Annotated in this window: 59 protein-coding genes (2 of these 59 cut by a window edge); all 59 read left to right on the top strand. The window is 45.5% G+C overall.

Going from position 1 to position 57,671, the window contains the following annotated elements:
• On the top strand, positions 1–904 hold the 3' portion of the coding sequence (gene sucC / locus KIK04_RS01915) for an ADP-forming succinate--CoA ligase subunit beta (protein WP_232276667.1). Its footprint begins 257 nt before the window's first position; only the last 904 of its 1,161 coding nucleotides appear in the window; its start codon lies beyond the left edge, outside the window; its stop codon occupies positions 902–904.
• Positions 905–931: 27 nt separating this feature from the next.
• Positions 932–1,870 carry a succinate--CoA ligase subunit alpha gene (sucD, locus tag KIK04_RS01910; protein ID WP_232276666.1) on the top strand — a complete coding sequence of 313 codons (939 nt, stop codon included), beginning with the start codon at positions 932–934 and terminating at the stop codon, positions 1,868–1,870.
• Between the two features lie 350 nt (positions 1,871–2,220).
• The gene (dprA, locus tag KIK04_RS01905) at positions 2,221–3,339 is read left to right on the top strand and encodes a DNA-processing protein DprA (RefSeq protein WP_232276665.1); all 1,119 of its coding nucleotides are present in this window, start codon (positions 2,221–2,223) and stop codon (positions 3,337–3,339) included.
• A 27-nt stretch (positions 3,340–3,366) separates the two neighbouring features.
• Positions 3,367–5,457, top strand: a complete 2,091-nt coding sequence (topA, locus tag KIK04_RS01900; RefSeq protein WP_232276664.1) for a type I DNA topoisomerase — start codon at positions 3,367–3,369, stop codon at positions 5,455–5,457.
• 137 nt (positions 5,458–5,594) lie between these two features.
• Entirely contained in the window at positions 5,595–6,920 is a 1,326-nt protein-coding gene (gene trmFO / locus KIK04_RS01895) for an FADH(2)-oxidizing methylenetetrahydrofolate--tRNA-(uracil(54)-C(5))-methyltransferase TrmFO (RefSeq protein ID WP_232276663.1), read from the top strand.
• A gap of 77 nt (positions 6,921–6,997) precedes the next feature.
• A complete protein-coding gene (gene hslV / locus KIK04_RS01890) occupies positions 6,998–7,540 on the top strand; it encodes an ATP-dependent protease subunit HslV (protein ID WP_232276662.1) in 543 nt (180 codons plus the stop codon).
• A 54-nt stretch (positions 7,541–7,594) separates the two neighbouring features.
• Positions 7,595–8,998, top strand: a complete 1,404-nt coding sequence (gene hslU, locus KIK04_RS01885) for an ATP-dependent protease ATPase subunit HslU (RefSeq protein ID WP_232276661.1) — start codon at positions 7,595–7,597, stop codon at positions 8,996–8,998.
• Positions 8,999–9,331: 333 nt separating this feature from the next.
• Positions 9,332–9,736, top strand: a complete 405-nt coding sequence (gene flgB / locus KIK04_RS01880; protein WP_232276660.1) for a flagellar basal body rod protein FlgB — start codon at positions 9,332–9,334, stop codon at positions 9,734–9,736.
• Positions 9,737–9,746: 10 nt separating this feature from the next.
• Complete coding sequence (gene flgC / locus KIK04_RS01875) at positions 9,747–10,199, top strand: flagellar basal body rod protein FlgC (protein ID WP_232276659.1); 453 nt, start codon at positions 9,747–9,749, stop codon at positions 10,197–10,199.
• Between the two features lie 93 nt (positions 10,200–10,292).
• Positions 10,293–10,601 (top strand): flagellar hook-basal body complex protein FliE, encoded by a 309-nt coding sequence (gene fliE / locus KIK04_RS01870; protein WP_232276658.1) that lies wholly within the window; start codon positions 10,293–10,295, stop codon positions 10,599–10,601.
• Positions 10,602–10,641: 40 nt separating this feature from the next.
• Positions 10,642–12,228, top strand: coding sequence for a flagellar basal-body MS-ring/collar protein FliF (gene fliF / locus KIK04_RS01865; protein ID WP_232276657.1), 1,587 nt, complete (start codon positions 10,642–10,644; stop codon positions 12,226–12,228).
• Between the two features lie 5 nt (positions 12,229–12,233).
• The gene (gene fliG, locus KIK04_RS01860) at positions 12,234–13,247 is read left to right on the top strand and encodes a flagellar motor switch protein FliG (RefSeq protein ID WP_232278553.1); all 1,014 of its coding nucleotides are present in this window, start codon (positions 12,234–12,236) and stop codon (positions 13,245–13,247) included.
• Positions 13,240–14,082: a FliH/SctL family protein gene (locus tag KIK04_RS01855; RefSeq protein ID WP_232276656.1), complete on the top strand. Its 843-nt coding sequence runs from the start codon at positions 13,240–13,242 to the stop codon at positions 14,080–14,082. The genes fliG and KIK04_RS01855 overlap by 8 nt, the downstream gene beginning before the upstream one ends.
• Positions 14,072–15,394 (top strand): flagellar protein export ATPase FliI, encoded by a 1,323-nt coding sequence (fliI, locus tag KIK04_RS01850; RefSeq protein WP_232276655.1) that lies wholly within the window; start codon positions 14,072–14,074, stop codon positions 15,392–15,394. The genes KIK04_RS01855 and fliI overlap by 11 nt, the downstream gene beginning before the upstream one ends.
• Positions 15,395–15,401: 7 nt before the next feature.
• Positions 15,402–15,848, top strand: coding sequence for a flagellar export protein FliJ (gene fliJ, locus KIK04_RS01845; RefSeq protein ID WP_232276654.1), 447 nt, complete (start codon positions 15,402–15,404; stop codon positions 15,846–15,848).
• Between the two features lie 51 nt (positions 15,849–15,899).
• A complete protein-coding gene (locus tag KIK04_RS01840) occupies positions 15,900–16,841 on the top strand; it encodes a MotE family protein (RefSeq protein ID WP_232276653.1) in 942 nt (313 codons plus the stop codon).
• A 26-nt stretch (positions 16,842–16,867) separates the two neighbouring features.
• Positions 16,868–18,154 (top strand): flagellar hook-length control protein FliK, encoded by a 1,287-nt coding sequence (locus tag KIK04_RS01835; RefSeq protein WP_232276652.1) that lies wholly within the window; start codon positions 16,868–16,870, stop codon positions 18,152–18,154.
• A gap of 47 nt (positions 18,155–18,201) precedes the next feature.
• A complete protein-coding gene (locus KIK04_RS01830; RefSeq protein WP_232276651.1) occupies positions 18,202–18,771 on the top strand; it encodes a flagellar hook capping FlgD N-terminal domain-containing protein in 570 nt (189 codons plus the stop codon).
• A complete protein-coding gene (locus tag KIK04_RS01825; protein WP_232276650.1) occupies positions 18,768–19,163 on the top strand; it encodes a TIGR02530 family flagellar biosynthesis protein in 396 nt (131 codons plus the stop codon). The genes KIK04_RS01830 and KIK04_RS01825 overlap by 4 nt, the downstream gene beginning before the upstream one ends.
• Before the next feature lie 114 nt (positions 19,164–19,277).
• Positions 19,278–20,096, top strand: a complete 819-nt coding sequence (gene flgG / locus KIK04_RS01820) for a flagellar basal body rod protein FlgG (RefSeq protein WP_232278552.1) — start codon at positions 19,278–19,280, stop codon at positions 20,094–20,096.
• Positions 20,097–20,214: 118 nt separating this feature from the next.
• Positions 20,215–20,439, top strand: a complete 225-nt coding sequence (locus tag KIK04_RS01815) for a flagellar FlbD family protein (protein WP_232276649.1) — start codon at positions 20,215–20,217, stop codon at positions 20,437–20,439.
• Complete coding sequence (locus KIK04_RS01810) at positions 20,436–20,891, top strand: flagellar basal body-associated FliL family protein (RefSeq protein ID WP_232276648.1); 456 nt, start codon at positions 20,436–20,438, stop codon at positions 20,889–20,891. Before KIK04_RS01815 ends, KIK04_RS01810 begins: the two co-directional genes overlap by 4 nt.
• A 52-nt stretch (positions 20,892–20,943) precedes the next feature.
• Positions 20,944–21,942: a flagellar motor switch protein FliM gene (fliM, locus tag KIK04_RS01805; RefSeq protein WP_232276647.1), complete on the top strand. Its 999-nt coding sequence runs from the start codon at positions 20,944–20,946 to the stop codon at positions 21,940–21,942.
• A complete protein-coding gene (fliY, locus tag KIK04_RS01800) occupies positions 21,932–23,173 on the top strand; it encodes a flagellar motor switch phosphatase FliY (protein WP_232276646.1) in 1,242 nt (413 codons plus the stop codon). The genes fliM and fliY overlap by 11 nt, the downstream gene beginning before the upstream one ends.
• Positions 23,174–23,195: 22 nt before the next feature.
• Positions 23,196–23,558 (top strand): response regulator, encoded by a 363-nt coding sequence (locus KIK04_RS01795; RefSeq protein WP_232276645.1) that lies wholly within the window; start codon positions 23,196–23,198, stop codon positions 23,556–23,558.
• Positions 23,559–23,562: 4 nt separating this feature from the next.
• Positions 23,563–24,111 carry a flagellar biosynthetic protein FliO gene (locus KIK04_RS01790; protein ID WP_232276644.1) on the top strand — a complete coding sequence of 183 codons (549 nt, stop codon included), beginning with the start codon at positions 23,563–23,565 and terminating at the stop codon, positions 24,109–24,111.
• Positions 24,112–24,119: 8 nt separating this feature from the next.
• On the top strand, positions 24,120–24,875 hold the full coding sequence (fliP, locus tag KIK04_RS01785; RefSeq protein WP_232276643.1) for a flagellar type III secretion system pore protein FliP: 756 nt from the start codon (positions 24,120–24,122) through the stop codon (positions 24,873–24,875).
• A 30-nt stretch (positions 24,876–24,905) separates the two neighbouring features.
• Positions 24,906–25,175: a flagellar biosynthesis protein FliQ gene (gene fliQ, locus KIK04_RS01780; protein ID WP_232276642.1), complete on the top strand. Its 270-nt coding sequence runs from the start codon at positions 24,906–24,908 to the stop codon at positions 25,173–25,175.
• A gap of 11 nt (positions 25,176–25,186) precedes the next feature.
• Positions 25,187–25,975, top strand: coding sequence for a flagellar biosynthetic protein FliR (gene fliR, locus KIK04_RS01775; protein WP_232276641.1), 789 nt, complete (start codon positions 25,187–25,189; stop codon positions 25,973–25,975).
• Positions 25,975–27,114, top strand: coding sequence for a flagellar biosynthesis protein FlhB (gene flhB / locus KIK04_RS01770; protein WP_232276640.1), 1,140 nt, complete (start codon positions 25,975–25,977; stop codon positions 27,112–27,114). The genes fliR and flhB overlap by 1 nt, the downstream gene beginning before the upstream one ends.
• 26 nt (positions 27,115–27,140) lie before the next feature.
• Entirely contained in the window at positions 27,141–29,174 is a 2,034-nt protein-coding gene (flhA, locus tag KIK04_RS01765) for a flagellar biosynthesis protein FlhA (RefSeq protein ID WP_232276639.1), read from the top strand.
• The gene (gene flhF / locus KIK04_RS01760; protein WP_232276638.1) at positions 29,171–30,574 is read left to right on the top strand and encodes a flagellar biosynthesis GTPase FlhF; all 1,404 of its coding nucleotides are present in this window, start codon (positions 29,171–29,173) and stop codon (positions 30,572–30,574) included. The genes flhA and flhF overlap by 4 nt, the downstream gene beginning before the upstream one ends.
• A gap of 4 nt (positions 30,575–30,578) precedes the next feature.
• The gene (locus KIK04_RS01755) at positions 30,579–31,481 is read left to right on the top strand and encodes a MinD/ParA family protein (protein WP_232276637.1); all 903 of its coding nucleotides are present in this window, start codon (positions 30,579–30,581) and stop codon (positions 31,479–31,481) included.
• Between the two features lie 80 nt (positions 31,482–31,561).
• The gene (locus KIK04_RS01750) at positions 31,562–33,031 is read left to right on the top strand and encodes a protein-glutamate methylesterase/protein-glutamine glutaminase (RefSeq protein ID WP_232276636.1); all 1,470 of its coding nucleotides are present in this window, start codon (positions 31,562–31,564) and stop codon (positions 33,029–33,031) included.
• A 42-nt stretch (positions 33,032–33,073) separates the two neighbouring features.
• Positions 33,074–35,173, top strand: a complete 2,100-nt coding sequence (locus tag KIK04_RS01745; RefSeq protein ID WP_232276635.1) for a chemotaxis protein CheA — start codon at positions 33,074–33,076, stop codon at positions 35,171–35,173.
• Positions 35,174–35,198: 25 nt separating this feature from the next.
• Positions 35,199–35,660, top strand: a complete 462-nt coding sequence (locus KIK04_RS01740; protein ID WP_232276634.1) for a chemotaxis protein CheW — start codon at positions 35,199–35,201, stop codon at positions 35,658–35,660.
• Between the two features lie 37 nt (positions 35,661–35,697).
• Complete coding sequence (locus KIK04_RS01735; RefSeq protein ID WP_232278551.1) at positions 35,698–36,285, top strand: chemotaxis protein CheC; 588 nt, start codon at positions 35,698–35,700, stop codon at positions 36,283–36,285.
• A complete protein-coding gene (locus KIK04_RS01730; protein ID WP_232276633.1) occupies positions 36,282–36,776 on the top strand; it encodes a chemotaxis protein CheD in 495 nt (164 codons plus the stop codon). The genes KIK04_RS01735 and KIK04_RS01730 overlap by 4 nt, the downstream gene beginning before the upstream one ends.
• 2 nt (positions 36,777–36,778) lie before the next feature.
• Complete coding sequence (locus KIK04_RS01725) at positions 36,779–37,228, top strand: hypothetical protein (protein ID WP_232276632.1); 450 nt, start codon at positions 36,779–36,781, stop codon at positions 37,226–37,228.
• 15 nt (positions 37,229–37,243) lie between these two features.
• Positions 37,244–38,029, top strand: a complete 786-nt coding sequence (locus KIK04_RS01720; RefSeq protein WP_232276631.1) for a FliA/WhiG family RNA polymerase sigma factor — start codon at positions 37,244–37,246, stop codon at positions 38,027–38,029.
• A 35-nt stretch (positions 38,030–38,064) separates the two neighbouring features.
• Positions 38,065–39,471 (top strand): flagellar assembly protein A, encoded by a 1,407-nt coding sequence (locus tag KIK04_RS01715; protein WP_232276630.1) that lies wholly within the window; start codon positions 38,065–38,067, stop codon positions 39,469–39,471.
• Between the two features lie 87 nt (positions 39,472–39,558).
• Positions 39,559–39,888 carry a hypothetical protein gene (locus KIK04_RS01710; protein ID WP_232276629.1) on the top strand — a complete coding sequence of 110 codons (330 nt, stop codon included), beginning with the start codon at positions 39,559–39,561 and terminating at the stop codon, positions 39,886–39,888.
• A gap of 39 nt (positions 39,889–39,927) precedes the next feature.
• Positions 39,928–40,569 carry a hypothetical protein gene (locus tag KIK04_RS01705; RefSeq protein WP_232276628.1) on the top strand — a complete coding sequence of 214 codons (642 nt, stop codon included), beginning with the start codon at positions 39,928–39,930 and terminating at the stop codon, positions 40,567–40,569.
• The gene (locus KIK04_RS01700; RefSeq protein WP_232276627.1) at positions 40,566–41,189 is read left to right on the top strand and encodes a hypothetical protein; all 624 of its coding nucleotides are present in this window, start codon (positions 40,566–40,568) and stop codon (positions 41,187–41,189) included. The genes KIK04_RS01705 and KIK04_RS01700 overlap by 4 nt, the downstream gene beginning before the upstream one ends.
• A 306-nt stretch (positions 41,190–41,495) precedes the next feature.
• Positions 41,496–42,194 carry a 30S ribosomal protein S2 gene (rpsB, locus tag KIK04_RS01695; protein WP_232276626.1) on the top strand — a complete coding sequence of 233 codons (699 nt, stop codon included), beginning with the start codon at positions 41,496–41,498 and terminating at the stop codon, positions 42,192–42,194.
• 147 nt (positions 42,195–42,341) lie between these two features.
• Complete coding sequence (gene tsf, locus KIK04_RS01690; RefSeq protein ID WP_232276625.1) at positions 42,342–42,992, top strand: translation elongation factor Ts; 651 nt, start codon at positions 42,342–42,344, stop codon at positions 42,990–42,992.
• A 121-nt stretch (positions 42,993–43,113) separates the two neighbouring features.
• Positions 43,114–43,842 carry a UMP kinase gene (gene pyrH, locus KIK04_RS01685; protein WP_232276624.1) on the top strand — a complete coding sequence of 243 codons (729 nt, stop codon included), beginning with the start codon at positions 43,114–43,116 and terminating at the stop codon, positions 43,840–43,842.
• The gene (gene frr, locus KIK04_RS01680; RefSeq protein ID WP_232276623.1) at positions 43,842–44,396 is read left to right on the top strand and encodes a ribosome recycling factor; all 555 of its coding nucleotides are present in this window, start codon (positions 43,842–43,844) and stop codon (positions 44,394–44,396) included. The genes pyrH and frr overlap by 1 nt, the downstream gene beginning before the upstream one ends.
• Positions 44,397–44,529: 133 nt before the next feature.
• Positions 44,530–45,300 (top strand): undecaprenyl pyrophosphate synthase, encoded by a 771-nt coding sequence (locus KIK04_RS01675; RefSeq protein ID WP_232276622.1) that lies wholly within the window; start codon positions 44,530–44,532, stop codon positions 45,298–45,300.
• Between the two features lie 18 nt (positions 45,301–45,318).
• Complete coding sequence (locus KIK04_RS01670) at positions 45,319–46,119, top strand: phosphatidate cytidylyltransferase (protein WP_232276621.1); 801 nt, start codon at positions 45,319–45,321, stop codon at positions 46,117–46,119.
• Between the two features lie 33 nt (positions 46,120–46,152).
• Positions 46,153–47,295 carry a 1-deoxy-D-xylulose-5-phosphate reductoisomerase gene (locus tag KIK04_RS01665; protein ID WP_232276620.1) on the top strand — a complete coding sequence of 381 codons (1,143 nt, stop codon included), beginning with the start codon at positions 46,153–46,155 and terminating at the stop codon, positions 47,293–47,295.
• 101 nt (positions 47,296–47,396) lie between these two features.
• Positions 47,397–48,671, top strand: a complete 1,275-nt coding sequence (rseP, locus tag KIK04_RS01660; protein ID WP_232276619.1) for an RIP metalloprotease RseP — start codon at positions 47,397–47,399, stop codon at positions 48,669–48,671.
• A 90-nt stretch (positions 48,672–48,761) separates the two neighbouring features.
• Positions 48,762–50,210, top strand: coding sequence for a proline--tRNA ligase (gene proS, locus KIK04_RS01655; RefSeq protein WP_232276618.1), 1,449 nt, complete (start codon positions 48,762–48,764; stop codon positions 50,208–50,210).
• Positions 50,211–50,389: 179 nt separating this feature from the next.
• Positions 50,390–54,703, top strand: coding sequence for a PolC-type DNA polymerase III (locus KIK04_RS01650; protein WP_232276617.1), 4,314 nt, complete (start codon positions 50,390–50,392; stop codon positions 54,701–54,703).
• 235 nt (positions 54,704–54,938) lie between these two features.
• On the top strand, positions 54,939–55,400 hold the full coding sequence (gene rimP / locus KIK04_RS01645; protein ID WP_232276616.1) for a ribosome maturation factor RimP: 462 nt from the start codon (positions 54,939–54,941) through the stop codon (positions 55,398–55,400).
• Positions 55,401–55,459: 59 nt separating this feature from the next.
• Entirely contained in the window at positions 55,460–56,563 is a 1,104-nt protein-coding gene (gene nusA, locus KIK04_RS01640) for a transcription termination factor NusA (protein ID WP_232276615.1), read from the top strand.
• An 85-nt stretch (positions 56,564–56,648) separates the two neighbouring features.
• Positions 56,649–56,960, top strand: a complete 312-nt coding sequence (gene rnpM / locus KIK04_RS01635) for an RNase P modulator RnpM (protein ID WP_232276614.1) — start codon at positions 56,649–56,651, stop codon at positions 56,958–56,960.
• Positions 56,953–57,294 carry a L7Ae/L30e/S12e/Gadd45 family ribosomal protein gene (locus KIK04_RS01630; protein ID WP_232276613.1) on the top strand — a complete coding sequence of 114 codons (342 nt, stop codon included), beginning with the start codon at positions 56,953–56,955 and terminating at the stop codon, positions 57,292–57,294. Before rnpM ends, KIK04_RS01630 begins: the two co-directional genes overlap by 8 nt.
• Positions 57,269–57,671, top strand: partial view of a translation initiation factor IF-2 gene (gene infB, locus KIK04_RS01625; protein ID WP_232276612.1) — the start only. The gene runs 2,576 nt beyond the window's last position; only the first 403 of its 2,979 coding nucleotides appear in the window; the start codon lies at positions 57,269–57,271; its stop codon lies off the right edge, out of view. Before KIK04_RS01630 ends, infB begins: the two co-directional genes overlap by 26 nt.

Here is a 57,671-nt window from a genome sequence, read left to right as displayed (position 1 = left end):
AGGCCCAGAAGGCAAAGAAATTAAGCGCTTGCTCGTTGAACAGGGCTGTGACATTAAGAAAGAATATTATGTCGGTGTCGTTGTTGACCGTGCAACAGGTAGCGTTGTTATGATGGCGTCTGAAGAAGGCGGCACGGAAATCGAAGAAGTAGCAGAAGCAACGCCGGAGAAAATTTTCAAGGAAGTCGTTGATCCAGCTGTTGGTTTGCAAGCTTTCCAAGCACGCAAATTGGCATATGCGATTAACATTCCTACTGAATTGGTCAACAAAACGGTTAAATTTATGCTTGCTCTGTACCAAGCTTTTGTAGACAAAGATTGCTCCATTGCAGAAATTAATCCGCTCGTCGTAACAGGCGACGGTCAAATTATGGCGCTTGATGCAAAGCTTAACTTCGACTCCAATGCTTTATATCGTCATAAAGACATTCTCGAGCTGCGTGATTTGGATGAGGAAGACGAGAAGGAAATCGAAGCGTCTAAATTTGATTTGAGCTATATCGCACTTGATGGCAACATCGGTTGCATGGTTAACGGTGCTGGACTAGCTATGGCTACAATGGACATTATTAAATATTATGGCGGCGAACCGGCTAACTTCCTCGACGTAGGGGGCGGTGCGACGACAGAGAAAGTAACGGAAGCATTTAAAATTATTTTGTCCGATGAAAATGTAAAAGGTATTTTCGTAAATATTTTCGGTGGCATTATGCGCTGTGACGTTATTGCAAACGGTGTCGTTGAAGCTGCGAAGCAAATCGGCTTGGATCGTCCATTGGTCGTTCGTCTTGAAGGTACGAATGTCGAAATCGGCAAACGTATTTTGAACGAGTCGGGCTTGAACATCGTAGCTGCTGATTCGATGGCAGACGGTGCGCAGAAGATTGTTGCATTGGTTCAATAATTTCGCGGACGAGAGGATGAGTGTGCGATGAGCATCTTGATTAATAAGGAAACGAAAGTCATTACGCAGGGTATTACGGGCGCTACAGGCTTGTTTCATACAAAGGGCGCACTTGAATATGGCACGCAAATGGTCGGTGGCGTAACACCGGGCAAAGGCGGCACGAATGTTGATATTACGCTCGACAACGGCGAAGTCGTTGCATTGCCTGTATTTAACACTGTGCTTGAAGCAAAAAATGCAACAGGCGCTACTGCTAGCGTTATTTATGTACCACCTGCATTTGCTGCTGATGCTATTATGGAAGCGGTAGACGCTGACTTAGATCTCGTTATTTGTATCACAGAAGGTATTCCTGTTCTGGATATGGTTAACGTGAAGCGTTATATGGAAGGCAAGCGCACGCGTCTTGTCGGCCCGAACTGTCCAGGCGTCATTACACCTGACGCTTGTAAGATCGGTATTATGCCAGGCTATATCCACGCTCCTGGTCATGTGGGCGTTGTTTCCCGCAGTGGTACGCTTACTTATGAAGCGGTACACCAGTTGACTACGCGTGGTATTGGTCAATCTACAGCAGTAGGTATCGGTGGCGACCCTGTAAAAGGTTCCGAGTTCATTGACATTTTGGCTCAATTCAATGAAGATCCAGATACGTATGCGGTCATTATGATCGGTGAGATTGGTGGAACAGCTGAAGAAGAAGCGGCAGAATGGGTTCAAGCGAATATGAAAAAGCCAGTTGTAGGCTTTATCGGTGGCGCAACAGCGCCTCCAGGTAAGCGTATGGGTCATGCTGGTGCGATCATTTCTGGTGGTAAAGGTACAGCAGCTGAGAAGATTTCTGTTCTAGAAGCTTGCGGCATTAAAGTTGCACCGACACCAGCTGAAATGGGTAGCACGCTTGTTAGCGTGTTGGAAGAGCGCGGCTTGTTGGAAAAATGCACAACGCATGCACGTGCATAAACAGTAGCATAATTAGCTGGATATAAGCGGGTATTGCTTGTGTTTAATTGTCGATTACACCTCGACAATGATAGACAATAATTACGATTACGTTTCAAGGACGAAATGTAGGTGCGATCATTCTACAATTTTCGGAAAAATACGTAAAAGTGTAAGGTAAGCAACCTTTCACACGTTGATTTAAGACGTGGAAAGGTTGCTTTTTTTGTGAGATAGCGGTGTACAAAGGTATCAAAGTACGTGGGATAAGAACGAGTGTTTCGCTGTTTTGATATACGCTTGCATTCTGATCTTATCTCAAGCACAATAAGGGAAGCAGATTGCGTTTCCCATTCGAGAGGGGAAGTTGCATGAGCGAATGGACAGAGCGCGAGCTATTGTTCGGTCTTCATGAGACAGAAGGAATTGGTTGGCATACGATCCAGATGCTGAGCGAACGAGTCGGATTTGCGAATTTATCAGCTTGGTTGAATCGACCCGCTGCGGATTGGATACATATAGGTATTAAGCCTGCCCAAGCAGCAAAGCTTGCGCAGCAGTATGATGCAGATAGGTTAGCTGCTCGACTGCATATAACGCAACAGCAAGGAATCGAATGGATAACGATGCTCGATCATACGTATCCTGAACTTCTGAAACAAACACACGAACCACCATGGATTATGTATGGTCGTGGCAACTGGGATGTTCTTCGTCAACCTTGTGTGGCGATTGTAGGAACGCGCACGCCTACTGTATACGGTAAGACCATTGCTTATCAACTGTCAGAGCAGCTTGCAGAAGCGGGTATAACGGTCGTAAGTGGACTGGCAAGGGGAATTGACGGATCCAGTCATGAAGGCGCTATCAAGAAGGGGATGACCGTAGCTGTTCTTGGAACTCCCTTGGATCGCGTTTATCCGCCAGAGCATCGCTCGCTCTTTCACGCGATTGCTGAGGGCGGCTTAGTTGTCAGTGAATACCCACTTGGTACGCGATCGCATCCAGGTTTATTTCCACGCCGTAATCGAATTATTGCAGGGTTGGCGTTAGGAACGGTCGTCGTAGAAGCAGCGGTAAAGAGCGGGGCACTTATTACGGCTGACCTTGCTTTAGATGCGTCACGCGAAGTTTTTGCTGTACCGGGACCTGTTACATCGCCTAAGTCTGAGGGTACTTTTTATTTATTACAACAAGGTGCCAAACCGGTAGCTTGCGCTGCGGATATAATTGAAGAGTTTGCAAGCTGGTTGACAACGCTACCTTTACCGTACAATAATGGAACGGTCGCCACTTCAGCGTTGGAACCGTTATTAGAAGAAGAGGCAACAATCGTTCAATTACTGTCTTTGCGTAGCTTAACGTTCGATGAGTTGCTCGCACAAAGCGGGCTACCATTTGCGAAACTGCATCAAACTTTGTTATCCTTACAATTAAAAAAACGGATCCGAGAAGCCCCAGGGGCTCAATATTGCTCGGAATGGATGTAATGGTGTGTTGGAGAGGAGGATGCGCCTATGGCGGATTCACTAGTTATCGTCGAGTCGCCCACGAAGGCGAAGACGATAGGTAAGTACTTAGGCAGCAAATTTATTGTTAAAGCATCAATGGGCCATGTGCGAGACTTACCTAAAAGCCAAATTGGCGTTGAAATAGAAAATAACTTTAATCCGAAGTATATTACGATTCGGGGTAAAGGTTCAGTCCTTAAAGAATTAAAGGACGCTTGCAAGAAGGTAAAGCGCGTCTATCTCGCAGCTGACCCCGATCGCGAAGGGGAAGCCATTGCTTGGCATTTGGCTCATGCACTTGATTTGAAAGAAGACGAATCATGCCGCGTCGTATTTAACGAAATTACGAAGCAAGCGGTGAAGGATGCGTTTAAAACACCGCGTCAAATTAATATGGACCTCGTGCATGCACAGCAAGCGAGACGTATCCTTGACCGTTTGGTCGGTTATAAGATAAGTCCGCTGCTGTGGAAAAAGGTCAAGAAAGGCCTGTCAGCTGGCCGTGTACAATCGGTGTCCGTTAAGATGATCTTGGACCGTGAGAACGAAATCGAAGCTTTCATTCCAGAGGAATATTGGTCGATTACAGCACAGCTCGGTACAGGCAAGTCGGCTTTCGATGCTCGTTTTCATTCTTTAGATGGCGTGAAAAAGGAATTGGCAAACGAAGACGAAGTTAAAGCTGTATTGGCAGCAGTCGGCAAGCATGATTTTGTCGTTGATGAAGTGAAGGAGAAGGAGCGCTTGCGCCACCCATCTGCACCGTTTACGACGAGTTCTTTACAGCAAGAGGCTGCTCGTAAGCTTAACTTCCGTGCAGCGAAGACGATGTCCGTCGCACAACAGTTGTACGAAGGCGTAGAACTTGGAAAAGAAGGTACCGTCGGTCTTATCACCTATATGCGTACAGATTCCACACGTATTTCGCCAACAGCTCAAGAGGAATCACGTGAGTACATTAACGACAAATACGGAGCAAACTTTGTGCCAGAAACGCCGCGTCAGTATTCAAAGAAAGCAGCTAACGCACAAGATGCGCACGAAGCGATCCGTCCGACATCGATTATGCGTGATCCAGAGCAGATGAAACCATTTTTAAGCCGTGATCAATTCCGTTTGTATAAACTGATTTGGGAACGCTTTGTGGCGAGTCAAATGACGTCTGCTGTGTTAGACACGATGACGATCGATTTGAAAGCAGGCACGGTAACATTCCGAGCAAATGGCTCCAAAGTTCGTTTCCACGGCTTTATGAAAGTGTATGTGGAAGGCAATGACGATGGCGCTGATGAAGGCGACAAGCTACTGCCTCCGCTTGCTATTGGAGATAAACTGAAGCAAGAATCGATTGAGCCGAAGCAGCACTTTACACAGCCGCCACCGCGCTTTACAGAGGCAAGGCTCGTAAAGACGTTGGAGGAGCTAGGCATAGGTCGTCCAAGTACGTACGCACCGACAATCGAAACGATTCAAAAGCGTGGGTACGTGGCCATTGAGGAGAAGAAGTTCGTGCCTACAGAGTTAGGCGAGCTTGTTATTCAACAGATGGAACAATTTTTCCCAGAAATATTAGACGTTGAGTTTACAGCTCATATGGAAGAAGACTTAGACCACGTCGAAGAAGGCCAACAAGAGTGGGCAAAAGTATTGGCTGAATTTTACGAATCTTTCGAGAAGCGTTTGCTCGTTGCGGAAGAAGAGATGAAGGAAGTCGAGATCGAGGATGAAGTATCCGATGAGATATGCGAAAAATGCGGACGGCACTTTGTGTATAAAATGGGCCGTTTCGGAAAGTTTCTTGCATGTTCGGGCTTCCCTGATTGCCGTAACACGAAGCCGATCGTTAAAGATACAGGCGTAGGTTGTCCTAAATGTAATGAAGGAAAGCTTGTCGAACGACGCAGCAAGCGAGGCCGTATTTTTTACGGTTGTGATCGTTACCCAGAATGTGACAACGTGATGTGGGATAAACCTTCCGCGAAGCCGTGTCCAGCTTGTAGTAGTTTAATGGTTGAAAAAAGAAGCAAGCAAGGAACGAAGCTACAGTGTACGCAGTGCGAACATAACGAGGAAGTACAAGAACCAGACGACGAATAATTTATAAGCAAGCTTGTTCGTACGCTTTTGCGACATGCATTAGGGTACAACAAGCTTGCAGTGTACTAATAACATACTAATTGGACATTGTTGAACGTTGCACCATAGATGCAGCAATTGAGGAGGAAATACGTAAGATGAGTATGCCGAGAGTAACAGTCATCGGCGCCGGCTTGGCTGGTAGTGAAGCAGCATGGCAAATCGCCAAACAGGGTATCCCTGTAACGTTATACGAAATGAGACCTGTGCGTCAGACACCGGCTCACCATACAGATAAATTCGCTGAATTAGTTTGCAGCAACTCGCTGCGTGCGAACGGACTTACAAATGCCGTTGGCGTTCTTAAAGAAGAGATGCGCATCATGGACTCGCTTATTATGCGGGCTGCTGATAAGCATGCTGTTCCAGCAGGTGGAGCGTTAGCGGTTGATCGCGACGGCTTCTCTGGCGAAATTACGAACACGCTGAAAGATCATCCTTTGATTGATGTGCGTACGGAAGAAATGGAAAACATTCCGACAGACGGTATTACCGTTATCGCAACAGGACCATTGACATCTCCGTCGCTGTCTAATGGCATTAAAGAGCTGATGGGCGAGGAATATTTCTATTTCTACGACGCAGCTGCGCCAATCGTCGACAAAGATTCAATCGACATGGATAAAGTATATTTGGCATCCCGCTATGATAAAGGGGAAGCTGCATATTTGAACTGCCCGATGACAGAAGAAGAGTTTAATGCATTTTACGAAGCAATAACTACGGCAGAAACAGCTGAGCTGAAGGAATTTGAAAAAGAAATTTACTTCGAAGGTTGTATGCCGATTGAAGTCATGATGAAGCGTGGCAAGCAGACGGCTCTGTTCGGGCCTATGAAGCCAGTAGGTCTAGTAGACCCTCGTACAGGTAAAACGCCTCACGCTGTCATCCAGTTGCGTCAGGACAATGCTGCAGGTACGCTATACAACATGGTAGGGTTCCAGACGCATCTCAAGTGGGGCGAGCAAAAACGGGTGTTTCAAATGATTCCAGGACTTGAGAATGCTGAATTCGTTCGCTTTGGAGTTATGCACCGCAACACGTTCATTAACTCACCGAAGCTATTGAAGACGACGTATCAGTTCAATGGACGTGACAACTTGTTCTTTGCTGGACAAATGACTGGTGTGGAAGGATACGTGGAGTCAGCTGCTTCAGGACTTATTGCAGGCTTGAACGCAGCTCGCTTTGCAGCAGGTCAGGAGCTACTGACGTTCCCGCAGCATTCGACGCTTGGAAGTATGGCGCATTATATTACAACGGCTGACTTCAAGCATTTTCAGCCAATGAACGCGAATTTTGGTTTGTTCCCGCCGTTAGAGCAACGGATTCGCAACAAAAAAGAGAAAAACGAAGCATTAGCACAGCGTGCGCTTGATGCCGTGCGTGATTACGCAGGCGCTCACGGATATGATGTGAAGTAAGTCCTAGAGAGGGAAGGAATAGCGGTTTAAACCGTCAGTTTCCTTCCCTTTTTTAAAAGAATGGAGGGGGAAACAACATGGAAATGCAATTTCATGCGACAACAATTTGTGCTGTTCGTCATAATGGCGAAGGAGCGATGGCCGGTGATGGTCAAGTTACGTTCGGCAATAGTATGGTGATGAAGCAGCATGCACGCAAAGTTCGCCGCTTATATCGTGGACAAGTGGTAGCTGGGTTTGCAGGTTCGGTAGCAGATGCGATAACGTTGTTTGAAAAGTTTGAAGGTAAGCTGGAAGAACATCACGGTAATTTACAGCGTGCAGCTGTGGAATTGGCAAAAGACTGGCGCCAAGATAAGGTGCTGCGCAAGCTTGAGGCGCTCATGATTGTAATGGATAAAGAGCATATGCTGCTCGTATCCGGCAATGGCGAAATTATTGAACCGGATGACGACGTTATCGCAATCGGTTCTGGAGGCTCATTTGCGCTGTCAGCTGCGCGGGCGGTTAAACGTCATGCACCTCAAATGACAGCGAAAGAGATGGTAGAGGGAGCGTTACATATCGCGAGTGAAATTTGTGTATTCACGAACGACAACATCGTAGTGGAGCAAATTTAATTCAGTTCCCGCATAGAATTGACAGAAGATAAATATGAGCGGAGGGATTATCTAATGAAACAACAGGCATGGACCCCGAGACAAACCGTAACGGAGCTGGATAAATACATTATTGGGCAAAAAGAGGCGAAACGTTCGGTAGCAGTCGCATTAAGAAATCGATATCGCCGCAGCTTACTTGATGAGTCACTGCAAGATGAAATCGTGCCAAAAAATATATTGATGATTGGACCTACAGGCGTCGGCAAAACGGAAATTGCTCGTCGTTTAGCTAAATTAGTTAACGCTCCGTTCGTTAAAGTAGAAGCGACTAAGTTTACAGAAGTCGGCTATGTTGGCCGTGATGTAGAGTCTATGGTTCGTGACTTGATCGAAACGGCGATTCGGATGGTAAAGCTTGAACGTACAGAGAAAGTGAAGGATAAGGCGGAAGAGCTAGCGAATGAGCGCATCATTGAAATCCTTGTTCCTTCATCATCTAAACACAAGCAACAGCGCAACCCGTTTGAAATGCTGTTCGGCAATCAAAATCAGACGCAGCCAAGCGATTCTTCTGATTCGGAACAAGATTTCAATGTGCAAGAACAACGTCGTAAGATACGCTTTGAGCTGCTATCCGGCAAGCTGGAGAGCGATACGATCGAAATTGACGTGGAAGAAGCGTCGCCTAACATGTTTGACATGCTAGCTGGACAAGGTAACGAGCAAATGGGTATGAATATGCAAGAAATGTTCGGGAACCTGCTTCCAAAGCGTACGAAAAGACGTAAGCTTTCGATTAAAGAAGCTCGTAAAGTATTAACACAAGAAGAAGCGGCTAAACTTATCGATATGGACGATGTCACTCAGGAGTCTGTGCGTCGAGCAGAGCAGACTGGCATCATCTTTATTGATGAGATTGATAAAATTGCGTCCGCTGGACGTGGCTCTGGTCCTGATGTATCACGTGAAGGCGTGCAGCGCGATATTTTACCGATCGTAGAGGGATCGACTATTATGACGAAATATGGCCCAGTTAAGACGGACTATATTTTGTTTATGGCAGCGGGAGCATTTCATATTGCTAAACCTTCAGACCTTATTCCAGAGTTGCAAGGAAGATTTCCAATTCGGGTTGAGCTGAACAGTTTGACGCTTGAAGACTTTGTTTCTATTTTAACAGAGCCGCAAAATGCATTGACGAAACAGTATGTGGAGCTGCTGAAGACCGAAAATTTGGAAGTGTCGTTTTCACCAGAGGCGATAAGAGAGATTGCTCATATTGCAGCGACGGTGAATCAAAATATGGAAAACATCGGAGCGCGTAGATTGCATACCATTTTGGAAAAATTGTTAGAGGATTTATCATTTGAAGCGCCAGAATTAACTCTTGATACGTTTATTATTACGCCTGAATATGTTCGGGAAAAATTAGCTGGAATTGTGCAAAACCGTGATTTAAGCCAGTATATTTTGTAAATAGCTTGTAAATAGTACTACTTTTTTGACTATAAATTTAGTGGTTTATCCATTTAATTTCATTTTTTGCCCTATCTTTCAATTGAAAGATAGGGCTTTTTTCATATTGTGTTATAACACAAAGTTTAAGATGATAAATATGCCGTCATTTCTCTTCTTTTGTCGCATACATGAATCTTTTTAAAAATAATGTTGAACATTAGTGGTCGACCAAGTGAGATATGTCGAACGAAGAAGGAAAATGCATCTGTTTCGTGGAATGTAAGTGAAAAGTGTTGCTCGGAAAAGATTTGCAACACAACGTTATAGTTAACTAGAAAGCGAGGGATTCATGTGAATTTGTTGAGTGGCGTGCATTTTAATCGTTTAGAAGGTGCGGTTCAAGCATCCGTAGCGAGACAAAATACGATTGCGAACAATATCGCGAATGTGGATACACCTTACTTTAAACGCTCAGATGTGGAGTTTGAACATATACTGCGGCAGCAAATGACCGGAGGGACATTACAGGGAACAAGGACAGACGAACGCCATTTTTATATCGGAGCTAATCCGATGACTCCTAGTTCGCGAATTGTACGTGATGAGACGGAAGCAATGAACAATAACAAGAACAATGTCGATATGGACCGAGAAATGTCCATGCAAGCCGAAAATCAACTACGTTATTACACCTTTGTTCAACAAGTAAATCATCATATCAATATGATGAAAACATCTATGGACGTCAGGAGGTAGGATGTAACTTATGAAAATTAGTAACAGCTTTCAAATTAGCGCATCAGGCCTGACAGCTCAGCGTTTACGTATGGATGTAATCTCATCAAACATTGCGAATGCCGAAACAACGCGTGCGGGATTTGTAAATGGTCAATTTGTACCATATCAACGCAAAACGGTTGTTATGTCACCGACACAGCCATCCTTTCAACAAACGTTGCAAGCGGCTATGCAAGGTGAATCGACTCCGCGCGGTGTTAAGGTGACTCAAATTAAAAGTGATGAAGCACCATTCAAGCTTGTATTTAACCCGACTCATCCAGATGCAGACCAGAACGGCTACGTACATATGCCAAACGTAGATATGGCAAAAGAGATGGTTGATATGATTTCAGCAACACGTTCATATGAAGCCAATGTAACGGCGTTGAACGCATCCAAGTCGATGATCATGAAGGCACTAGAAATCGGTAGGGGATAATCCGATATTGGATTACAGCTTACTTATATCATGAGATATCATGACTCCCGTATAATTGCGGGCTAACTAAGATGTAGAATGGGGGCTAATGAAGTGATTCAAAATACGATGTTACCGCTTAATAATGTCACACCTTTAAAATCGATAACTCCGGTTCAAAAAGGTGATACGCCAGCGGAAATTACGAATTCTTTCAGCCAATTTTTGGCGGATGCACTTCAACAAGTTGATGCACAGGAGCGTCAAGTTCATACGCTAAACGATAAATTTATTGTCGGTGAAGCAAGTGTTGATCAAGTCATGGTTGCTTCGGAGCGCTCGATTCTCGGCTTGCAGCTGACGACACAAGTGCGCAACAAAATGGTTGAAGCGTATCAAGAGATTATGCGCATGCAAGTCTAGTGGCGTCTAGTCTTACATAGTTCCGGTGGGGTGACGTGAAGTGAACGAGAAAATGAACCAGTATCGGGAAAAAGCTTCTCAATACTGGAATCAATTCAGTAAAAAGCAGAAAATACTGCTTGCCTCAACGGTAGGCATCATGCTGTTAGCAATTACAGTCCTTACATATCAGCTATCCAAGACAGATTATGAACTGGCGTTTAAAGACTTAAACGCAAATGATGCAGCTGGAATCATTGAATACTTAACCGCAAGCAATATCCCGTTCCAGTTAAGTGCGAACGGTACAGCCATTTCGGTTCCTGTTACGGCAGCAGCACAAGTTAAAGTAGATGTCGGTGCTCAAGGAATCGTTAAAAGTGGTTCCATCGGCTTTGAACAATTTACTGCAGATGGATTAATGGGTGGTATGACAGATAATGTGTTTGATGTCCGGTACAACAATGCGCTGAACGGCGAAATTGAACGCCTACTGAGCCAAATGCAAGGTGTGCAGGATGCAAAAGTCATTATTAATCTTCCGCAAGAAACGGTATTTGCAACACCAGATGAAGAGCAAGCATCTGCATCCATCGTCATGAGATTTAAACCGGGCTATCGTCCGGATCAGTCCGCTGTAGACGGGTATTACAACCTGATTAAGACAGCTGTGCCTAACTTGGCAATAGACAACATTACGATATCGAGTGATGAGGGCCCACTGTTTGCATCTGGTACGTCAGGAACTGGAGCAACTACAGTATCTGGTCAAGTAAACGAGCAATTGAAAATACAACGCAAATACGAGAATGACATTCGCTTGAACGTTCAGCAATTCTTGGCTAACTTTATGGGCCCAGAACAAGTTAACGTACTCGTATCAGCGAAATTGAACTTTGATAAAGTTCAAAAAGAAGAGAATCTTGTGACGCCTGTTAATACGGAAGACATGAAAGGCATCGAAATTAGTGTGCAGGAGCTACAAGAGTCTTTCAACGGAACAAGTGCATCAGAGAGCGGTGTCGCGGGTGTTGGGACTGGCGAAGTAACGAACTATCCTGCTGACTCTGGTAATGGTGACTCGAACTCCGAGAAAACGCAGCGCACAGTAAATTATGAAGTTAATCGCTTTAAAAATTTAATTGAAGCAAGTCCATATGCTGTAAAGGATTTAACCATTCATGCAGCAGTTGACACAACGGGTATGGACCCGAACAACGTGCAAAAAATCGAAAATGTGCTGCGCTCTATCGTATCTGCGCAGTTACGTGATTCTGGAACTACATATACAGACGAACAATTGACACAAAAAGTTTCGGTTCTTGCACAAAATGGGTCTAAAGACGGATCTGCAAGTCAAGAAGGCGGAATTCCTACGTGGGTATGGTATGCTGGTGGGGCTTTGGCACTACTTGCGATTGCCGGTGGTATTATGTTTGTTGTTATGCGTCGTCGCAAGCGTCAAGAGGAGATGTACGACAACGAGTACGACTATTCGTATTCGTCAAGTATGGAGCTTCCTTCTATAGATTTGGAAAACTTAACGAACGAGAACCAAGTTCGCAAACAGCTTGAAATGTTGGCTCAGAAAAAGCCAGATGAATTCGTCAAGCTGCTTCGTACCTGGCTTGTGGATGAATCGAGGTGAGCGTAATGACAAAAAGCGCATTCGGATTAACAGGAAGACAGAAAGCGGCAATTCTGCTTATTACGCTCGGGCCGGAAGTATCGGCGCAAATCTTCAAACATTTGCGTGATGAAGAAATCGAACAATTAACGCTAGAAATCGCAAATGTTCGTAAGGTAGATGTACCTGATAAAGAAGCGGTCATGGGCGAGTTTCACCAAATATGTATGGCTCAAGAGTACATATCACAGGGCGGTATCGCTTATGCGAAAGAAATATTGGAGAAAGCACTCGGCTCGCAAAAAGCGATTGATATTATTAATCGTTTGACAGCAACGCTTCAAGTGCGACCGTTTGATTTTGCTCGCAAAGCTGATGCAGCTCAAATTTTAAACTTTATACAGAACGAAAATCCGCAAACGATTGCACTCGTGCTATCGTACTTGCAAACGGAGCAGTCATCGATCATTTTGTCATCGTTGCCTCCGGAAAAACAGGCTGAGGTGGCACGTCGTGTGGCATTGATGGACAGCACGTCACCGGAAGTGATCAACCAAGTCGAGCGTGTACTGGAACAAAAACTTTCAGCTACAGTTACGCAGGATTATACAAGTGCGGGTGGTATTGAATCGATTGTTAACATCTTGAATGGTGTTGACAGGGGAACAGAGCGTACAATTTTGGATTCGCTTGAAATTCAAGACCCAGAATTAGCAGAAGAAATTAAAAAGCGGATGTTCGTATTCGAGGACATCGTCAATATCGACAATCGTTCGATTCAGCGGATTGTTCGCGATATCGAAAACAACGATTTGCAGCTTGCGCTTAAAGTGGCAAGCGAAGAAGTACGCGAAGCGATATTCCGCAATATGTCGAAACGAATGGCAGATACGTTCAAAGAGGAAATGGAATATATGGGGCCTGTGCGGTTGCGTGACGTTGAAGAAGCGCAAACTCGCATCGTGTCTACGATTCGTCGCTTAGAAGAAGCGGGTGAGATCATTATTGCTCGTGGCGGAGGAGATGATATCATTGTCTAATTTGATTAAATCATCTCAATACATCCCTGTAGAGCAAATGCGGTTGCTTGAAGCCGTGCGCAAGCATCAGGAACAGTTGGCGCTTGAAGAGCAGCAGAGCGAGCCGCTGACGAAGCAAAAAGTGTTATCGCAAGACCGTGAATTGGCTGACCTGCGACAATCCATTTTGGATGACGCGCAAGCGTTTGCCGAACAGCATGTGAGCTCCGCTTCGGAAGAGGCGGAGTACATACTGACAGAAGCGAGAGAGCAGATCGAAGCTTGGTGGCGTGAACAACGTGAGCAAGATGAAGCGCTCGTTGAGCAATTGAAGCGTGAAGGTTATGAACAAGGCTATGCAGACGGTACGCTGCAAGCGGAGGAAACGATTCGTGAAGCATACGAGTTGAAAATGGCAGAAGCGCAAACTGTTTTACAGCAAGCGTATCTGGCAAAAGACCAACTCATTCAAGAAGCGGAGCCTTTTGTCGTCACTGTTAGCTGTGCGATTGCAGAGCGCATTATAGACAAGCATCTCGCGACAAATGAGGAAGCCGTTCTTGATATGGTTCGTAAAGCACTGGCACGTAAGCGCGAAAGTGGCACGATAACGTTGTGCGTGTCGCCGAAACAATTTAGTTTTATTCATGCGGCGCGCGAAGAACTAAGTGTTGCGATAGATTCACAGGCTGAATTGCAAATCATTCCTGATGCAAGCGTCAATGATCATGGTTGTGTCGTTCGTTCTGCTCTAGGCAGTATTGATGCACGCATCGATACGCAATTGTCAGAGATTAAAAAGGCGCTCCTACAAGTTGCGCTGCACCACGGGGAGAAAGACGTTCATGAAGGTTAAGTGGAACGCCGAAAAGTATGTGGACTATTTACGACAAGTTGATCCCGTTCGCATAAACGGAAAGGTAACTCAAGTTATCGGACTCACCGTTGAGTCAGAAGGTCCGGATGCTAGCATCGGGGACGTTTGTTACATTTATCCGTCAAAAGGGAATGAGCCTTTGCTGGCGGAAGTAGTCGGTTTTCGTGAAAACAAAGTACTACTAATGCCACTTGGTGATTTGCAGTCGATTGGCCCAGGCTGTGACGTTGTTGGTACAGGGAAGCCTCTTACGGTGCAAGTAGGATCTGAGCTGCTCGGAAAGGTGCTTGATGGCTTAGGTCGTCCGCTCGACGGATCATTTTTACCGACGAGGATGGCAAAGTATTCAACTTCCAACACACCTGCTAACCCGCTTACGCGGCCACGAGTAAAAGAGCCGATGGGTGTAGGTGTACGAGCGATTGACGGATTGCTTACGATAGGCGGCGGCCAACGGGTCGGTATATTCGCCGGTTCAGGTGTTGGTAAAAGTACGCTGCTGGGCATGATTGCCCGCAACACGGCAGCGGACGTAAACGTGATTGCCCTTATCGGTGAACGGGGACGTGAGGTGTTGGAGTTTATCGAGCGTGATCTCGGTCCCGAGGGGTTAAAGCGTTCTGTCGTTATTGTAGCTACATCGGATCAACCGGCACTCGTCCGCATTAAAGGCGCCGTTATTGCAACGACAATTGCTGAATATTTTCGTGATCGCGGCATGAACGTCATGCTCATGATGGATTCTGTAACGCGTTATGCAATGGCGATGCGGGAAGTAGGACTTGCGATTGGTGAGCCGCCAGCAACGCGTGGGTATACGCCTTCGGTGTTTGCAAGTTTGCCGAAGTTGCTAGAACGCTCAGGCACTGGGGCTAACGGTACCATAACTGCTTTTTACACGGTGCTTGTTGACGGCGATGATATGAATGAACCGATTGCGGATGCTGTACGTGGGATTTTGGACGGACATATTGTCTTAAATCGTAACATTGCAAATAAGGGTCATTTTCCAGCTATTGATGTGTTAGCAAGTATTAGTCGTGTTATGAAAGATATCGTTCCGAAAGATCACCAGCTCGCAGCTGAACAGCTTAAACGTTTGTTGGCCGTTTACAAAGAGTCTGAAGACTTAATTAATATCGGCGCTTACCAACGTGGAAGCAATCCAGTGATCGACGAAGCGCTGCAATACATAGAAGAAATACAAGCTTTTACGAAACAGCGTGTTGATGATGAGGCTCCTTTTGAGGAGACAATCGAGCGCTTAAAAATGCAATTTCCAGGGAGCTGAGTAGACGTTGCGCGCATTTCATTATTCCTTTCAAAAGGTGCTTGACCTAAAGACAAATGAAAAAAAGCAAGCAGAATGGGTGTTGTCGCAGGCGGTTGGGCAGCTTCAAGCAGAGGAACAATCATTGTCCTGCTTATTGACTGAACTGGATACGGCACACCGAGGACTGCAACAATGTGCAGATGAATGTTCGCCAGCTTTTCAGTTACAACAATGGCAGCAGTACATATTTCACTTGGAAATGAAAAAGGATTCGGCTCGTCAACGTGTGCAGTCAGCGGAACGTCAAGTGCGTTCTAAACAGGATGATCTCGCTGCACGTATGTGTGATGAGAAAGTATGGACAAAGGCACGGGAGAAAGCGGAGGAACAGTTTAAAAAACAGATGGCACTTGTCGAACAAAATGAAATGGACGAGATTGCCACGGTCCGCTATTTTACGGCTGCAAGATAAAGAAACGTTGAAGGCAGGCTAGTACCCGCCGCTTAACCAGGAGGGATGGCAGTGGCAAAGGTCTCTAAAGAAAAAGCATTACTGGAAGATCAAAAGGAAGAAAAGTATTCGGGTGTTGAACGAATTTTATTTTTTGCGACACCGATTGTGTTTACCGTTATTTTGCTAGGGGTTCTATTAACATTATTTAATGTTAACTGGAGAAATACGGTGCTTAGTTGGGCGGAAAATATTCCAGTCGTAAATCAATGGGTAGACGCAGCTGGTGAGGACGAGAAGCAGGGTGCAGATTCGCCTAAGAAAGATACAGCTGTTGAGCAGCCAAAAAGCGATGCTAAAAAGGTGGAGGAGCTCAAAGAGTTGCTTGCCTCAAAGGATGCTGATTTGCGTAATTTGGCTAGTGCCCGTAAAGAATTAGAAACTCAAGTGACTGATTTGAAGAAACAAGTTAGTGAATTGAAACAGAAACGTACTAAAGAGACAGCTAATGCAGAGCAGTACGATAAGCAAATTAAAGATTTGGCAGATATGTATGCAAGGATGATGCCAAGTAAAGCTGCTCCTATTTTGGAGAACTTGGCGACTGAGGAAATCGTGCTTGTGCTGGATGCGATGAAACAGGAGAACCGAGTTAAAGTACTGGAAAAAATGAATCCAAAAGTTGCAGCTGATGCATCCATTATGTTGAAGGATGTTATGCCTTCTGAAAACTTGCAGGTGAAGGCGCTACAAGCTCGTCTTAACAAGCAGGAGCCGGCGAAAAAAACGCACAACGGACTTGATCAAACATCATTGAGCAAGACGTTTACGAGTATGACGCCGAAAAATGGTGCAACCGTTATTTTGGAGACAGCTAAAATTAGCCCTGAAAAAGCGTTAGCCGTATTAAATGCGGTTGATGATGATACGCGTTCCAAATTGTTAAATGCGATGACAGAGATCGATAAAGTGAAGACGACGAGCTTGGTATCAAAGCTATTGCCTAACAAATAACGTAAAGTTGAAAGGAGGTGATAACGATGAGTATGACGGTATCAGCAACAACTTCCAGCAGTAGCACAGCGCTGGCAGGCGGTGTGCAATCAAAGGGAGGCGCTACTGAAGGTGGTGCGTTTGGTTCAACGCTTAATCAAGTGATGAGCGGGACGTCTGACGGCCAAACTTCGAGCTCGTTGATGACTTTGAACAGCTTACCGGAAGGTATGACTGGCCTCATTCAGGATAGCACGGTTGATTCATTGGCAACGCTTGTAGAAGCGCTGGTTGATCAATTAAAGCTAACAGATGCTCAATTAGAGCAAAACCCTGCATTGCTAGCTGAATTGCAGCAGTGGGTTGCTCAAGCGCAAGCTTGGCTGACGCAAACGCCGCTAAGCAGCGAAGCTCAAGTCGAGACATTGCCTCCTTTGGCGCAACAATCGCAAACGATTACGTTAGTCGTTCGTGATTTGTTACAGCAAGCGGCTTCACAGTTAAATGGCACAGCTTCTACTATGCAAGCTGTAGATGCAGAAGAAGGGATGCGGTTGCTTCAACAGCTCGGTCAATTGCTGACAGGCCCACAAGCGGGGAATTCAGCAGCGCAGCAGCAACCTACGTTGGGGAAAGCCAATGCCTTTCAGCAAGCGTTAGCTTCAAGCGAGCAGCGTGTAACAGCTTTTACAGCCAATACGATGTCTCAAACACAGGTAAATCATGAAGGATCTCAGAACGGAAGCCTGTTCGTGAATGCGAGCGAAGTTGATGTTCCAGAATTGCCTCATATTACTACAGCAGGTCAGTTGGCTATGCGCGCAGAAGGCATGCAGGCGGAAAAAGCTGCACCTGTGATGCGTGCACAACATTTTGCTGAAGATATGATGGGCTTTATGGTCAAACAGTTGCGCTTTAAGCAATTTAACGGTGTGTCTGAAGCTAAAATCTCGCTTTACCCTGAACATCTTGGGCAAGTTGACATTCGCTTGACGATGCAGAACGGGCAATTAGTTGCACGGTTTGTAACCGAGCATGTAATGGCTAAAGATGCCTTGGAACAACAAATGTCGATGTTGCGAGGCGCGCTTACGGCACAAGGAATTCAAGTTGAGAAGCTTGAGGTGACGCAGCAGTCTGCTTCTGCACTTACTTCTTCGATGTTCCAAGAGCAGCGTCAAACGAACGCTCAGCGCGAGCAGTCTTCTAGCAAACAGTCAAAGCAGCGTGACGAACGTGTTGACGGCATTGACGGAGCAGGAGCTAACGACGCAGAAGTGGCGAAAGCCAAAATGCATTTAAATGCAGGCTCGTTCTTTACGGCGAGCGTGTAGAACGATAGAGAATGAGAAGTTGACATGAGCAAGGAGGTGTAAGCCTTATGACAACTATAAAAGCAGATAGACCGCTAGGTCCTAAACCGGTGTGGCCTAACTATGCCAAGGACAATCTGGTAAAGGTTCCGAGTCATGAGAAGAAACAGCAGCTAGGTAAAGATCAGTTTCTCAAAATCTTGATGACACAGATGGGAAATCAAGATCCGTTGTCACCGTTGCAAAACCATGAGTTAATTGCGCAAATGGCACAATTTTCTTCTGTTGAGCAATTGACGAAGATTTCAACTCAAATTAACTCAATGCAGTCGTCGATCGGCATGTCTTCCAATTTGATTGGTAAGCAAATCTCTTGGATTGTGCCTGGACAGCAGCAGACGGATGGCAGCGTTGGTCAAGGAGAACTCAAGTCCGGTGTTGTGGAATCGATCCTCGTTAAAGACGGCAAACCGTATGCGAACGTGGACGGTGCGCAGATCGAGATCGAGAAGATTGCAGAGATTCGTGACGCAGCAAAGAGTGCTCCGGCGCCAAGCGCAGGAAATAGTCCGACAACCGATACTAAAGGCGGTGCAACTGCTCCTGCAAACGGCACGAATGGTGGGTTGACTCCATGAAGCTGAATGGACCCATTGGTCATATCGGATCATCGGCCCCACTGCATGCGCAACAGCGTCGTGCTGGCGAGCTAAGCCAACCTGCCACGAAGCCTTCGTTCCAACATATGTTAGAACGAGAGTTGAAGCGTTCAGAGCCGGTGCATTTTAGTCATCATGCTAAGGTACGGATGCAAGAGCGTGGTTTGGAACTGACTTCTGAGCTTATGGGCAAAGTGCAGCAAGCTGTGGCACAAGCAGCAGGCAAGGGCTCAAAGCAAGCGTTAGTTGTCGTTGACAATGCTGCGTTTATTGTAAATGTAAAGGCACGAACCGTTATTACAGCCTTGGATGAAGCGTCTCAACGCGACCATGTGTTCACGGAGATCGATAGCGCGATTTTAATGAAATAACAACGATATCGCTTTAGATGGGCTGGACCGAATAGGGGGCCCGAGCTCATGGACCGACGGAAGTGAGCAAAGAATGTACACATATATTTTCAATTTGAAAGGATGGTTGAATTAATGATTCGCTCGATGTATTCAGGCGTATCGGGTATGCGTGGTTTTCAAACGAAACTCGACGTCATCGGTAACAACATTGCGAACGTTAATACGGCTGGCTATAAAGCTGGACGTGTAATGTTCAAAGATATTATGAGCCAAACCATTTCTGGAGTTACACCTCCTGGAGACAATCAAGGGGGTATAAACGCGAAGCAGATCGGTCTTGGTGTTGAGATAGCTGCTATCGACACGATTCATACGGGCGGTAGTGCAATGACAACAAACCGTCCGCTTGATTTGCGAATTGACGGCGATGGATTTTTCCCTGTGAGATTGAGTGAAGACCAGGAAGTTCCATTCTTGACACGTGCGGGCGACTTCCATTTGGATGCAGATCGCAACTTGGTTACTTCAGACGGTATGTTTGTGATGAGCAGCGATGGAGCTAATATTCAACTTGGTGAAGATGTTACATCTTTTACTATTTCTGAAACAGGCGAAATTATTGCGAAGATCAATGATGGAACTACATCTGCAACTGGAACATTTATCGGGGTAGTTAAAGTACCTAACCCAGAAGGTTTGGAAAAGATGGGTGGTAACTTGTATCGCAGCACGCCAAACTCCAGTCCTGATGGTGAAGTAACCATCACGAATGCGAACAACGGCGAGGTTGGTACAGGCGCTATCATTTCCGGTCAATTGGAAATGTCGAACGTCGATTTGACAGCAGAATTCACGGAGATGATCGTTGCGCAACGTGGTTTCCAAGCGAACTCACGTATCATTACGACTTCCGATGAAGTACTGCAAGAAGTAGTTAATTTGAAACGATAAGGCTGATCGTATAACGGCTGCGGGCTCCTGATTTAGTGGTTACGTAACAAAATGTTTGCATGAATCACAAAAAGCTGAGTCAGGGGCTTGCGGTTATGCTGGTAAAGGAGGTTAAACGATGATACAGGTTACACGTCTGAACGGTTCAAAAATGTGGCTTAACGCGTTACTGATTGAATCCGTAGAAGAAACGCCTGATACGTACATTTCGTTGACGACAGGCAAAAGAATAATCGTGTTAGAGGATGCTTCCGAAGTTATCAGCCTTATTCAACAATACATACGTTCCGTTGGAGTCGTTTCAGGAACGATTAAGACACAATCATCGGAGGGACAGCCATGAAACGAATGTTGCCGTGGATGATCACGATGCTGCTTGCCGTTACATTGATCGCATTAGTAGTCATCATGTTGTTGAACACAGGAACTAGCAACTCACCAACGGATGCAGCTAGTTCTGAAAAAATTGAACTATCTGCGGATGAAATCGTAGAAATGACGTCACAAATGACGGACATTAAGACGAATTTAGCAGATCGAGAGTATGTGGTGCTAACGGCATTTGCATTCCAACTCGATAGTGTAAGCACGAAAGAGGATTTTGACAAAATTAAAGATTTGCGTATCAAGCCGCTTATATTGCGTGTATTAGCGAATATGAAGCCTGAAGATTTACAAGGCGAAAAAGGTCAGGATCAGTTATGTGCGAGGTTGCTCGATCTCATAAATAAAGAGCTTCCAGAAGGAAAGCTTATCCAAGTTGACTTGACTGAATTTATTATGACACGCATCTAAAGAACTTTCAGTCACAAGTGTTGTTGCTGATTCCTGTAAGGGGGTGAAACGATTGGTTGACGTTTTATCGCAGAACGAGATTGACGCTTTACTGGCGGCGTTGTCTTCTGGCGAGATGGATGCAGAAGAGTTGAAAAAAGAGGAAACGCAGCGCAAAATCCGTTCATACGATTTCAAGCGAGCCGTTCGTTTTTCAAAAGACCATATTCGCAGTTTAACTCGCATCCACGAAAATTTTTCTAGATATTTGACGACTTATTTCTCAGCGCAGTTGCGCACTTTCGTGCAAATTAATGTCGTTCAGGTTGAGCAATTACCGTACGATGAGTTTATTCGATCGATCCCGAAAATGACAATTTTGAACATTTTCGAAGCTGAGCCGCTTAAAGGCCGCATGGTATTGGAAGTGAATCCGAACGTTGCTTTTGCGATGCTGGATCGCCTTTTAGGAGGCGTAGGTACAACTCCGACGAAAATTAACGCCTTAACTGAAATTGAAACGACAGTTATGGAACGTATTTTTAGTCGAGCATTTGATAGTTTGCAAGAGGCGTGGAAAAATGTGCTGGACATTCGTCCGCGATTGGAAGCTCTTGAGACGAACCCGCAATTTATGCAGATCGTGTCTCCTAACGAAACGATTGCACTCATTTCATTGAGTACAAAAATCGGAGATACAACTGGCATGATTAACTTATGTATTCCGCACGTTGTTATCGAGCCAATTATGCCGAAATTATCGGTACACTCTTGGTTCGTATCGGAGAAAAAAACGCGGGAACCGATAGAAATTGAAAAGCTGCGTCAACGTGTCAGCAAAGCAAAATTGCTCATTTCGGCCGAGTTGGGGAGCTCTTCAATTACGGTGAATGAAATGCTGCAACTGAGTGTCGGTGACGTCATTGCGCTGAACAAATCAGTAGACGAAGGCTTGGACATTCGGATAGGCGACCGCGTGAAATATATCGGCTCGCCGGGTGTGCTGAAAGACCGCATGGCGGTGCAAATCGAGCAAGTGTTAGATGAAGGAGTGGAAGAGCATGACGAGTAAAGAGTACTTGTCGCAGGAGGAAATTGACGCATTATTGAAAAAAACGGGTGACGAACCGTCTGCTGCAGATGCCGCGACTCCTTCCGTCGAACAATATTTGGACCCGATTGAAATTGACGCGCTTGGTGAAATCGGCAACATTACTTTTGGCAGTGCGGCGACAGCACTATCGACCTTGCTAGGCAAGAAGGTTGAAATTACGACGCCACGTATTACGGCGTTAAACAAAGATAACTTAGAAAATGAGTTCCCGAAGCCGCACGTGGCGGTGCATGTGCGTTACGTGGATGGTTTTGAAGGAGTCAATTCTTTAGTTATCAAAACATCTGATGCGCAAATTATTGCTGACTTGATGTTAGGTGGAGATGGACACAACGTTTCCGACGAATTGAACGAAATTCATATTAGTGCTGTTCAGGAAGCGATGAATCAAATGATGGGTTCGTCTGCAACATCCATGTCAACGATTTTTAATCGCATGGTAAATATTTCACCGCCAGGCATCGGTATTTTGAACACGTTGAGTGGTGAAGGGGTTAACAACTTACCGGAAGACAAGGTACTTGTTAAAATCTCGTTCCGCTTAACGATTAGCGACTTAATTGATTCTACAATTATGCAATTGCTGACGATACCGTTTGCACGGGAAATGGTACGCAGCTTGATGGGCTCTACAGAGCCGATTAGTGTCGATACGGTTGCTGAAACTGCGGCAGCTGTTACAGCAAGCCATCAAGCACCTAGTTATGCTCAACCTGAGCCGCAAGTGCAGCAGTCAAACCCTATGGGCGGAGGCTATTCAGCTCCATCTCCATATCCGCCAAATGTTGGGCAAATGAATGACCCAATGTATGGCCAGCATCCAGCTCAGGGAGCTCCTGCGGCTTACGGGGCGGTGCAAAACCGGAATACGAACGTACAGCCTGTCCAATTTGCTAATTTACAGTCTGCACCATTTGTGCAGCCTGACGAATCAAATCTAAATTTATTGTTGGACATCCCGCTTAAAGTCACAGTAGAATTAGGTAGGACACACAAACAAATCAAAGAGATTTTGGAGCTGTCGCAAGGTTCAATTATCGAGTTAGACAAGCTGGCAGGCGAACCTGTGGATATTCTCGTCAACAACAAACTCATTGCAAAAGGGGAAGTTGTTGTAATCGATGAGAATTTCGGCGTACGCGTCACAGACATCATCAACCAGTGGGATCGAATTCAGAAACTACAATAAGATTTAGGGAGGACTCTCAACGATGGCAAACCGTATTTTGATCGTAGATGATGCAGCGTTTATGCGAATGATGATTCGCGACATTCTGACTAAGAATGGTTATGAAGTCGTGGGTGAAGCATCGGACGGTGCACAAGCGATCGAAAAGTACAAAGAACATAAACCAGACCTTATTACAATGGACATTACAATGCCGGAAATGGACGGTATTACGTCATTGAAAGAAATTCGTAAAATGGACCCGAACGCAAAAGTCATTATGTGCTCCGCAATGGGACAGCAAGCGATGGTTATCGATGCGATCCAAGCAGGCGCTAAAGACTTCATCGTGAAGCCATTCCAGGCAGACCGCGTTATCGAGGCTATTAAGAAGACGCTAGGTTAAACTGATGGCTTCCGGCGCTCAAATACCGCAGGCTTCAGGATTCGGCGATTACATAGGCAGTTTAGTGACGGTATTGCTGTCACTTGCTGTCATTATAGTACTTATCGTTCTATTCATTAAATTGTTGAGTCGAAAAAACCGCCTATGGCAAATGAATCAAGGTATTCGTACGATAGGCGGAACTGGACTAGGACCTAACAAGTCACTGCAAATTGTCGAGGTCGGAGATGTCGTGTATGTGCTGGGCATCGGGGAGGACATTACTTTAATTGATAAGGTGTCCGACCCCGAGCAGGCAGCGCAAATTGTAGCCGCCTTTCAGGCGGCACATGCTGCCCGGCACATGACTTGGCCGACAGGTTGGAGAGATTGGCTTGACCGTCTGCGCAATTCGCGCAAGCAGTCAACGAAACAGCTTGATATCGAAATACATGATGCAGATTCGTCTTCTGTATCATTCCATGAAATGTTTCACGCAAAGCTTGAGCAACTGCCGAACCGCAATCGCCAAGTGGAGCAATTACTGAAGGACGATACCAATTCAGATCGGTAGATGGACCCATGAATAAGAAATTGATACTCACGCTAACTGCAATGACGCTATTTTCTGGTCTTGCTGCTGATTGGGCGGCTGCGTCATCTGTCATCCCGAATATCGACATTAAAGTCGGCAATGGTGGGCCACAGTCTGGCGCAACTTCATTGGGTATCTTGCTGTTAATTACAGTGTTAAGTCTGGCACCTGCTATTCTTATTTTGATGACATCGTTTACACGGATTGTCATCGTGCTGGGCTTCGTGCGTACTTCATTAGGAACGCAGCAAATGCCACCCAATCAGATATTAATTGGTTTAGCACTCTTTATGACTTTGTTTGTGATGTCCCCAACGCTTGGAGAAGTCAATAAAGTAGCCTTGCAGCCTTATTTGAAAGGTGAACTTAGCCAAACTCAAGCGCTGGATAAAGCTTCAGAACCAATGAAGAAATTCATGTTCTCTCATACTCGGGAAAAAGATTTACTCTTATTTATGAAATACACCAAAACGGATAAACCGAAATCGTACAAGGACATTCCTTTAACAGTACTCGTTCCCGCCTTTGCGATTAGCGAGTTGAAAACGGCATTTCAAATGGGGTTCATGATCTTCATACCATTTCTCGTTATCGATATGGTCATTGCCAGTACTTTGATGGCGATGGGGATGATGATGCTCCCACCAGTCATGATTTCGTTGCCGTTTAAAATTTTGCTGTTCGTACTCGTAGACGGTTGGTACTTAATAGTCAAATCGTTGCTGATGAGCTTTAACGTTTGACGATAGACGGGTATATAGGAGGTTTGTGCGATGAGTGCGGAATTTATTATCGGTTTAGCCGGAGAGGCCGTGTTCGCTACACTAAAAATTAGTGCCCCGATGTTGGCCGTTGCGCTCATTGTCGGTTTAATTATAAGTGTATTTCAAGCGACAACACAAATACAAGAGCAGACGCTGGCGTTTGTACCGAAAATTATCGCGGTACTCGTCGTCATGTTGTTGTTCGGACCGTGGATGTTGACGAGTATGGTCGATTTCACACATACCATTTTAAATAATTTGCATCAATATATTGGTTAGGCTGTGGCGCGATGGAAATGCTCGTACAAGCTTTCCCTGTTTTTTTGCTCACGCTGTGTCGAATTTCAGCGTTCTTTGTCACCGTTCCAATCTTCTCGTCTCGTGGCGTGCCAACACAGTTCAAGCTAGGCATTGCATTTTTTATTAGTCTTATTGCCTATTTATTGTTCGGACTTGGTAGCACGGTTCCAGTTGATGGAACTTATGTCTTATTCATTATACGTGAAGTGCTTATCGGATTGCTAATCGGATTCTTAGCGAATTTGTTTTTCACCATTGTACAGACAGCAGGTTCGATTATCGACATGCAGATTGGCTTTGGTATGGCGAATGTCGTCGATCCGCTTACAGGGACGAGCTCGCCCATGATGGGCAACTTTAAGTACGTCTTTGTCGTTCTATTATTTCTTGGGATGAACGGTCATCATTATTTGATTGATGGAATCATGAAAAGCTTTGAATGGATGCCTGTTGATCATAACGGGTTCTATAGTCAGATCGCAAGCGGACAAGTGACAGAGTTCATTACTCAATCCTTTGCGCAAGCGTTTATGATTGCTTTTCAAGTGTCTGCGCCGATTATTGTTGCGCTTTTTTTAACGGACGTAGCACTGGGATTCTTAGCCCGAACAGCACCGCAGTTTAACGTATTCGTCATTGGTCTACCTTTAAAAATTATTGTGGGCCTTGTCTTACTGTTATTGGTCGTACCTGGCCTTATCTACGTCATGCAGCAGATGTTCACTTCGATGTTCGAAGCACTAGAACAATTACTGCGTGTCATGCAGGGGGCTGCTTAATGAAGGAATTACAATATATTCAACCTTTTGTAAATCAAGATCATTCGCAGAAAAAACTGCGACTGAAACTCGACTTGCAATTGTTCTCGCAAGAGAAGACAGAGGAAGCAACTCCTAAGAAGCGGCAAGAGTCCCGTGATAAGGGTCAAGTTGCCAAGAGTATGGATTTAACGGGCTCAATTATTTTACTGGCGACGTTCATGTGCTTGCTTATGATGGGTGGGTTCTTTAAAGAACGTACGTTTGAATTGTTTGCGGATACCTTTCAACATCACTTATTGATGGAATTATCAATCAATAACATTATCGACTATTTTGGCTTTTTGTTTGTAAAATTTTTAATTCTACTTGCGCCCATCATGCTAATTGCATTTATTATGGCGCTAGTCGCAAGCTATTTGCAAATCGGATTTCTATTTACCGGCGAGCCGCTGAAAATGCAGTTCAGTAAAATTGACCCTATTAAAGGGTTCAAAAACATTTTTTCAATGCGCTCACTCGTTGAATTTCTGAAATCCATCATTAAGCTCACTATTATTAGCGTTATTGTGTATTTATCCATTTTGGATGAGCAAGCCCGGATTTTGGAGCTGTCGCACGTGCCGCTTTCTGAAATACTTGGTTACACCGCTCATTTGACCGTAATACTTGGGATCAAGATCGGTGCGGCGCTTTGTATTCTGTCTGTGTTTGACTACATTTATCAACGATATGAATTCGAGAAAAGTATACGGATGTCAAAACAGGACATCAAAGATGAGTTTAAAAAAATGGAAGGCGATCCGCTTATCAAAGGTAAAATTCGCGAGCGTCAGCGGCGCATGGCGTTAATGCGTATGATGCAAGAAGTGCCAAAAGCGGATGTCGTCATTACGAACCCGACGCACTTTGCGATTGCGGTACGTTATGACGGAAATGCAATGGAGGCGCCGCAAGTCATTGCAAAAGGACAGGACTACGTAGCTTTGAAAATTAAAGAACTCGCCAAAGAACATGGCGTTATGACCATGGAAAACAAGCCGCTCGCACGCGCACTGTACGAACGGACGGAGATCGGCGACTCCATTCCGGCCGATTTGTTCCAAGCGGTGGCGGAAGTGTTGGCATATGTATACAAATTGAAAGGCAAAGGGAATTGAGCGGATAGGATGGAGGTAAATAAACCGTGAAAACGAGAGATATAATCGTCTTAGTCGGTGTCATCGGCATCGTGCTCATGATGGTTTTGCCTATACCGATTTTGCTGTTGGACATCTTGCTGGTGATCAACATATCAGTAGCGCTCTTGATTTTGCTTATTGCCATGAACACGCGGGAAGTACTGCAATTTTCTATTTTCCCGGCATTGCTGCTAATAACGACACTATTTCGACTCGCGTTAAATGTCTCGACGACAAAGCTTATTTTGTCTAAAGGTGAAGCGGGTGACGTCGTGCGCACGTTCGGTGAATGGGTAGCACAAGGGCATATCGCAATCGGACTTGTCGTGTTTCTAATATTGGTTGTCGTACAATTTATCGTTATCACGAAAGGTTCGGAGCGCGTAGCAGAGGTTGCTGCTCGCTTTACACTCGACGCGATGCCTGGTAAGCAGATGGCCATTGATGCAGATTTGAACGCAGGACTAATTAATGAGCAACAGGCACGTGAGCGCCGTCAAAAAATTGAACGTGAAGCCGACTTTTTCGGTTCTATGGATGGTGCTAGTAAATTCGTCAAAGGTGATGCGATCGCGAGTATCGTCATTCTAATCATCAACCTAGTCGGTGGATTTATTATCGGTATGACGGTTCACGGAATGAGCTTTAGCGATTCCGCAGCTAATTTCTCGATATTGTCGATTGGTGATGGCTTGGTGAGCCAGATTCCAGCGCTACTCATTTCGACTGCGGCTGGTTTGATCGTGACACGTGCTGGATCTGATGGCAATTTGGCCGACGATATGAGCGAGCAAATGTTTGCTTATCCGAAGCTACTGTATATCGTTTCTGGTACGATAACATTTTTGGGTGTGTTAACGCCAATCGGCTTGGCAGCTACGATTCCATTTGCAGCTGTACTAGCATTTTCTGCCTACCGGATGCAGCAAACAATGAACAAACAGCAGATGGCTGATGAGCAACTCGTAGAAGAGCAAGAAATTGAAGAAGTTCGCAGCCCGGAAAGCGTAATCAACTTGTTACAAGTTGATCCGATTGAATTTGAGTTTGGCTATGGTCTTATTCCGTTAGCTGATGCTCAGCAGGGTGGCGATTTGCTGGATCGAATCATTATGATTCGACGCCAATGTGCACTCGAACTCGGTCTCGTTGTTCCAGTTATTCGCATTCGGGATAATATTCAATTAAAGCCGAATGAATATATCATCAAAATTAAAGGCAACGCCGTTGCTAAAGGTGAACTATTGCTTAATCATTACTTGGCAATGAGCCCTGGCTACGATGATGAGACAGTTGCTGGTATTGAAACGATGGAACCTGCCTTTGGCTTGCCAGCTTTATGGGTAGATGAAGCCATGAAGGAAAGAGCAGAACTAGCTGGTTATACCGTCGTTGATCCGCCGTCTGTTGTAGCGACGCATTTGACAGAGATTGTGAAAAAGCATGCGCACGAACTTGTCGGACGCCAAGAAGCGAAGTCGCTTGTTGAGACGGTTAAAGAGCAGTATCCAGCACTTGTGGACGAGCTTATTCCGAATGTACTGTCTATTGGTGACGTACAGAAGGTGCTTGCTAAGCTGTTGCGCGAGAAAATATCGATTCGCGATCTAGTCAGCATTTTCGAGACACTGGCCGACTATGGGACTTATACAAAAGATCCAGATGTGCTGACCGAATACGTTCGTCAGGCATTGGCACGTCAAATTACACAGCAGTATACGATACCTGGTGAAACGCTGCAAGTCATTACTGTTGGCCCTTCGTTGGAAAAGAAAATAGCGGAGAGCATTCAGCAAAACGAGCACGGTTCATACCTAGCGATGGACCCAGGAACGACGCAGCATGTGTATCAGCGTATTAGCGAGCAGATGCAGCGCTTGCTGCAAATGGGATACCAGCCCATTTTGCTGGCATCGCCGACAGTACGGATGTATGTGCGACAACTTATGGATCGGACGATGCAGGATGTACCTGTCTTGTCTTATAACGAGTTAGAGCCAAACGTTGAAATTCAGAGCGTCGGAGTGGTGAATGTATGAGAGTAAAACGATATCTCGTGGAGACGATGCCTGAAGCAATGAGCCAAATTCGTCAAGAATTAGGGAAAGATGCAGTCATCATCAGCACAAAAGAAATTAAAGTTGGCGGATTTCTCGGAATGTTCCGCAAACGCTGTATTGAGGTAGTAGCAGCTGTCGATGAGCAAGCATCGGCAGCTGTTCGCCCAGCAGCACAGCCAAGTGCAGCGATGCCGCAAGCAGCTGGGGTTGTGCCGCCGGTGGTGGCTCGGAATGCGTACAGCAACAATAGCAATAGCAGCAGTGGCTATGCTAACGGTAGCGCTGACGTGAGGCAGGGACAGAGTCGTTCCAACGATGCAAGTGTTGCTAATGGCTCGAATGGTTCCACCCCTGTATCTACGCAGCGTGAATTGTTGAATGCGTCGGCACATCTTTCGTCAAATTCGAAGATGAGTGTCGGCGCCTTGCCGCATTCTACAGCTATTCACGCGGCGAATACAGAGGGAGCAGCTCCAACAGGTGCTGCAAAGTCTGTTCAGCCCGAGCCAGCAGATGCGACTGTTCGCGATGAGTTGCGCGAAATGAAGCAAATGATGGAGCAGATGATGCGGCAAGCCAATTATGAAGCTTGGCCTGAAGCAATTAAGCGCGCAGAGCAGCACTTAATTGCGCAGGGCGTTCTACCGGATACTGCGTATGGATATGCACAGCAGGTGTGGGATCGTTGTTGTCTGCTCGAATTGAAGGAACCTGATGAGAGGACGGTACGTGAACAGCTACGCATCGTACTACGTGAATTGCTGTCGACCCGACACGTTGCAGGAATTGCGCCTAGCTCGCGTATTGTATGTCTAGTTGGTCCTACAGGAGTAGGCAAAACGACTACGATTGCTAAGCTGGCAGCTGATCAGATGTTTCATCATCGCCGTAAAGTAGGCTTGATTACGTCTGATACGTATCGTATATCAGCAGTTGAGCAGTTACGGACGTATGCGTCGATTCTGAACGTGCCGCTTGAAGTCGTGACTTCACCTAGCGATACGGAACGAGCTGTGAATGCACTACGTGATTGCGATCTTATTCTTATGGATACAGCAGGACGCAACTATCGTAACGATTTATTTGTTAATGAGCTTCATTCGATGCTAAAGCCGCTCTCGGACAGCGAAACGTATCTCGTGCTTAGCCTCACCGCAAAGACAGCGGACATGACCATGCTGCTCGAACAATTTTCAAAGCAGCCGATTGAACGCATTGTATTTACGAAGGCAGATGAGACGGACACGTATGGCGCTTACGTCAACATAGCTGAACGAACGAATATTCCGTTTAGTTATGTTACGACAGGACAGAACGTGCCGGACGATTTAAAGCTGTTTGAAGCAGAAGACGTCATTCGGCTCTTACTAGGAGAGTAGACAAATGATGGACCAAGCGCAAGCGTTACGCCGTTTAGTCGCTCGCAAGAGTGTGGAACCAAATGAGGCGGATAACAGGAAAAGTACGACAGCAGGTGCCCGTGTGATCACGGTTACAAGTGGCAAAGGCGGCGTCGGAAAGTCCAACTTTTCGATAAATTTTGCGCTGGCACTACAAGAGTGTGGGCTCCGTACGCTAGTGTTCGATGCCGACATTGGCATGGCTAACATTGATGTACTACTCGGGTCACGGGCAACTGTCCATCTTGTACATGTCATGCAGCAACGAAAGAGCTTGCAAGACATTATTCAGATTGGCCCGCGTGGACTGCATTACATTCCAGGAGGCTCTGGGTTTACCGATTTGCTTGATTTGCCTACGGAGCAGCTAGAATCGTTTTTGCAGCAGATGGAGGCGCTGGCAGATCGGTACGACGTTATTTTGTTTGATACAGGTGCAGGGCTTAGCAAAGAAACGATACGCTTTATATCTGCTGCTGATGAAACATTCGTCGTCACGACTCCTGAACCGCCATCCATTGCGGATGCTTATGCATTAATTAAAGTCGTTTCCGGCATGTTCAGTGATACGCAGTTTCGACTTGTCATCAATCGGGCAATGGATTGGAACGAAGGACAACAGACTGCTAACAAATTGCAGTCTGTAGCCCAGCAATTCTTAAAGATTGAACTGCCGACACTCGGCTATCTCTTTGATGATCCGCTCGTCATGCAAGCTGTGAAAAAGCAAATGCCATTTAGTTTGCTTTACCCGGACAGTATCGTTTCCAAACAAATCCGACAGCTTGCACAAGTGTATGTGAAGGGTCAACAGCAGACCGATCATAACCATAACGGCGGTGTGAAGCAGTTTTTGCACAAGTGGTTGCGCCGATGGTCCAACTAGTGAAGAGTTACGCTCACATGAATGGTGCTTTAAAAGTAATTATTTAGCAGAAGTCCATGTCATAAGGAGTGTGGTGCGGGATGACAACGAAGAAAGTGCTTGTCGTGGACGATTCAGCTTTCATGCGAAAAATAATTTCTGATTTAATCGCACAAGACGCTTCTTTCGATATCGCGGGTACAGCGAGTAATGGCATTGAGGCGCTGGAGAAAATCCAGCAGTTGCGGCCTGACGCGGTTACGTTAGACGTTGAGATGCCGATTCAAAACGGACTAGAAGCTTTACAGCGAATAATGGGGGAATGTCCTACTCCTGTTATTATGCTATCTAGCTTGACTGAAGAAGGTAGACAAGAAACGTTATCTGCCTTGGAGTATGGTGCATTCGACTTCGTGTGCAAGCCCAGCCCTAGTAGTGGGATGGGCAACATTCAGCAAGTTGGTGAAATGCTTATTGAAAAACTGCATGCTGCTATCACCTCTTATGAGCGTAGACAGCAGTTGCAAGCGATTCAAGCTCAAGTAGAGGCAAGACAGCGTGAGCTAAGCGAGCAGACTGAACAGGCGTTGAATGCTGCGAGAAATCGTACTAATGAAGAGAAGCGTATTGCTGCAGCACATACACAGGTAAACAAACGCATTGAGCCGATTCAGGTTCCGCATGCGCCTATAGCTAAAGTCGAACAGGTTAACGATAAGCCTAACGATAAGCCTAACGATAAGCCAAAGGGGAAGCCGCTAGTGGCGGATTCTCCATTAACAGGACAGCAGCACATACATAAACGTAATGAACCTAAACATAGCACAGGACAAAGAAATGAACTTAGCTTAGCTCCTAAAGATCGCACCAGTGGACAGGCAGTGGCACCTAGCACTGCTCCAATTGCTAGAAAGCAAGCAGAGCGGGTTCAGGATATTCAAGAGCACGTACAACACGAACCGAAAATAAAAGGCTCAACAAGCGGAAAGAAATCATTCCGTCACATTTTGGCAATCGGCACCTCTACAGGAGGACCAAGGGCATTAAAGGAATTACTGTCCAATTTGCCAAAGCAGCTTCCGGCTCCGGTACTTATCGTGCAGCATATGCCGCCCAATTTTACGAATTCACTGGCACAACGATTAAATACATACAGTGAGCTCGATGTGTGTGAAGCACAAGAAGGCGACATTTTGCAAGCAGGAACCGTGTATGTCGCACCTGGGGGACTGCACATGACAGTATGTGCAAACACAGACGGAACTTATGGCATTCGACTGATGAAGACGGAGCCGCGTTCTGGCCATCGCCCTTCTGTTGACTCCTTGTTCGAATCGTTGCTCCCGTTGAATCGCCTTGAACGTCATCTCGTTCTGTTAACAGGTATGGGAAGTGATGGTGCTAAGATGATGAATCAATTGTACAAGCAAGGTGTTAAATCGACGTTTGCTGAAAGCGAACAAAGCTGTGTTGTGTACGGTATGCCTCGTGCGGCGATAGAACTGGGATGTGTGTCTTGCATCGTACCTTTGCACGAAATGGCGGATGCCGTCGCAAACGCAATGAAATAAGGCGGTTATCGCCTTGCAATCCGTTGAAAGGGGTGTTCTAGCATGGATTTGAACCAATATTTATCCATGTTTATAGACGAAGCGAACGACCATTTGCAAGCGTTAAATGAGCACATGTTGGAATTGGAAAGCCGTCCGGACGATGTGAGCATCGTTCAAGTCATTTTTCGTTCCGCTCATACGTTAAAAGGGATGTCCGCTACGATGGGATTTGAAGATTTAGCCTCGCTGACGCACGAGATGGAAAATGTGCTTGACCTTGTGCGCAATAACCAATTGGCGATGGATGAATTTATATTCGATGCTCTGTTTAAAAGCTTAGATGCGCTTGAAGCGATGGTTGCCGATATTACAGCAGGTGGTGCGGGCAAAGCCGACGTAACTCAAATTGTTGTTGCCTTGCAGTCCATTGTGCGTGGCGATTACAAGCATGCAGACTCAGCGGCAACAAGTGAACAGCAGCAGGCTGAAGACGACGCAGACACGTTGGACGAGTTTCAGCGTTCGATCTTAGAGCAATCGGTTGAAGCTGGCTTGCACGTCTATCATATGCGCGTTCAACTACGAGAAGATTGCGTACTTAAAGCAGCTCGAGCATACATGGTGTTCCAAGTGTTAGGGCCGCATGGGGAAGTCGTTAAATCGACACCGCCAGCGCAAGACATCGAACAAGATAAGTTTGACGGCAGTTTTCATGTCTTTTTCGTAACGACTACGGAAGCGGCTGTGCTTGAAAAGGAAGTCGGAACGGTGTCCGAGCTGGAGAGCGTTCACGTAACTTCGCTTGGTTTAGAAGATATAAAGCAATGGAATGACCGCATTCAAGCGCTGTCAGGCAAGCAAGAAGTGGCAGCGACAGCAGTTGTTGAGCAACAGGCTGCACCGCAAAATGGTTCGGCACCTGCGAACGCAGCTGCGGGAGGAATGAAAGAAGATCCGGCAGCGACGAGTGCTAAAACAATTGCTGCGACGGCAAATAAAGCTGTGCAAAATCGGACGATTCGGGTAGACATTGATCGTTTGGACGTACTGATGAACTTGCTTAGCGAAATGTTGATTGATCGTGTGCGGTTGGAGAAGATAGCAGGCGATTTGAAACAGAATGAGCTGACGGAGACGGTTGAGCATTTGACGCGTGTAAGCTCTGATTTGCAAAATATCGTGTTGAAAATGCGCATGGTTCCGATCGATGTTGTGTTCAATCGCTTTCCGCGGATGGTACGTGATTTAGCGAAATCGCTCGATAAGAAAGTAGATTTCGTCATTACAGGCGCTGACACGGAATTAGATCGAACGGTCATTGATGAGATCGGTGATCCGCTTGTTCATTTGCTGCGCAACGCTGTTGACCACGGTATCGAACCGATATCGGATCGTATTGCTGCTGGCAAATCAGAAACGGGCACAGTGAATTTGCGTGCTTACCATAACGGTAACCATGTATTTATTGAAATTGAGGAAAATGGACGCGGTATTAATCGTGAACTTGTGCTGAACAAGGCGATGAAAAATGGCATTGTTACACAAGAAAAGGCAGCTTCGATGAGTGATGAGCAGGTGTATCAGTTGCTGTTTGCTTCCGGGTTCAGTACTGCCGAAAAAGTATCAGACGTTTCAGGACGCGGTGTTGGTCTAGATGTCGTTAAGTCTAAAATTACATCGCTTGGTGGACATGTCATTATCGAGTCGAAGCTTGGACATGGAACAAAGTTTATTGTTCAGTTACCGCTTACACTGTCGATTTTGTCCGCGATGCTGTTCCGACTCGGCAACGAAAAATACGCCATTCCGTTGACTTCCATTGTGGAGACGGGAATGGTATCCAAACAGCAAATTCGTCGTTTACACGGCGGTATGCGAATGATCGATTACCGCGACAGCGTAATACCATTGCTGTCCCTGAGTGCATTGTTTGACTGCACGGAATATTCCGATTTCCAAGAAGAAGAAATTGAGATCATTATTGTCCGTAAAGGAGAGCGTCTGGCGGCGCTCGCGATTGATGATTTCATTGGTCAAAGTGAAATTGTGCTTAAACCGCTTGGAAATTATTTAAAATCGGTCCCAGGTATATCGGGCGCTACTATTTTAGGTGATGGACAAGTTGCACTTATTGTTGATCCTAACGCATTGCTGAAATAAACGATGAATAAGGGGGATGACACAGATGGCAGAAGAGTTGAAAGTAGTCGTGTTCTCGCTGGCTCATGAAGAATACGGCATTGAAGTAGAAAAAGTTAAAACGATCGAGCGTATGACGCCGATTACACGTGTACCAAAGACGTACGATTTTATTAAGGGTGTTATCAATTTACGTGGGGTCGTTGTACCTATCATTGATTTGCGTGGACGATTTGGCTTGCCGGAATCTGAATTCACGGATCAAACGCGAATTATTATCGTCACTCATCAAGAATTAGAAGTTGGCTTTATCGTAGATGCAGCGAGTGATGTTATGGATATTAACGAAGACAGCATAGAACCAGCACCGGAAGTAGTTGGCGGTATTCAAGCGAAATATTTGCGCGGCGTGGCCAAAATCGGTGATAATCGTTTACTGATTATGCTGAATTTGACTGAAGTATTGCACAAGAGCGAAATTGTTAAGCTTGAACAATTAGAGGTGTAAACTGGTGCACCTTTACGAATCGCTCGGTGAATTTAAGATGGACGTTCTCAAGGAAGTCGGAAATATAGGTGCCGGCAACGCCGCAACGGCACTTTCTCGACTAATGAATGTTCCGGTGGATATGGCAGTGCCTAATGTTCGCTTAATGCCCTTCGAATGCATTGCCGATGAAGTAGGGGGACCTGAACAGGTCGTTATCGCCATTTACTTCCGAGTAGAAGGCGAGGTACCAAGCCATCTCTTCTTCATGTTTGAACTAGAGGCTGCAAAAATGCTACTGGCTCGGTTATCGTCGCTACAAATGGAGGATGGAGTAGATTTTTCTGAAATGGAAATATCCGCTCTAGGTGAAATCGGCAACATTTTAGCAGGATCCTACTTGTCATCATTAGCTGATTTTACGAAACTTTACATGTCGCCAACTGTGCCACAATTGGCTATCGACATGGCAGGAGCAGTATTAAATTACGGACTGCTTCAGTATGGCGAAATGGGAGACAGTGCCCTGTTAATCGACACTAAATTTTTGCAAGATGGCAATGAAGTGCAAGGAACGTTTTTCTTAATTCCGGATCCAGACTCTTTTTCGAAAATATTCGCTGCATTGGGAGTGCCATACGAATGATTGAGGAGTCAACGGTTGTCAAAGTCGGTATGGCCGACCTCAATGTTTGCCGTTCGGGATCGATTCGTACGACCGGATTAGGCTCATGCGTCGGATTAACGTTATACGATCCTGTTGCCAAAGTTGCGGGAATGGCGCATGTGATGCTTCCGTCATCGGAAATTGCACGTGAAGGCGCTCGCAACATTGCCAAATATGCCGATACGGCCATACCGGAGTTGATCCGACGTATGACGATCGAAGGGGCTAAGCTCGTACGTTTAGAAGCGAAAATGGCAGGTGGCGCACAAATGTTTGCCTTTCATTCTAGCAACGATATGATGCGTATTGGTCCACGAAATGTAGAATCATGCAAACAAGCATTACAGTTGCAAGGCATTCCGTTGTTGGCAGAAGATACAGGTGGCAACTATGGTCGCACGATCGAGCTTTCATGTGAAAGCGGAATGTTAAACATTCGCAGCGTACAAAAGGGTGTAAAGGAATTATAACGATGATAGGAACAATACGTTGGAATCTAGTTAGTGGAACAATTGGTTTTGTTATCACATTTATGGCATCCATCAACAGTAATATTTGGTTCACGAGTTTGCTTCGAGGTGTAGTTGCTTTTGTTGCATGGTTTGCACTTTGCTTTCTACTGCGATATGCAATGGGCACTATGCTTAATCCGCAAGGGAGTAAACAGGCTAAAGGCCCAGTGTCACAGGTGTCTAGTGATGGGAAGGGAAGATTGGTTGATTTAAAAACACCGGATGAGTCGGACAGCTTGCAAGATTTATTGCGCGGAACGTCTAACCACACGGCTTCTGACAACGATGCTGCTCAAACAGATGGAGCAGAACAATCATTTCAACCATTAAAACCGCCGAAACTAGTCAGCAAACAACCTATGGATGCTGAGCAATTAGCGCAAGCCGTTCGTCACTTAGCACAAAAGTAAGGAGGCTGAATATCGGTGAGCGTGCAGAAATTAAATCAATGTTCGCATTACGAGTTGTGGTTGCGCTGGAAAGAACATGACGAGCAAGAAGCAAAAAAACAACTCATTGAAATTTATTTGCCGATCGTCGAATTCGTCTCCAATCGATTGGCCGCGGGCTTGCCGCGTAACGTAAGCAAGGACGACTTGGCAAGTAATGGCGTAATGGGGCTTATTGATGCGATCGAAAAATTCGATTATCAACGTGGTCTGCAATTCGAAACTTACGCTTCTTGGCGCGTTCGCGGGTCCATTTTGGACGGATTGCGTCAGGGGGACTGGGTTCCTCGTTCTGTTCGAGAAAAGGCCAAAAAGATAGAGGAAGCGTATCAGCATCTGGAGCAGCATTATTTGCGTAATGTAAGCGATTCTGAAATGAGCGACTACTTGAACGTCAGTGAAAAAGAGTTTCATGGGATGCTACAGGATGTCGCTATTATGTCTTTATGCTCGTTGGAAGATCCGATCCGAGAAGAAGAGTCGGAAACACGCATTTCACTTTTAGTGGATGAAAAGGCTGTAAATCCTGAATTCAAAGTGAACGAACATTATTTAAAAGAATCGCTTGTATATGGTATTGAGAAATTAACCGAAAAAGAGCGAATGGTCATTTCTTTGTTCTACTACGAGGATTTGTCGCTTAGCGAAATCGCTGAAGTGATGCAACTGTCACCTTCCCGGATTTCACAGCTGCATTCCAAAGCCATTTTGCGACTACGTACGGCCTTAGAAAAAAACAAGGAAATGCTAATGGAAGCTTAACCGCTTAACCGCGCTTCACGAAAGGGGGATATTTCGTGAGTATGACATTGGCGTTAGAAGACTACATAGATATTACATTCTCAGAGCATAAGCTACATGCCTACTTACATTTTGTGAAATATGATGAATCGTTTGGATGCACGTTCGAACAATTGGAATCGTTTGTACGCAGTCACGAGGTACGGTTTGGTGTACTAACTAAAGTGCTGCAAGAAATCGCTTCTAATCCAGTTGCCTTTAAGCAAGGAGCTACGATGATTGCAGAAGGCAAGCCGTCTGTCAGTGGGGAAGATGGATACATTCGTATGCTAATAAAAAGTGGTGAGCAAGAACAACGACCGCTTGAGCATGAGGATGGTACTGTGGATTTGAAACAGGTGAAAAACCTGGACAACATTCTTAAAGGTCAACGTATTGCTCAACGCATTCCAGCTCGTCCGGGCATTGCGGGTATAGATGTAACCGGTGAACCATTAAAGAGTAAAGACGGAAAAGAGGCACGTTTTAAAATCGGTAAAAATGTTGTCGTGGATCAAGACGGCAACTTTATGTACGCGACGATTGATGGACTTATCGCGCGTACCGATCGAGAAAAAATTAACGTGTTCCCCGTATACGAAGTGAACGGAGATGTCGATTATCGCACGGGCAACATTGACTTCGTAGGCACCATCGTCATCCGTGGTAACGTATTGACAGGCTTTACGGTAAAGGCTTCTGGAGACATTCGGGTTTATGGTGGAGTTGAAGGTGCACTTATCGAAGCGCTCGGTTCGGTTGAGGTTACGGGTGGTATTATTGCAGGAAACAAAGGATTAGTTAAAGCGGGACATAACGTAAAATGCTCGTTTATTCAAGAAGCTAACGTTAGTGCGTTTAACGATGTTCTCGTTACGCAAAGCATATTGCATTCTCATATTCGAGCAGGTAAGCAAGTGGCTTGCAATGGTACTAAAGGACTTATCGTTGGCGGCATTATACAGGCTGGTGAGCGTGTATCTGCACGAACGATCGGGAATACGATGTCCACGGCTACTGTCTTAGAAGTTGGCGTCCAGCCAGATTTACGCAACGAGCTAACACAACTTCGCAGCAATTTAAGAACGAGCATAGACGGCTTAGAAAAAACCGAAAAAGCACTTCGTTTGCTTGATCAGCTTGCTTCTACTGGCCAATTGACAGGTGAGAAGCTCGGTTTGCGTATAAAGCTTAATTCTACAAAAAAGCAAGTTGTGCAGGAACAAACGGAAATAAGAGATCGTATTTTTGAAATCGAGAAAATGCTTGAGGATACGACAACAGCACGTGTCGACGTGTTTAATGTTATTTATGGCGGATCCAAAATTGTAATTGGTCGTAACACTCGCTTTGTTAAGGATGCTTCTAAAAGAGTGACGTTCCGGCTTAGCGAAGGCGACATTGTCATGAATGCATATCAATAGTTCTAAGAATGAACGATTTATAAGTCTATTGCGTTGCACGATGCACACCACTTTGAGTGTTAACACTCGTTATATAGGGGTGATAGGATGAGTCTAAAATCGATAGAACTACAAATTGCTATACCACGGACAAACGAGGCTTCGAATATACAGCAGCAACTTCATCAACGACCGACAACCGATCAAATGCTGTTAAATGAGCAGACGGCGAAGCTGACGGAATCAAACCGGAAAAAGAGCGAGAAAATCGACGAAACGGCTGAAAGTCGTATTCGGGATCAGGAGCAGCGTTCCGGTAGTCAGCATAACCAGCATGCTAAGGGCCAGAAGCAGGATAATCAAGAGCAGTTGACTGATTATCCTGCTAAACCTGCCAAACATCCTTATAAAGGAAATCACATTGATTATTCATGCTAATGAATGAGGCAATACGTGCTTGATAGAAGGAGGAGACGCATGAGCGATCCTTGGATATATATTGTGCTGCTTGGTGCTGTAGTGGTGATGTTCGGATGGTTTCGAGCTCAAAAGGTGACAGACGGAAGCACAGCTAATACGCAACGCAATATGGAAGAAACACTTGAGCACTATGTGGAAGAAGTAGCAGCTGAAAATGAAAAGCTTGTTACGATTATCGAGCGAATGAAAAAAGAGGGCGAGCTACGCGACGATGCATTGCGCCGTCGTATGGACGCTTTAGAGGCAAAGTGGGAGCAAGCGAGTGTGATCGCCCATGAGGAAGAGCAGCGTGCAACTTTAGCTGCTACGATCCCTTCGGCTACGCAAGCTGTTGAGCCTGTATCGCCGCAATCAATGGTTGCATCGATGAAGGCTGCTACAGTTAAGTCTTCTGAGTATGCTATTGTAGGCGAACCGAATACAGAAAGCGATATGGCTTCAGCGCTCTCGGCAGTACCTACTTCCGAGGCTGAGGCGATTGTGGAAACGGCAACTCCATCGATACGAGAGCGATATGCCGATCTCTTTGCTCTAATGGAAGAAGGAGTTCCCGAGGAACAGATTGCTGAACGGTTAGCTATGCCACGAGGCGAAGTGCAGCTTGTCATTCAGTTGGCGAAAGCAGGCGGTGCGGTGTGATTAAAGATAAAAATTTTATTGTGGGCATCGGAGCGGGTATGATAATCGGTGCTATTTTACTTCAATTAAGCTTGATTGGAGAACGAGCGTCGAAACCGATGAGTGAGCAAGCATTACGTCGTGCTGCGGATCAAGCCGGCTTTGATCTTGTAGCGCGAGGAAACGTTGCTAATGAATTATCACTACAAGGACAAAAAGATACAGCCAATGTATCAGAACATAAACGAGCAGCCGACAGTAAAGCTGTTTCATCTGGAACTGCCGTATCATCTTCTGAAGATAGCAAAGTCACAAAGGGAAATGCATCGGCAACAGGTCAACCGAATAAGCAGCCTGCTTTGCCCACAGACGCAACGAAACCATCAGCAAAAGATAAAGTTTCTTCTGTCAAACAATCCGAGACATCTCAGATTACGGTTAAAGTTGCTGCTCAAAGTGGATCTTCTGAAGTTGCGGCGCAATTGGCGAAAGCAGGTGTCGTCGCGAGCGCGGACGCGTTTGAAGGATTCATTTTCAAACATAAGAAGCAGCGTAAGCTCCGCACAGGAACATTCGTTTTTAATGTTCCTGCCGAGATGGCGGATGTATTGGAAATTATTACGAGTCACCCGAACGGCTAAACGATAAATACGTTTGTCCGTTTGACGTTCGAATACCGCTCTAAGAAAAATGTGCCCCATTTTTCAGGGCGGTTTTTTTGTGGATGTACAATCATGATAAAATGATGACAAAGCAGTGACTTTGTCATGATATGCATGCAAATTTGTTGCAACTAATAGGCTGTTATGGTATATTAATTGACGGTGTTGATAACACACGCCGATTAATTTTATTAAGGGTGCTTGCTGTCGCGTTAAGTGCGGCAAGTCTTAGTAAGAAATGCCGTCGGCGGCGGATAAATAACCATATTAGGAGGTGAAGTGAAGATGGCAGTTATTTCCATGAAACAGCTTTTAGAAGCTGGTGTACACTTTGGTCACCAGACTCGTCGCTGGAACCCAAAAATGGATAAATATATCTTCACAGAACGTAACGGGATTTACATCATTGACTTGCAAAAGACAGTGAAAAAAGTAGAGGAAGCTTACAATTTTGTAAAATCCCTCGCTGGTGAAAACGGAACAGTATTGTTCGTTGGAACTAAGAAGCAAGCTCAAGACTCTGTTAAAGAGGAAGCTGAGCGCGCTGGTATGTACTTCATCAACCAACGTTGGTTGGGCGGTACATTGACTAACTTCCAAACAATCCAAAAGCGTGTTGATCGCTTGAAGAAGCTTGAAACTATGGAACAAGACGGTACATTCGAATTGTTGCCTAAGAAAGAAGTTATCTTGCTTCGCAAAGAGAAAGACCGTTTGGAGAAGTTCTTGGGCGGTATCAAGAACATGAAAGAATTGCCAAGCGCATTGTTCGTAATCGATCCACGTAAAGAGCGTATTGCAGTTGCAGAAGCTCGTAAATTGGGTATCCCAATCGTTGGTATCGTTGATACGAACTGTGATCCGGACGAAATCGACTACGTTATCCCTGGTAACGACGACGCGATCCGTGCGGTTAAATTGCTTACTGCGAAAATGGCTGATGCTATCATCGAAGCTAACCAAGGCGAGCAAACAACAGCTTAATTACGAACGTGTAAATTGGATGATTAAAAGGGTGGTTGGCAGGTGATTCACCTCTCACCGCCCTTTTTTAAGGTAAACTAACATGCGCGTCTGCACGTACATAGGTGTTACGTCAGACGGCCAATATATTGATGGAGGGTATACAACATGGCAGTTAATGCGAGTGCTGTAAAAGAGTTGCGCGAAAAAACAGGCGCAGGTATGCTTGATTGCAAAAAGGCATTGGAAGCAACAGACGGTAACATCGAAAAGGCGATCGAATTCTTGCGTGAAAAAGGCCTTGCAGCAGCAGCTAACAAAGCTGGCCGCATCGCTACAGAAGGTGTATGCGAATCTTACATCCACGCTGGCGGACGTATCGGCGTATTGGTAGAAATCAACTGCGAAACAGACTTCGTAGGTAAAACAGAGCAATTTAAAGAGTTCGCACGCGACGTTGCTATGCACATCGCTGCATCCGCTCCTAGATTCGTAAGCCGTGATGAAGTATCTGCGGAAGAGATCGAAAAAGAAAAAGAAATTTTGAAGGCTCAAGCTTTGAACGAAGGCAAGCCTGAGAAAATCGTTGAAAAAATGGTTGAAGGTCGCATCAGCAAGTACTACGAAGAGTTCTGCTTGTTGGAGCAATCATTCATTAAAGATCCAGACAAAACGATCGAAACATTGTTGAAAGAAAAAATCGCTACAATTGGCGAAAACATCTCAATCCGTCGTTTCGTTCGTTTCGAATTGGGCGAAGGCTTGGAGAAAAAAGTAGATAACTTTGTTGAAGAGGTAATGGCACAAGCAAACTTGTAATCCTCACTTTAGGAATGCAAAACGCATAGTAGCTAATTAGCAATCAACAGACGCGCTAAAAGTTGGAACACATTGTGTTCCTTCTTTTTTAGCGCCGTATGAAAATAGTGGAGGGTATACATTGGAACAACCGGTTTATAAACGCATCGTACTGAAAGTTAGCGGGGAGTCGTTGGCAGGTCAAGCGGGCTACGGCATTGAGTCCGAAATGATCAATTCCATTGCTGAGCAAGTTAAGGAAGTCGTGGAAATGGGTGTAGAAGTCGCAATCGTTTGCGGCGGAGGAAACATTTGGCGCGGCATTGCAGGAAGCGAAAAAGGAATCGACCGTGGTACGGCTGACTACATGGGCATGCTTGCTACAGTCATGAACTCGCTTGCATTACAAGATGCGCTCGAACAAATCGGCGTGCCGACCCGTGTTCAAACTTCGATTGCCATGCAGCAAATTGCGGAACCATACATCCGCCGTCGTGCGATTCGTCACTTGGAAAAAGGGCGTGTTGTTATTTTTGCAGCAGGTACGGGTAATCCGTTCTTCTCAACAGATACAACAGCAGCGCTTCGTGCAGCGGAAATCGAAGCAGACGTTATTTTGATGGCGAAGAACAAAGTTGATGGTGTGTACTCTGCTGATCCGTTTAAAGATGAGACAGCTGAGAAATTCGATCAATTGACATATATGGAAGTGCTTAACCGCAATTTGGGTGTTATGGATGCTACAGCTTCCTCGCTTTGCATGGATAACAACCTTCCGCTTATTGTGTTTGCGATTACTGAGCAAGGAAACATTAAGCGTGTTGTTCGTGGAGAAAAGATCGGAACGATTGTTAAAGGGAGTGTTGATTAATGCCACAAGCAATTAAGAAAAATGCAGAAGAGCGCATGGAGAAAGCGATCGGATCGCTAAAACGTGACTTGTCGACACTTCGTGCAGGACGTGCAACACCAGCTTTGCTCGATCGCGTGCAAGCTGAGTACTACGGCGCATTAACGCCAATCAATCAGTTGGCGAACATTAATACACCTGACTCCCGTACACTAATGATCCAGCCATGGGACAAATCTTCCTTGGCAGATATTGAGCGTGCGATTTTGAAGTCAGACCTTGGCTTAACGCCACAAAACGACGGTACAATGATTCGCCTTACAATTCCAGCGTTGACAGAAGAGCGTCGTCAAGAGCTCGTTAAGCAAACGAAGAAGTTCGGCGAAGAGAGCAAGGTTGCAATTCGTAACGTTCGTCGTGATGCAAATGATGACGTTAAGAAATTGGAAAAAACAACAATTTCCGAAGATGAGTCACGTCGCCATCAAGAAGATATTCAAAAGTCGACGGATAAATTTATCGCTGAAGTGGATAAAGTATTGGCAGCGAAGGAAAAAGAAATTTTGGAAGTTTAAGACAATGCAGCATTTTATGCCCCTCCGCACGGTGGGGTTTATTGTCTTTTTTTAAAGCCTTCAGCTTTAACGAAACCGATGTACAAATAGGCTTCGACAGAAGGTTTTTTATCACCGGGTTGGAGGAGACCGAATGATTAAGCGATTCCAAGCGTGGCTGCAGCAAAAGGAACAGAGCAGCAAACCGCAGGAACTGACGCGCGACAACGTTCCAGAACATGTAGCAATTATAATGGACGGCAACGGACGTTGGGCAAAACATCGTGGCTTGCCGCGCGTAGCTGGGCATCATAACGGAATGAAGGCCGTTAAACGGGTAACAATTGCCGCCAATGATATGGGCATTAAGGTGCTCACCATGTATGTTTTCTCAACTGAAAATTGGAAGCGTCCCAAAGATGAAGTCGATTTTCTAATGAAGCTCCCACAGGAGTTTCTTGCAATTGAATTGGATGAGCTCATCGAAAAAAATGTGCAAGTACGTATGATGGGTTATCGAGAAGATTTGCCAGAACATACGCTTCGCGCGCTGGAAGAAGCGGAGCGAAAAACAAAACATAACACAGGGCTCATACTCAATTTTGCCTTGAATTACGGCAGTCAACGGGAAATCGTCGAAAGTGTTCGTCACATCGCTCGCGAAGTTGAAGCAGGTAGACTGAACGTAGACGATATCGAAGAAGCAACGATACATTCGCACTTGCTGTCCAACGGCTTGCCTGATCCTGATCTGCTCATTCGCACAAGTGGAGAATTGCGTTTAAGCAACTTCATGCTATGGCAACTGGCATACAGCGAGCTATGGTTCACCGATATATATTGGCCGGATTTCAATGAACAACATTTGAGGGAAGCTGTAATCGAATACCAAAGACGCTCCCGAAGATACGGTGGACTACAATAGGTTGGAGGATCTAACTCTATGAAACAACGCATCATTACGGGCCTAATTGCTGGTTCACTATTTGCTGCGCTATGCATAATTGGCAGTGTACCGTATCAGCTGTTGCTGCTTGCGATGGCATGTATCGGATATTTTGAATATGCCCGTATGCATCATGACAAACGATTTGATACATCCACGATTATCGGCTATATCGCCGTTTTTGGACTGGTTATACCATGGTCCCATTGGGGGATATCATGGCCAATATCGGTGGAGTCTATCATGTGGTTAGCCATGTTTGCGTTGCTGTGCATGACTGTCCTTACAAAGAACAAAGTGCCGATTCAAACGGTAGCTCTGCTATGGATAGGTGCTTTTTATATCGGGATCGGCTTTAAATATATGATGTTAACTCGCACTGGAATGGGAGCCGATGGATTGTTCTGGACACTTATGCTGTTTTCAAGCATCTGGGCATCTGATATCGGCGCTTATTTTATAGGACGAGCTATTGGCAAGCATAAACTATGGCCAGCCATAAGCCCTAATAAAACGATTGAAGGTGCAGTCGGAGGAGTAATTGCGTCAGTTCTTAGTGCTGTTATATTTGCACTTGTTCGTCCCGACGTATTATCGATGGTAACAGCAGTTGGCATCGGCTTGGCCGCAGCCGGAGCAGGTCAAATGGGCGATCTCATTCAATCTGCCTTTAAGCGTGTACGTGGCGTCAAAGATTCAGGAGCACTATTTCCAGGTCATGGTGGGATACTTGACCGCGTCGATAGCTGGATCATTGTGTTTCCGCTCGTCCACATATTAGGTTTGCTTGCAACATAGAATGTGTACAATGATGACAGAAGAGGTGGACGGATGAAACGGATTGCCGTACTAGGCTCAACAGGTTCCGTTGGAACACAGACATTGGACGTCGTGCTGCAACACCCAGAACATTTTAAGGTTGAAGCTTTAGCAGCAGGCCGAAACGCAGCGCTCATTGTTGAGCAGGCGCATCGTTTTCAACCGCGTAAAGTATCGGTACAAGACCGGGCAACAGCGGACCAAATTCGGGAGCAATTACCGCAGGGTACTGAGCTGTTCTACGGTGAAGAGGGACTAATAGAAGTGGCTGCTCATACAGAAGCGGACACTGTGGTTACCGCTGTTATGGGGAGCGTCGGCTTACATTCAACATTAGCTGCAATCGAACAAGGCAAGACGATTGCACTAGCTAATAAGGAAACGCTTGTAACGGCAGGGCATCTTGTAACCCAAGCCGCCAAACGTAAAGGCATCACGCTTATGCCTGTTGACAGCGAACATTCAGCTATTTTCCAATGCTTAAATGGGGAATCACTGGACACGATTCGAACGATGACATTAACGGGCTCCGGTGGTAGTTTCCGCGACCTGAACCGTCAACAATTAGAGGGCGTGACAGTGGAGCAGGCACTTAAACATCCCAATTGGTCAATGGGTGCTAAAATTACAATTGATTCCGCAACAATGGCCAATAAAGGTTTAGAAGTTATCGAGGCGCACTGGCTATTCGGTGTTCTATACGAGCAAATTGACGTTCTGATTCATCCAGAAAGCATCATTCATTCATTCGTTGAATTTAAAGACGGCAGTATTATGGCGCAGATGGGCGTCCCAGATATGCGTGTACCGATTCAGTATGCATTGACTTATCCTGAACGCATCCACAATCCTGCTCCTTCACTTAACTTGGCGCAAATTGCTCAACTTCACTTCCGCGAATTGGATTTGGCACGGTATCCGATGGTCGGTTATGCTTATGAGTGTGGCAAGTTAGGCGGCACGGCTACGACCGTGTTTAACGCAGCGAATGAAATTGCAGTTGCTCGTTTTTTACGAGGAGAAATTAGCTTTCTTGATATTGAACGGATTGTCGAAAAAGCAATATCGCAGCATGTACCTATTTCGCATCCGTCACTAGAAGCAATCGAGGAAATCGATCAGCAAACGCGCAAACAAGCAATGAGCAATGGATAGCATCTAGATCACTGAGGCGGGTTCACTTGTGCGCGGTCAGACAATAATGATAATCTAGAAGACATACGGCCACCCCGAATCGTAAAGGAGGATGCAATCCTGTGGAAATGGTGCAAGTTGTATTTTTAACCGTACTCGTCTTTTTCGTGCTCGTAACCATTCATGAATGGGGACATTATTATTTTGCTAAGCGGGCAGGTATATTAGTACGAGAGTTCGCGATCGGTTTTGGCCCGAAAGTCTTTTCGCACAAACGTGACGAAACCCGGTTTACACTTCGTTTGCTTCCGCTTGGTGGATTTGTGCGCATGGCGGGGGAAGACCCTGAAATTGTTGAGGTTCAACCTGGACAAACTGTAGCACTTCGCCTTGATGGGAACAAGGTAACGAAGCTGTTTTTAGACCAACTGGATTTGCGGAAAAATGTAGTGCGCGGCGAAGTCGAACATATCGACTTGGAGCATACGCTTAAAGTGAGGCTTCAAGTAGAAGGTGAAGTCGTTACATACGATATTCACCCGAAAGCGATGATGGTATTAAAAGGTCAAGACATTCAAATTGCGCCTTTTGAGCGTCAATTTGGCAGCAAAACGGTAGCACAGCGTGCGCTTTCTATATTTGCTGGCCCGCTAATGAACTTTATATTAGCGTTCGTGCTATTTATTGCTTACATTTTACAAATGGGTGTGCCTGTAGAAAATCCTACACATGTACGATTAGCTGACGTGTCAGACGATAAGCCAGCGGCAAGGGCTGGTTTGCTTAAGGGAGATCTCGTCGAGCAAATTAATGGCATACCAATCGGTGCAGACATAAATAAACTCGTCACGCTTATTTCCGAATCAGAAGGAAAAGAAATGACTTGGGTCGTGTTGCGTGGTCAAGAGCGACTCGAAGTGAAGCTGACGCCAGAGCATATTAAAGGTCATCAGGGTGGTAAAGTTGGTATTACACCGTCTACTCCGATGCGATCTGCTTCATTTACGGAAACGTTTAAATTTGCTGGCAAAGCAATGGTCAACACAACGGAACGTATTTTTGAAGGTTTCCGGATGCTCATTTTCGGACAGTTTACTTTAGATGATCTTGGCGGACCGGTTCGAACATTCGAGCTTACAGGGCAAATAGCGAGCAAAGGCATTGAGCAATTGACGTATTGGGCTGCTATTTTGAGCTTATACTTAGGTATTTTCAACTTATTACCAATTCCTGCGTTGGACGGTAGCCGACTCGTATTTTTAGGCATTGAAGCATTACGAGGTAGGCCTGTTGATCCGAATCGGGAAAGTACCGTGCATTTTATCGGTTTTGCGATGATTATGCTCCTTATGTTGGTAGTAACATACAATGATATATTGCGTTTAGTTAAAGGTTAGTTTAGGGTAAGACGTACATTTAGCATACGACCGAGTACGGGGAATATCTCACATCAGCTAGGTCAAAGCTTCGGGAGGATTTAGAACCTTATGTCTAAGGAGAAACAATTCGTTACGGAAATTACGCCTCAACAAGAGGATTTTTCAAGATGGTATATCGACGTTATCAAAAAAGCGGAATTGATGGATTATTCACCAGTACGTGGATGTATCGTATTCCGTCCAGATGGATATGAAATTTGGGAGCATATTAAAGAAGAGCTGGATCGTCGTCTTAAAGAAACGGGCCACCGCAACGCTTATTTCCCAATGTTCATTCCAGAGAGCTTCTTTCAAAAAGAAAAGGAGCACGTTGAAGGCTTTAATCCCGAGTTGCCTTGGGTAACAGAAGCAGGCGGAGAAAAGCTTGAAGAAAGATTAGCTATCCGTCCTACGTCCGAAACGATGATCGGCCATATGTATTCCAAATGGATTCAATCGTATCGTGATTTGCCAGTCCTCATTAACCAATGGGCAAACGTTGTTCGTTGGGAAAAGCGGACGCTTCCATTTTTACGTACAAGCGAGTTCATGTGGCAAGAAGGCCATACAGCTCATGAAACTGAAGTAGAAGCACGTCAAGAGACGATGCAAATGTTGGACGTGTATCGTGAATTTGTGGAAAATGTATTGGCTATGCCGGTAATCGTCGGTCAGAAGACACCTTCTGAAAAGTTTGCTGGTGCTGTTGATACGTTCTCCATCGAAGCCATGATGAAGGACGGACGCGCAGTTCAAGCGGGTACGTCGCACTACTTAGGTACCAACTTTGCTGTAGCGTTTGAGATCAAATATTTGAATCGTGAAAATACACAAGAATTCGTGCACACTACTTCTTGGGGTGTGAGCACACGCCTTATCGGATCGTTGATTATGGTGCACGGCGACGATCGTGGCCTCGTGTTGCCACCTAAAGTTGCGCCAACGCAAGTGGCAATGATTCCGATCGGCCCAGCGAAGCTGCGTGATCAAGTTATTGCTCGTGCGGATGAGTTGTTTGCAGAGTTGAAACGCGCTGGTGTTCGTGTTCGTATGGACGATCGTGCTGACGTTAGCCCGGGTTGGAAGTTCAACGAATACGAAATGCGCGGTGTACCGGTTCGTCTTGAAATCGGACCACGTGATATGGAGAACGGTGTAGTTGTACTCGTTTCCCGTGTAACAGGTGAAAAGCGTATTGTAGAACAAGCTAACCTTGTAGCTGAAGTTGAAAAAATGTTGCAAGATGTGCATAACGAAATGTTTGAGCGTGCGAAGCAATTCCGTGATCAGCATTTCTATTCGGTAGACACGTTAGACGAGATGAAAGCGCAAATGGATGAGAAGCGCGGATTTACACTTGCAGGCTGGTGTGGTTCGAACGCATGCGAAAAGCATGTTAAGGACGAGACTGGTGCGACAAGCCGTAATATTCCATTTGAGCCTCAAGTTGAAAAGACAAGCTGCCTCGTCTGCGGCGAGCAAGCGAAGCACACGGTTGTATTTGCACGTGCGTACTAAGCGTTAAGAACATGTTGCAAGTTACATGCAACAACTTGCTGTAACTTGCTTTAATAAGTTTCGGAAGAATAAGAAAAGCTTCCATCTGGGGGAATTGAACGGAGCACCGGACGATGACTCGCATGAAGGAAGCTTTTCTTTGTTCATTTTATAATCCAACCACGGGAGGAGTGTCAGACATGTCAGATAAACGACAACGATTCGAACTGCTACTGAAGCAGGCCGACATTCCAGGTGAGATGATTGATGCCTTTTTGACGGATGGCTGGATTGAGCAGGTGGAATGCAGCCGCTCCAACCGCGAATGGACGATTCATATCGGGAAAACGACTGTGCTTCCAGCAGAAGCATATCGCTCTTTCTGTTTAAAAGTTCAAGATAAAATGTCGCACATCGCGAAGATTCGCATTATTTTTCACTATGAAGATCACGTACAAAGTAGCGACATTGTAAATGCATACTGGGGCTTGTTTATGGATTGGGTGAAGCGGGAAGTGGCTTCAGTCAATGGCTGGCTTAGCCGTGCGCAAATTGAAGTGGAAAAAGACACGGTAAAGTTGACGCTTGCGGAAGCGACCTCGCTGGAGCTGGCCAAGAAAAAGCAGGTCGATGATTACATCATCAGGTTTTACCAGACGTATTTTTCCCGATTGCTACGCGTTCAGTTGCAGCTCGGGACGTTCGATTCCGATGCGTATGAAGCGTTCCAAGCGAAAATCGTGGAAGAAGAGCGCCAAGTTGTTCAACAAATTATGGAACATGCGGCGTCCGAGGCGGCTGAGGCTGCTGATGAAACGGGCGAAGCACCTGAAAAGTTGCAAGTCGGCTACGAGATTAAAGATGATCCACGACCTGTTATGGACGTGCAAGATGAAGAAAAGCGGGTAACGATACAAGGTGCTGTATTCGGTTTGGAAGTGAAAGAACTCCGTAATGGCAATACACTGTACACGTTCAACCTTTCTGATTTTTCAGATTCGATCATGATGAAAATGTTTGCCAAAACAAAAGATGATGTTAAAATGCTCAATCTTATTGCAAACGGTAAATGGGTGAAAGCACGTGGTCGTGTTGAATACGATCGCTTTATGCAAATACCAGAGCTAGTCATGATGCCGTCGGACATTATGGAAGTAACCGCCCCTGCAGAACGGAAAGATACTGCTGCAGAGAAACGGGTAGAATTTCATTTGCATACGACAATGAGTACGATGGATGGAATGGCTTCCATTGACACTTATGTTAAACAGGCTGCTAAATGGGGACACAAAGCGATTGCGGTGACCGATCATGCTAACGTGCAGTGTTATCCAGAAGCGGCTAAAGCGGCGAAAAAGCATGGCGTCAAAGTCATTTATGGTGTCGAAGCGAACGTTGTAAACGATGATATGCAAGTTGTGATGAATGCTGAGTCGCGTAATTTAAAAGAAGCGACTTATGTTGTGTTTGACATTGAGACAACAGGTTTGTCTGTGTCCAACAATAAAATAATCGAAATTGCAGGCATTAAAATGCAGGACGGTAAAGAAATCGACCGTTACTCATCTTTTGTCAATCCACACCAACGTATTCCGTATAACATTCAACAGTTAACGAACATTACGGACGACATGGTGCAGGATGCGCCGGAAGTTGATCAAGTGCTGCGTGAGTTTGTCGATTTTGTGGAAGATGCAGTTGTTGTTGCGCATAACGCACGATTTGATATGGGCTTTGTGCAGAACAACTTAAAGAAGCTTGGCTTGCCTGAGCTTACAAACCCTGTGTTGGATACACTTGAATTGGCTCGCTTATTGCATCCAACGATGAAAAATCATCGCCTCAACACGTTGGCGACTAAATATAAAGTAGCACTAGATAATCATCACCGCGCTATTGATGATACGATAGCATTGGCTGGTATTTTACAAGGGTTGTTGAACGATGCCCACCAAATTAATGGGATTGAAATGCTCGATCGTTTGAACGATTATGTCGGACAAAATTTGCGTAATGCGCGGCCGTTTCACTGCAACATTTATGCATTGAATGCCATCGGCAAAAAAAACTTATACAAGCTCGTATCGATGTCTCATACGACCTATTTCAACCGTGTGGCGTGTATTCCCAAAAGTAAACTTATGGAGTTGCGCGAAGGTTTGCTCGTCATGTCGGGTTGTGAGAAAGGCGAGTTTTTCGAGAATGTGATGAACAAATCTGTCGAGGAAGCCGAGCAAATTGCTGAGTTCTACGATGTGCTTGAAATCCAACCGGTAACGATGTACATGCATCTCGTCGAAAAAGGGTTCGTTGGCTCTTCAGCTGAAATTCAGGATGCGCTGCGCAAAGTCATTCAAATCGGACAAAAATTAGGTAAGCCTGTTGTAGCAACAGGTAACACACACTACTTGAATCCGCGCGACAAGCTGTTCCGTGATATTACGATTCATGGGATTACGGGATTTAGCCCGTTAAAAGACATTAAAAAACCAGATGCTCATTTCCGCACGACGACTGAAATGCTGCAAGAGTTCGAATTTTTAGGTAAAGAGCAGGCTTATGAAGTAGTTGTAAAAAATACGAACGAGCTTGCCGACCAATTCGAAGCGCTAGAGTTGTTCCCTGATAAACTGTTTACTCCGATTATCGAAGGTGCAGACGAAGAAATGCGCGCAACGTGCTACGATACGGCTAAACGGATTTATGGCGAACCTGTTCCGGAAATCGTCGTTAAGCGTCTGGAAAAAGAGTTGGACCCGATTATTAAGTACGGCTTCTCGGCCAACTATTTGATTTCGGAACGACTCGTAAAAAAATCGAACCAAGATGGATACTTGGTCGGTTCACGGGGATCTGTTGGCTCTTCGGTTGTGGCTACATTTTTAGGTATTTCTGAAGTTAATCCTTTACCGCCGCACTATACTTGCGGAAACGAGCAGTGCAAGTACAGTGATTGGATTACAGACGGTAGTGTGCCGAGTGGTTTTGACTTGCCAGCTAAGCCGTGTCCAAACTGCGGTAATCCGTTAAAAGGTGAAGGACAAGACATTCCGTTCGAAACGTTCCTAGGCTTTAAAGGTGATAAAGTTCCCGATATCGATTTGAACTTCTCAGGTGAGTATCAACCGATAGCGCACAATTATACGAAAGAGTTGTTCGGTGAGAAAAACGTATTTCGTGCAGGCACAATAGGAACGGTAGCTGAAAAGACCGCCTTCGGTTTTGCTAAAAAGTATGAAGAATCGTTTAACAAAAAATGGCGCGGTGCAGAACTTAATCGTCTAGCGTCCGGCTGTACAGGTGTTAAGCGTAGTACGGGACAACATCCCGGCGGTATTGTAGTTGTTCCGGATTACATCGACGTTGAAGACGTTACGCCAGTACAATTTCCAGCGGACGATACGAATGCCGATTGGAAGACGACGCACTTCGACTATCATGCCTTTGAAATGAACTTATTGAAGCTCGATATTCTAGGTCATGATGACCCGACGATGATGCGGATGTTGCAAGATTTGACGGGCGTTGATCCGACTACGATTCCAATGAACGATCCGAAAGTAATGAGCATTTTCAACTCAACGAACGCGCTCGGTGTATCTCCACAGCAAATTCGTACACCAGTAGCCACATACGGTGTTCCGGAGATGGGTACCCGCTTCGTACGCCAAATGCTTGTTGAAGCGCAGCCGACCTCTTTCGCTGACTTACTGCAAATTTCGGGGTTGTCGCACGGAACAGGTGTATGGCTCGGTAACGCACAAGATCTCATTAAGAACGGCGTTTGTACGATTAAGACCGTTATCGGTTGTCGTGACGAGATTATGTTGTTCTTAATTTACAAAGCAGGAATGGACGCAGGTCTGGCGTTTAAAATTACGGAGAGCGTACGTAAAGGTAAAGGTCTTTCACAGGAATGGATTGATGAAATGAAGCGCTGCAACGTGCCACAATGGTACATTGACTCCTGCTTGAAAATTCAATACATGTTCCCGAAAGCCCATGCTGCAGCATACGTTATTTCCGCCGTGCGGACGGCTTACTTTAAGCTGTACCATCCGATTGAATTTTACGCGACTTATTTCTCGGTTCGGGCAGAAGACTTTGATGTCGAATTGTGCTGTCAAGGCTACGAAGCAATCGGCCGCAAAATCGACGAGATCGAAGCGAAAGGGTTTCAAGCGACACCTAAAGAGAAAAGTATGATCGCTATTTTGGAAATGGCGCTTGAAATGACTGCCCGCGGCTTATCGTTTAAGCCGATTGATCTATATCGTTCAGAAGCGACGAAATTCCTTGTCGATGGCGGGTCGCTTATTCCACCGTTCTCCGCGATGCAAGGCATCGGGGAAAATGCGGCACGCAACATCGCCGCATCACGCGAAGGTGGCGACTACTTGTCCATTGAGGATTTCCAAAAGCGATCGAAGGCAAGTAAGACGATCGTTGAGATGCTGAACCAAATGGGCTGTTTCCGCGGTTTGCCGGAAAGCAACCAACTATCGCTGTTTTAAGGAAGAAGCGTAAGGCGGTTTTGGCCCAAAAGACACGGCTGTAACAATCATGTGCAGTTGGGGCTTCATGGGAATGCCCTTGCCATTGTTGTTAGGGCTATGTTATAATTTTTTTGGTAATCATGTGGATAAATCCGTTACGTAAAAGAGTGGGGAAACCCACTCTTTCATATTTAAGTACGGGTTCACAACATAAATCACAATTGCACACTGAGATTTTTAGGAGGTACACCGCTTGAGTACACCGAACATTAAATCGGTCGTAGAGAACATGGTCACACCTTTTTTAGACGAACATGGCTTTGAATTGGTAGATGTTGAGTATGTAAAAGAGGGAAGCAGTTGGTTTTTGCGTGTATATGTGGACAAGGATGGCGGCATCGATATTGAAGATTGCGGCCGCATTAGTGAATTCCTTAGTCTACAGTTGGATGAGAACGATCCGATAACGGATATGTACTTCTTAGAAGTAAGCTCACCAGGCGCAGAAAGACCGCTGAAGAAATCAAAAGATTATGTCAAAGCGATTGGCAAGCATGTGTTCATAACTACATACGAGTCGGTTAACGGCTTGAAGGAGTTTGAAGGCACACTTGTTTCATTTGACGAACAGACGGTTGTCGTGAGTGTAGGTAAGAAAGCTCATGAACTACCATTTACTAAAGTAGCGAGCGCCAGACTGGCGATTCAATTTTAAAAAACGAATATGACATGTATGCATTGAGCCGCAACAGGCTGAAAGGGGGAACTCATCAAATGAGTATGGATTTTATTGAAGCTCTAGAAGAGATTGGAAAAGAAAAAGGAATTGGCAAAGAAGTGCTCATTGACGCTATTGAAGCTGCACTTATTTCTAGTTATAAGCGCAATTTTAATACAGCGCAAAATGTGCGTGTAGATATTAACCGTAATACGGGAGTTATTAAAGTGTTCGCCCGCAAATCGGTCGTGGATGAGGTGCTTGACCCACGTATGGAAATTTCGCTTATGGCGTCGCGCGAGCTGAACCCGAATTACCAAATCGATGATTTGTGTGAGATCGAGGTTACTCCACGTGATTTCGGACGCATTGCTGCACAAACAGCAAAGCAAGTCGTTACACAGCGTATTCGTGAAGCGGAACGCGGACTTATTTACAATGCTTTTATTGATAAAGCAGATGACATCGTTACAGGTATCGTTCAACGTCAAGATACACGTAATGTGTATGTTGACCTAGGTAAAGTAGAAGCGGTGCTTCCACTTAACGAATTGATGCCGAACGAAAAATTCAAGCACAATGATCGTGTTAAAGCTTACATTACGAAGGTAGAAAACACGACAAAAGGTCCGCAAATTATTTTGTCACGTACACACCCAGGTTTGCTTAAACGCTTGTTTGAGCTTGAAGTTCCTGAAATTTTTGACGGTGTCGTTGAAATTAAATCGGTAGCTCGCGAAGCGGGACAACGCTCTAAAATTGCCGTTTATTCGCGCAATCCAGAAGTTGATCCGGTTGGTTCCTGTGTTGGTCCAAAAGGCTTGCGCGTGCAAACGATCGTTAACGAGCTGCGTGGCGAGAAAATTGATATCGTACGTTGGTCAGAAGATGTGGAAGAGTATGTGGCTAACGCACTCAGCCCTTCCAAAGTCGTGTCTGTTGATGTACGTGAAATTGAAAAAATGGCACGTGTTATCGTACCGGATTATCAGTTGTCGCTCGCTATCGGTATTAAAGGACAGAACGCACGTCTGGCTGCAAAGCTGACGAGCTGGAAAATCGATATTAAAAGCGAATCGCAGGTAGATGAAGTGCGCGAATCGCAAAATGAAGACGAGCAAATGCCGTCTGATGACGAATTTGTAGAAGAGAACCAATAAGACCGAAGGCGCGACCAACGCCGTATGAGACGGTTGTAGCTTTCCTCTACGGATAGTTCGATCGGATCGTAAGGGGGTATGAGTCATGAAACAAAAAAAAGTTCCATTACGCAAATGTGTTGCATGTCAAGAAATGATGCCGAAGAAACAATTAATACGGGTTGTCAAGACGCCGCAGGATGAAGTGCTAATCGACTTAACAGGTAAAAAGTCGGGCCGCGGTGCTTACTTGTGCGGGAAAATTTCCTGCTTCAAGTTAGCACATAAATCCCGCGCGTTAGACCGCGCGCTGAAACATCAGGTGCAATCACATATTTACGAACAGCTAGCTCAAGATTTCATCCGAGTAGAAGATAAATTCCTCGAGAATCAAGAACAGGAGGAATCGGATGAATAAGCTGTTTTCTCAGCTAGGTCTGGCGCGGCGCGCAGGTAAGCTTGCCACAGGCGACGAAATCGTCCTCAAAGCGATTCGAAGCAAGGAAGCGAAGCTGGTGTTCGTTGCCGAGAATGCCTCAGACAACACAAAGAAGAAATTCCGAGATAAGTGTCGCACGTATGGCGTGCCGCTTGTTATTGGTTTTGACCGCGTTCAACTAGGAGTGAGCGTGGGCAGACCAGAACGAGTCGTGCTTGCCGTCACGGATAAAGGGTTTGCGAACATGATGCAAAACGGACTGAAATCTATGTCGGAGGTGGAGTATATTGAGCAAGCAGGAGAAGGACAATAAAGATAAATTGAGAGTGTATGAATACGCGAAGTCGCTTGATATGAGCAGCAAAGAAATCATTACGATTCTCAAACGTCTTAATATTCCCGTAAATAATCATATGAGCGTAATGGAAAACACGGCTGTGTCGAAAGTAGAGCAGTTTTTCCATGATGTAAAAGCGAATGCGCAAGCTAAACGGGATAGTCAACCATCCAAATCTCAATCTCAAACTCAAGCCAAAGTTAGTCAAGTTAGTAGTAACACGACTGAACAGCCAAAAAGCATAGACAAAGGCGCTCATTCTACTCCGGATGAACAGCGTCAAAGCGGTAATGTAAATCGGTCAAGCGATCAAAGTAGTGATCGTGACAACCGATTAGGGCAAGAGCGCGACC

Source organism: Paenibacillus sp. 481 (assembly GCF_021223605.1).
Taxonomy (GTDB): Bacteria; Bacillota; Bacilli; order Paenibacillales; family Paenibacillaceae; genus Paenibacillus_B.
Note: the sequence above shows the minus strand (reverse complement) of the source record. Positions and strands in the feature narration are given on the sequence as shown.

Coding starts and splice junctions, on each gene's coding strand:
- sucD (WP_232276666.1), top strand. CDS start 932: ATGAGCATCTTGATTAATAAGGAAACGAAAGTCATTACGCAGGGTATT.
- dprA (WP_232276665.1), top strand. CDS start 2,221: ATGAGCGAATGGACAGAGCGCGAGCTATTGTTCGGTCTTCATGAGACA.
- topA (WP_232276664.1), top strand. CDS start 3,367: ATGGCGGATTCACTAGTTATCGTCGAGTCGCCCACGAAGGCGAAGACG.
- trmFO (WP_232276663.1), top strand. CDS start 5,595: ATGAGTATGCCGAGAGTAACAGTCATCGGCGCCGGCTTGGCTGGTAGT.
- hslV (WP_232276662.1), top strand. CDS start 6,998: ATGGAAATGCAATTTCATGCGACAACAATTTGTGCTGTTCGTCATAAT.
- hslU (WP_232276661.1), top strand. CDS start 7,595: ATGAAACAACAGGCATGGACCCCGAGACAAACCGTAACGGAGCTGGAT.
- flgC (WP_232276659.1), top strand. CDS start 9,747: ATGAAAATTAGTAACAGCTTTCAAATTAGCGCATCAGGCCTGACAGCT.
- fliG (WP_232278553.1), top strand. CDS start 12,234: ATGACAAAAAGCGCATTCGGATTAACAGGAAGACAGAAAGCGGCAATT.
- fliI (WP_232276655.1), top strand. CDS start 14,072: ATGAAGGTTAAGTGGAACGCCGAAAAGTATGTGGACTATTTACGACAA.
- KIK04_RS01835 (WP_232276652.1), top strand. CDS start 16,868: ATGAGTATGACGGTATCAGCAACAACTTCCAGCAGTAGCACAGCGCTG.
- KIK04_RS01830 (WP_232276651.1), top strand. CDS start 18,202: ATGACAACTATAAAAGCAGATAGACCGCTAGGTCCTAAACCGGTGTGG.
- KIK04_RS01825 (WP_232276650.1), top strand. CDS start 18,768: ATGAAGCTGAATGGACCCATTGGTCATATCGGATCATCGGCCCCACTG.
- flgG (WP_232278552.1), top strand. CDS start 19,278: ATGATTCGCTCGATGTATTCAGGCGTATCGGGTATGCGTGGTTTTCAA.
- KIK04_RS01815 (WP_232276649.1), top strand. CDS start 20,215: ATGATACAGGTTACACGTCTGAACGGTTCAAAAATGTGGCTTAACGCG.
- KIK04_RS01810 (WP_232276648.1), top strand. CDS start 20,436: ATGAAACGAATGTTGCCGTGGATGATCACGATGCTGCTTGCCGTTACA.
- fliY (WP_232276646.1), top strand. CDS start 21,932: ATGACGAGTAAAGAGTACTTGTCGCAGGAGGAAATTGACGCATTATTG.
- KIK04_RS01795 (WP_232276645.1), top strand. CDS start 23,196: ATGGCAAACCGTATTTTGATCGTAGATGATGCAGCGTTTATGCGAATG.
- KIK04_RS01790 (WP_232276644.1), top strand. CDS start 23,563: ATGGCTTCCGGCGCTCAAATACCGCAGGCTTCAGGATTCGGCGATTAC.
- fliP (WP_232276643.1), top strand. CDS start 24,120: ATGAATAAGAAATTGATACTCACGCTAACTGCAATGACGCTATTTTCT.
- fliQ (WP_232276642.1), top strand. CDS start 24,906: ATGAGTGCGGAATTTATTATCGGTTTAGCCGGAGAGGCCGTGTTCGCT.
- fliR (WP_232276641.1), top strand. CDS start 25,187: ATGGAAATGCTCGTACAAGCTTTCCCTGTTTTTTTGCTCACGCTGTGT.
- flhB (WP_232276640.1), top strand. CDS start 25,975: ATGAAGGAATTACAATATATTCAACCTTTTGTAAATCAAGATCATTCG.
- flhF (WP_232276638.1), top strand. CDS start 29,171: ATGAGAGTAAAACGATATCTCGTGGAGACGATGCCTGAAGCAATGAGC.
- KIK04_RS01755 (WP_232276637.1), top strand. CDS start 30,579: ATGATGGACCAAGCGCAAGCGTTACGCCGTTTAGTCGCTCGCAAGAGT.
- KIK04_RS01750 (WP_232276636.1), top strand. CDS start 31,562: ATGACAACGAAGAAAGTGCTTGTCGTGGACGATTCAGCTTTCATGCGA.
- KIK04_RS01745 (WP_232276635.1), top strand. CDS start 33,074: ATGGATTTGAACCAATATTTATCCATGTTTATAGACGAAGCGAACGAC.
- KIK04_RS01740 (WP_232276634.1), top strand. CDS start 35,199: ATGGCAGAAGAGTTGAAAGTAGTCGTGTTCTCGCTGGCTCATGAAGAA.
- KIK04_RS01735 (WP_232278551.1), top strand. CDS start 35,698: ATGGACGTTCTCAAGGAAGTCGGAAATATAGGTGCCGGCAACGCCGCA.
- KIK04_RS01730 (WP_232276633.1), top strand. CDS start 36,282: ATGATTGAGGAGTCAACGGTTGTCAAAGTCGGTATGGCCGACCTCAAT.
- KIK04_RS01725 (WP_232276632.1), top strand. CDS start 36,779: ATGATAGGAACAATACGTTGGAATCTAGTTAGTGGAACAATTGGTTTT.
- KIK04_RS01710 (WP_232276629.1), top strand. CDS start 39,559: ATGAGTCTAAAATCGATAGAACTACAAATTGCTATACCACGGACAAAC.
- KIK04_RS01705 (WP_232276628.1), top strand. CDS start 39,928: ATGAGCGATCCTTGGATATATATTGTGCTGCTTGGTGCTGTAGTGGTG.
- rpsB (WP_232276626.1), top strand. CDS start 41,496: ATGGCAGTTATTTCCATGAAACAGCTTTTAGAAGCTGGTGTACACTTT.
- tsf (WP_232276625.1), top strand. CDS start 42,342: ATGGCAGTTAATGCGAGTGCTGTAAAAGAGTTGCGCGAAAAAACAGGC.
- frr (WP_232276623.1), top strand. CDS start 43,842: ATGCCACAAGCAATTAAGAAAAATGCAGAAGAGCGCATGGAGAAAGCG.
- KIK04_RS01675 (WP_232276622.1), top strand. CDS start 44,530: ATGATTAAGCGATTCCAAGCGTGGCTGCAGCAAAAGGAACAGAGCAGC.
- KIK04_RS01670 (WP_232276621.1), top strand. CDS start 45,319: ATGAAACAACGCATCATTACGGGCCTAATTGCTGGTTCACTATTTGCT.
- KIK04_RS01665 (WP_232276620.1), top strand. CDS start 46,153: ATGAAACGGATTGCCGTACTAGGCTCAACAGGTTCCGTTGGAACACAG.
- proS (WP_232276618.1), top strand. CDS start 48,762: ATGTCTAAGGAGAAACAATTCGTTACGGAAATTACGCCTCAACAAGAG.
- KIK04_RS01650 (WP_232276617.1), top strand. CDS start 50,390: ATGTCAGATAAACGACAACGATTCGAACTGCTACTGAAGCAGGCCGAC.
- nusA (WP_232276615.1), top strand. CDS start 55,460: ATGAGTATGGATTTTATTGAAGCTCTAGAAGAGATTGGAAAAGAAAAA.
- rnpM (WP_232276614.1), top strand. CDS start 56,649: ATGAAACAAAAAAAAGTTCCATTACGCAAATGTGTTGCATGTCAAGAA.
- KIK04_RS01630 (WP_232276613.1), top strand. CDS start 56,953: ATGAATAAGCTGTTTTCTCAGCTAGGTCTGGCGCGGCGCGCAGGTAAG.